59 protein-coding genes and 1 pseudogene (2 of these 60 cut by a window edge) are annotated in these 55,572 nt (G+C 61.9%); 30 read left to right on the top strand and 30 right to left on the bottom strand.

Going from position 1 to position 55,572, the window contains the following annotated elements; genetic code table 11:
• Window positions 1-436 carry the 5' portion of a DJ-1/PfpI family protein gene (locus QM609_RS01180; protein WP_007735669.1) on the bottom strand. 239 nt of this gene lie to the left of the window's left edge, so 436 of the gene's 675 nt are visible here — the first part of the coding sequence; its start codon is at window positions 434-436; the stop codon falls past the left edge of the window.
• 205 nt (window positions 437-641) lie between these two features.
• Here QM609_RS01180 and QM609_RS01175 point away from each other — a divergent pair, with 205 nt between their 5' ends.
• The gene (locus QM609_RS01175; RefSeq protein ID WP_042922997.1) at window positions 642-1,586 is read left to right on the top strand and encodes a GlxA family transcriptional regulator; all 945 of its coding nucleotides are present in this window, start codon (window positions 642-644) and stop codon (window positions 1,584-1,586) included.
• Between the two features lie 8 nt (window positions 1,587-1,594).
• Here the strand turns inward: QM609_RS01175 and QM609_RS01170 are convergent, their stop codons facing one another.
• Both QM609_RS01170 and QM609_RS01165 read right to left on the bottom strand, forming a co-directional pair.
• On the bottom strand, window positions 1,595-2,647 hold the full coding sequence (locus tag QM609_RS01170) for an ABC transporter substrate-binding protein (protein WP_042922926.1): 1,053 nt from the start codon (window positions 2,645-2,647) through the stop codon (window positions 1,595-1,597).
• A gap of 162 nt (window positions 2,648-2,809) precedes the next feature.
• Complete coding sequence (locus QM609_RS01165) at window positions 2,810-3,481, bottom strand: DNA alkylation repair protein (RefSeq protein ID WP_030537444.1); 672 nt, start codon at window positions 3,479-3,481, stop codon at window positions 2,810-2,812.
• Between the two features lie 146 nt (window positions 3,482-3,627).
• Here QM609_RS01165 and QM609_RS01160 point away from each other — a divergent pair, with 146 nt between their 5' ends.
• Both QM609_RS01160 and QM609_RS01155 read left to right on the top strand, forming a co-directional pair.
• On the top strand, window positions 3,628-4,974 hold the full coding sequence (locus QM609_RS01160; RefSeq protein WP_007735660.1) for an APC family permease: 1,347 nt from the start codon (window positions 3,628-3,630) through the stop codon (window positions 4,972-4,974).
• Window positions 4,975-4,999: 25 nt separating this feature from the next.
• Window positions 5,000-5,368 (top strand): hypothetical protein, encoded by a 369-nt coding sequence (locus QM609_RS01155; protein WP_042448254.1) that lies wholly within the window; start codon window positions 5,000-5,002, stop codon window positions 5,366-5,368.
• Window positions 5,369-5,418: 50 nt separating this feature from the next.
• Here QM609_RS01155 and QM609_RS01150 read toward each other — a convergent pair whose 3' ends face one another.
• Together QM609_RS01150 and QM609_RS01145 are read right to left on the bottom strand one after the other, a co-directional pair.
• Complete coding sequence (locus QM609_RS01150; protein ID WP_042448150.1) at window positions 5,419-6,123, bottom strand: SDR family NAD(P)-dependent oxidoreductase; 705 nt, start codon at window positions 6,121-6,123, stop codon at window positions 5,419-5,421.
• 108 nt (window positions 6,124-6,231) lie between these two features.
• Complete coding sequence (locus QM609_RS01145) at window positions 6,232-7,566, bottom strand: aminotransferase class I/II-fold pyridoxal phosphate-dependent enzyme (RefSeq protein ID WP_225320193.1); 1,335 nt, start codon at window positions 7,564-7,566, stop codon at window positions 6,232-6,234.
• A 79-nt stretch (window positions 7,567-7,645) separates the two neighbouring features.
• Between QM609_RS01145 and QM609_RS01140 the strand changes: the two genes are divergently transcribed.
• Window positions 7,646-8,272, top strand: a complete 627-nt coding sequence (locus QM609_RS01140; RefSeq protein WP_030537447.1) for an FMN-binding negative transcriptional regulator — start codon at window positions 7,646-7,648, stop codon at window positions 8,270-8,272.
• A 39-nt stretch (window positions 8,273-8,311) separates the two neighbouring features.
• Here the strand turns inward: QM609_RS01140 and QM609_RS01135 are convergent, their stop codons facing one another.
• The gene (locus QM609_RS01135; protein ID WP_050654950.1) at window positions 8,312-9,208 is read right to left on the bottom strand and encodes an SDR family oxidoreductase; all 897 of its coding nucleotides are present in this window, start codon (window positions 9,206-9,208) and stop codon (window positions 8,312-8,314) included.
• 283 nt (window positions 9,209-9,491) lie between these two features.
• On the opposite strand from QM609_RS01135, the gene QM609_RS01130 reads away from it, so the two are divergent.
• A complete protein-coding gene (locus tag QM609_RS01130) occupies window positions 9,492-10,457 on the top strand; it encodes a DUF8129 domain-containing protein (protein WP_283336904.1) in 966 nt (321 codons plus the stop codon).
• Window positions 10,458-10,550: 93 nt separating this feature from the next.
• Here the strand turns inward: QM609_RS01130 and QM609_RS01125 are convergent, their stop codons facing one another.
• Window positions 10,551-11,132, bottom strand: a complete 582-nt coding sequence (locus QM609_RS01125; protein WP_003942855.1) for a TetR/AcrR family transcriptional regulator — start codon at window positions 11,130-11,132, stop codon at window positions 10,551-10,553.
• Between the two features lie 103 nt (window positions 11,133-11,235).
• Here QM609_RS01125 and QM609_RS01120 point away from each other — a divergent pair, with 103 nt between their 5' ends.
• Window positions 11,236-11,919 carry an SDR family oxidoreductase gene (locus QM609_RS01120; protein WP_007735616.1) on the top strand — a complete coding sequence of 228 codons (684 nt, stop codon included), beginning with the start codon at window positions 11,236-11,238 and terminating at the stop codon, window positions 11,917-11,919.
• 25 nt (window positions 11,920-11,944) lie between these two features.
• Here the strand turns inward: QM609_RS01120 and QM609_RS01115 are convergent, their stop codons facing one another.
• Together QM609_RS01115 and QM609_RS01110 are read right to left on the bottom strand one after the other, a co-directional pair.
• Entirely contained in the window at window positions 11,945-12,349 is a 405-nt protein-coding gene (locus QM609_RS01115) for a DUF4259 domain-containing protein (RefSeq protein WP_003942974.1), read from the bottom strand.
• A gap of 109 nt (window positions 12,350-12,458) precedes the next feature.
• Window positions 12,459-13,544 carry a PQQ-dependent sugar dehydrogenase gene (locus tag QM609_RS01110; RefSeq protein WP_050654949.1) on the bottom strand — a complete coding sequence of 362 codons (1,086 nt, stop codon included), beginning with the start codon at window positions 13,542-13,544 and terminating at the stop codon, window positions 12,459-12,461.
• Window positions 13,545-13,722: 178 nt separating this feature from the next.
• Here QM609_RS01110 and QM609_RS01105 point away from each other — a divergent pair, with 178 nt between their 5' ends.
• A complete protein-coding gene (locus tag QM609_RS01105; protein ID WP_050655029.1) occupies window positions 13,723-14,931 on the top strand; it encodes an MFS transporter in 1,209 nt (402 codons plus the stop codon).
• A 27-nt stretch (window positions 14,932-14,958) separates the two neighbouring features.
• On the opposite strand, the gene QM609_RS01100 is transcribed toward QM609_RS01105, so the two are convergent.
• The gene (locus QM609_RS01100) at window positions 14,959-15,855 is read right to left on the bottom strand and encodes a helix-turn-helix transcriptional regulator (protein WP_050654948.1); all 897 of its coding nucleotides are present in this window, start codon (window positions 15,853-15,855) and stop codon (window positions 14,959-14,961) included.
• Between the two features lie 134 nt (window positions 15,856-15,989).
• On the opposite strand from QM609_RS01100, the gene QM609_RS01095 reads away from it, so the two are divergent.
• Window positions 15,990-17,012, top strand: coding sequence for a zinc-dependent alcohol dehydrogenase family protein (locus QM609_RS01095; RefSeq protein ID WP_030537173.1), 1,023 nt, complete (start codon window positions 15,990-15,992; stop codon window positions 17,010-17,012).
• Between the two features lie 397 nt (window positions 17,013-17,409).
• Window positions 17,410-19,245 carry an acyl-CoA dehydrogenase gene (locus QM609_RS01090; protein ID WP_050654947.1) on the top strand — a complete coding sequence of 612 codons (1,836 nt, stop codon included), beginning with the start codon at window positions 17,410-17,412 and terminating at the stop codon, window positions 19,243-19,245.
• A gap of 55 nt (window positions 19,246-19,300) precedes the next feature.
• On the opposite strand, the gene QM609_RS01085 is transcribed toward QM609_RS01090, so the two are convergent.
• The 3 genes from QM609_RS01085 to QM609_RS01075 are packed head-to-tail and all read right to left on the bottom strand — an operon-like array spanning window position 19,301 to window position 22,278.
• Window positions 19,301-20,005 carry a hypothetical protein gene (locus tag QM609_RS01085; protein ID WP_218680044.1) on the bottom strand — a complete coding sequence of 235 codons (705 nt, stop codon included), beginning with the start codon at window positions 20,003-20,005 and terminating at the stop codon, window positions 19,301-19,303.
• Entirely contained in the window at window positions 20,002-21,030 is a 1,029-nt protein-coding gene (locus tag QM609_RS01080) for an NAD(P)H-dependent flavin oxidoreductase (RefSeq protein ID WP_047272371.1), read from the bottom strand. Before QM609_RS01080 ends, QM609_RS01085 begins: the two co-directional genes overlap by 4 nt.
• A 45-nt stretch (window positions 21,031-21,075) precedes the next feature.
• Entirely contained in the window at window positions 21,076-22,278 is a 1,203-nt protein-coding gene (locus QM609_RS01075; protein ID WP_047272477.1) for a YbfB/YjiJ family MFS transporter, read from the bottom strand.
• Window positions 22,279-22,373: 95 nt separating this feature from the next.
• Here QM609_RS01075 and QM609_RS01070 point away from each other — a divergent pair, with 95 nt between their 5' ends.
• From QM609_RS01070 to QM609_RS01060, 3 genes are all read left to right on the top strand, one after another.
• Entirely contained in the window at window positions 22,374-23,294 is a 921-nt protein-coding gene (locus QM609_RS01070; RefSeq protein ID WP_283336899.1) for a LysR family transcriptional regulator, read from the top strand.
• Window positions 23,291-23,977: a hypothetical protein gene (locus QM609_RS01065; protein ID WP_166502837.1), complete on the top strand. Its 687-nt coding sequence runs from the start codon at window positions 23,291-23,293 to the stop codon at window positions 23,975-23,977. The genes QM609_RS01070 and QM609_RS01065 overlap by 4 nt, the downstream gene beginning before the upstream one ends.
• A 96-nt stretch (window positions 23,978-24,073) precedes the next feature.
• Entirely contained in the window at window positions 24,074-24,511 is a 438-nt protein-coding gene (locus QM609_RS01060; RefSeq protein WP_007735601.1) for an SRPBCC family protein, read from the top strand.
• An 18-nt stretch (window positions 24,512-24,529) separates the two neighbouring features.
• Here the strand turns inward: QM609_RS01060 and QM609_RS01055 are convergent, their stop codons facing one another.
• Complete coding sequence (locus QM609_RS01055) at window positions 24,530-24,997, bottom strand: hypothetical protein (protein ID WP_031331426.1); 468 nt, start codon at window positions 24,995-24,997, stop codon at window positions 24,530-24,532.
• Between the two features lie 141 nt (window positions 24,998-25,138).
• Window positions 25,139-25,765 carry a class I SAM-dependent methyltransferase gene (locus tag QM609_RS01050; protein ID WP_197494282.1) on the bottom strand — a complete coding sequence of 209 codons (627 nt, stop codon included), beginning with the start codon at window positions 25,763-25,765 and terminating at the stop codon, window positions 25,139-25,141.
• 108 nt (window positions 25,766-25,873) lie between these two features.
• On the opposite strand from QM609_RS01050, the gene QM609_RS01045 reads away from it, so the two are divergent.
• Window positions 25,874-26,119, top strand: coding sequence for a DUF3253 domain-containing protein (locus QM609_RS01045; RefSeq protein WP_050654941.1), 246 nt, complete (start codon window positions 25,874-25,876; stop codon window positions 26,117-26,119).
• Window positions 26,120-26,161: 42 nt separating this feature from the next.
• On the opposite strand, the gene QM609_RS01040 is transcribed toward QM609_RS01045, so the two are convergent.
• From QM609_RS01040 to QM609_RS01020, 5 genes are all read right to left on the bottom strand, one after another.
• Window positions 26,162-27,073, bottom strand: a complete 912-nt coding sequence (locus QM609_RS01040) for an NmrA family NAD(P)-binding protein (protein ID WP_228232326.1) — start codon at window positions 27,071-27,073, stop codon at window positions 26,162-26,164.
• A 10-nt stretch (window positions 27,074-27,083) separates the two neighbouring features.
• Window positions 27,084-27,584: a hypothetical protein gene (locus QM609_RS01035; RefSeq protein ID WP_050654940.1), complete on the bottom strand. Its 501-nt coding sequence runs from the start codon at window positions 27,582-27,584 to the stop codon at window positions 27,084-27,086.
• A gap of 121 nt (window positions 27,585-27,705) precedes the next feature.
• Window positions 27,706-28,224, bottom strand: coding sequence for a MarR family winged helix-turn-helix transcriptional regulator (locus QM609_RS01030; RefSeq protein WP_003943230.1), 519 nt, complete (start codon window positions 28,222-28,224; stop codon window positions 27,706-27,708).
• 54 nt (window positions 28,225-28,278) lie between these two features.
• Window positions 28,279-29,739 (bottom strand): amidase, encoded by a 1,461-nt coding sequence (locus tag QM609_RS01025; RefSeq protein ID WP_050654939.1) that lies wholly within the window; start codon window positions 29,737-29,739, stop codon window positions 28,279-28,281.
• Window positions 29,740-29,777: 38 nt separating this feature from the next.
• Complete coding sequence (locus QM609_RS01020) at window positions 29,778-31,004, bottom strand: MFS transporter (protein WP_283336895.1); 1,227 nt, start codon at window positions 31,002-31,004, stop codon at window positions 29,778-29,780.
• Window positions 31,005-31,123: 119 nt separating this feature from the next.
• Between QM609_RS01020 and QM609_RS01015 the strand changes: the two genes are divergently transcribed.
• Window positions 31,124-32,023, top strand: a complete 900-nt coding sequence (locus QM609_RS01015) for a LysR family transcriptional regulator (protein ID WP_042448101.1) — start codon at window positions 31,124-31,126, stop codon at window positions 32,021-32,023.
• 67 nt (window positions 32,024-32,090) lie between these two features.
• Window positions 32,091-32,579, top strand: coding sequence for a hypothetical protein (locus QM609_RS01010; RefSeq protein WP_030537159.1), 489 nt, complete (start codon window positions 32,091-32,093; stop codon window positions 32,577-32,579).
• Between the two features lie 60 nt (window positions 32,580-32,639).
• Here the strand turns inward: QM609_RS01010 and QM609_RS01005 are convergent, their stop codons facing one another.
• From QM609_RS01005 to QM609_RS00995, 3 genes are all read right to left on the bottom strand, one after another.
• On the bottom strand, window positions 32,640-33,500 hold the full coding sequence (locus QM609_RS01005; protein ID WP_269610292.1) for an alpha/beta hydrolase family protein: 861 nt from the start codon (window positions 33,498-33,500) through the stop codon (window positions 32,640-32,642).
• Between the two features lie 186 nt (window positions 33,501-33,686).
• Window positions 33,687-34,613: a LysR family transcriptional regulator gene (locus QM609_RS01000; protein ID WP_283336891.1), complete on the bottom strand. Its 927-nt coding sequence runs from the start codon at window positions 34,611-34,613 to the stop codon at window positions 33,687-33,689.
• Window positions 34,610-35,500 (bottom strand): LysR family transcriptional regulator, encoded by an 891-nt coding sequence (locus tag QM609_RS00995; protein ID WP_019746013.1) that lies wholly within the window; start codon window positions 35,498-35,500, stop codon window positions 34,610-34,612. Before QM609_RS00995 ends, QM609_RS01000 begins: the two co-directional genes overlap by 4 nt.
• 234 nt (window positions 35,501-35,734) lie before the next feature.
• Here QM609_RS00995 and QM609_RS00990 point away from each other — a divergent pair, with 234 nt between their 5' ends.
• From QM609_RS00990 to QM609_RS00970, 5 genes are all read left to right on the top strand, one after another.
• Window positions 35,735-37,393: an ATP-binding cassette domain-containing protein gene (locus QM609_RS00990; protein ID WP_283336889.1), complete on the top strand. Its 1,659-nt coding sequence runs from the start codon at window positions 35,735-35,737 to the stop codon at window positions 37,391-37,393.
• A 90-nt stretch (window positions 37,394-37,483) separates the two neighbouring features.
• Window positions 37,484-38,440 (top strand): ABC transporter substrate-binding protein, encoded by a 957-nt coding sequence (locus QM609_RS00985; protein WP_283336887.1) that lies wholly within the window; start codon window positions 37,484-37,486, stop codon window positions 38,438-38,440.
• A 51-nt stretch (window positions 38,441-38,491) separates the two neighbouring features.
• Complete coding sequence (locus tag QM609_RS00980) at window positions 38,492-39,589, top strand: hypothetical protein (protein ID WP_283336885.1); 1,098 nt, start codon at window positions 38,492-38,494, stop codon at window positions 39,587-39,589.
• Window positions 39,586-40,722, top strand: a complete 1,137-nt coding sequence (locus QM609_RS00975) for a CaiB/BaiF CoA transferase family protein (RefSeq protein ID WP_283336883.1) — start codon at window positions 39,586-39,588, stop codon at window positions 40,720-40,722. Before QM609_RS00980 ends, QM609_RS00975 begins: the two co-directional genes overlap by 4 nt.
• A gap of 80 nt (window positions 40,723-40,802) precedes the next feature.
• Window positions 40,803-41,786, top strand: a complete 984-nt coding sequence (locus QM609_RS00970; protein WP_118605803.1) for an NAD(P)H-dependent flavin oxidoreductase — start codon at window positions 40,803-40,805, stop codon at window positions 41,784-41,786.
• Here the strand turns inward: QM609_RS00970 and QM609_RS00965 are convergent, their stop codons facing one another.
• Window positions 41,787-41,963 carry a hypothetical protein gene (locus QM609_RS00965; protein ID WP_156511704.1) on the bottom strand — a complete coding sequence of 59 codons (177 nt, stop codon included), beginning with the start codon at window positions 41,961-41,963 and terminating at the stop codon, window positions 41,787-41,789.
• 8 nt (window positions 41,964-41,971) lie between these two features.
• On the opposite strand from QM609_RS00965, the pseudogene QM609_RS00960 reads away from it, so the two are divergent.
• From QM609_RS00960 to QM609_RS00930, 7 genes and pseudogenes are all read left to right on the top strand, one after another.
• A pseudogene (locus QM609_RS00960) lies at window positions 41,972-42,562 on the top strand (AAA family ATPase); the annotation flags it as partial.
• A gap of 16 nt (window positions 42,563-42,578) precedes the next feature.
• Window positions 42,579-43,031 carry a thioredoxin gene (gene trxA, locus QM609_RS00955; protein WP_007735549.1) on the top strand — a complete coding sequence of 151 codons (453 nt, stop codon included), beginning with the start codon at window positions 42,579-42,581 and terminating at the stop codon, window positions 43,029-43,031.
• Window positions 43,028-43,294 carry a UBP-type zinc finger domain-containing protein gene (locus QM609_RS00950; protein WP_007735548.1) on the top strand — a complete coding sequence of 89 codons (267 nt, stop codon included), beginning with the start codon at window positions 43,028-43,030 and terminating at the stop codon, window positions 43,292-43,294. The genes trxA and QM609_RS00950 overlap by 4 nt, the downstream gene beginning before the upstream one ends.
• The gene (locus QM609_RS00945) at window positions 43,272-44,999 is read left to right on the top strand and encodes an FAD-dependent oxidoreductase (RefSeq protein ID WP_283336879.1); all 1,728 of its coding nucleotides are present in this window, start codon (window positions 43,272-43,274) and stop codon (window positions 44,997-44,999) included. The genes QM609_RS00950 and QM609_RS00945 overlap by 23 nt, the downstream gene beginning before the upstream one ends.
• Before the next feature lie 13 nt (window positions 45,000-45,012).
• Window positions 45,013-45,453, top strand: a complete 441-nt coding sequence (locus QM609_RS00940; protein ID WP_024487875.1) for a DUF1931 family protein — start codon at window positions 45,013-45,015, stop codon at window positions 45,451-45,453.
• A gap of 1,254 nt (window positions 45,454-46,707) precedes the next feature.
• Complete coding sequence (locus QM609_RS00935; RefSeq protein WP_007735543.1) at window positions 46,708-47,169, top strand: Hsp20/alpha crystallin family protein; 462 nt, start codon at window positions 46,708-46,710, stop codon at window positions 47,167-47,169.
• Window positions 47,170-47,333: 164 nt separating this feature from the next.
• Window positions 47,334-47,684, top strand: a complete 351-nt coding sequence (locus QM609_RS00930) for a hypothetical protein (protein ID WP_039973505.1) — start codon at window positions 47,334-47,336, stop codon at window positions 47,682-47,684.
• 98 nt (window positions 47,685-47,782) lie between these two features.
• On the opposite strand, the gene dnaB is transcribed toward QM609_RS00930, so the two are convergent.
• From dnaB to rpsF, 5 genes are all read right to left on the bottom strand, one after another.
• Window positions 47,783-50,440 (bottom strand): replicative DNA helicase, encoded by a 2,658-nt coding sequence (gene dnaB, locus QM609_RS00925; RefSeq protein WP_065351641.1) that lies wholly within the window; start codon window positions 50,438-50,440, stop codon window positions 47,783-47,785.
• Window positions 50,441-50,948: 508 nt separating this feature from the next.
• Window positions 50,949-51,404 carry a 50S ribosomal protein L9 gene (rplI, locus tag QM609_RS00920; protein WP_007735531.1) on the bottom strand — a complete coding sequence of 152 codons (456 nt, stop codon included), beginning with the start codon at window positions 51,402-51,404 and terminating at the stop codon, window positions 50,949-50,951.
• Between the two features lie 18 nt (window positions 51,405-51,422).
• Window positions 51,423-51,665 carry a 30S ribosomal protein S18 gene (rpsR, locus tag QM609_RS00915; RefSeq protein ID WP_003941245.1) on the bottom strand — a complete coding sequence of 81 codons (243 nt, stop codon included), beginning with the start codon at window positions 51,663-51,665 and terminating at the stop codon, window positions 51,423-51,425.
• Between the two features lie 39 nt (window positions 51,666-51,704).
• Window positions 51,705-52,229, bottom strand: a complete 525-nt coding sequence (locus QM609_RS00910; protein ID WP_003941248.1) for a single-stranded DNA-binding protein — start codon at window positions 52,227-52,229, stop codon at window positions 51,705-51,707.
• A gap of 64 nt (window positions 52,230-52,293) precedes the next feature.
• A complete protein-coding gene (rpsF, locus tag QM609_RS00905; RefSeq protein WP_003941237.1) occupies window positions 52,294-52,581 on the bottom strand; it encodes a 30S ribosomal protein S6 in 288 nt (95 codons plus the stop codon).
• Between the two features lie 210 nt (window positions 52,582-52,791).
• On the opposite strand from rpsF, the gene QM609_RS00900 reads away from it, so the two are divergent.
• The 3 genes from QM609_RS00900 to QM609_RS00890 are packed head-to-tail and all read left to right on the top strand — an operon-like array spanning window position 52,792 to window position 55,556.
• Window positions 52,792-54,147 carry a glycosyltransferase family 87 protein gene (locus QM609_RS00900; protein ID WP_007735530.1) on the top strand — a complete coding sequence of 452 codons (1,356 nt, stop codon included), beginning with the start codon at window positions 52,792-52,794 and terminating at the stop codon, window positions 54,145-54,147.
• Window positions 54,147-54,731: a GNAT family N-acetyltransferase gene (locus tag QM609_RS00895; RefSeq protein ID WP_050656540.1), complete on the top strand. Its 585-nt coding sequence runs from the start codon at window positions 54,147-54,149 to the stop codon at window positions 54,729-54,731. The genes QM609_RS00900 and QM609_RS00895 overlap by 1 nt, the downstream gene beginning before the upstream one ends.
• A gap of 45 nt (window positions 54,732-54,776) precedes the next feature.
• Window positions 54,777-55,556, top strand: coding sequence for a DUF4190 domain-containing protein (locus tag QM609_RS00890; protein WP_050656539.1), 780 nt, complete (start codon window positions 54,777-54,779; stop codon window positions 55,554-55,556).
• Between the two features lie 6 nt (window positions 55,557-55,562).
• Here QM609_RS00890 and QM609_RS00885 read toward each other — a convergent pair whose 3' ends face one another.
• Window positions 55,563-55,572, bottom strand: the 3' end of a protein-coding gene (locus tag QM609_RS00885; protein WP_349307375.1) for a WD40 repeat domain-containing protein. The gene runs 2,762 nt beyond the window's last position; only the last 10 of its 2,772 coding nucleotides appear in the window; the start codon falls outside the window, past its right edge; the stop codon is at window positions 55,563-55,565.

Below are 55,572 nucleotides of genomic sequence, written 5' to 3'. Positions count from 1 at the left end.
CCACGGCAAGATGGTGTGTCACGGCGCGGCGCCCTTCGAGAAGCCCCGCCATCGCCAGCGCCAAAGATCCTCCACAGACGGTCGCAACAAGAACACCAGGATCGTCGAGTGCACGCCGCATCATGACAGGCAGTTCGGTTTCCGTTGTGGCCGCGAGTCTTTCCGGCAAACTGGTGCCCGGCTGGTCCGCATCGGGTTCGAAGAGACCCGATGCTCCGGGAACGATGATCAGATCCGCGTGTTCGACATCGAGGGTTGCAGTGGCGGTCATAGCGAGTTCACCACTTCCACTCAGGACGGTCCGAGGCCCCTCCGCGCTGACGAGTTCGACACTCAACGCCCCACCGCTGGCGAGACCCCCGGCGTAGAGCACCTCGTACGGACCCACGACATCCATGGGATCGAATCCGTCGAACAACACGATCTGCGCGTGCACTGCAACCTCCGATTTTGTGCGACGCGCTCCTGTGCGCTTCGCTGTTCCTACGACAGTAGGAGGAAGTTGACCCCTGCGGCGACGGCTGAAAGCCAACCTTCGACGGCTTTCAGCCAACCTCACATATTCTGTGAAATACCAGTTGAGAGGATATTTCACGACACGAGATCACAGAATCTCGCGCCACATACGCTACGTTTCAGACATGCATGACGTTGCAGTTCTCGCGTTGCCCGGAGTGGTGCCGATGGACCTGGCAGCACCCCTCGAAGTCTTCGGACGATGCAGGCTTCCCTCAGGCGCACCGGCCTACCGGACCGCCGTGTGCGCGCTCACCGAGGAGGTGGAGACCGGAACGTTCACGATGCGCGTACCGCACGGACTGTCACGTCTCGCCCAGGCCAGCACGATCATCATCCCGGGCACCGCCGATCTCGATGTGCCGGTCGACGCCGAGATCATCGACGCCCTCAGATCAGCCGCGGATCGCGGCACACGCATCGCATCACTGTGCGTCGGCGCATTCACGCTCGCCGACACCGGCTTGCTCGACGGACTTCGCGCGACGACGCACTGGGCGGCCGCCGCAGAGTTGGCGCGTCGGCACCCGGCTGTCGACGTCGATGCTGCCGTTCTCTACGTCGACAACGGGCACATCTTGACTTCGGCGGGCGCTGCGGCCGCACTCGACCTCTGTCTGTACATGGTGCGTCAGGACTACGGGTCTGCCGTCGCCGCCGACACGGCACGTCTGAGCGTGATGCCGCTCGAACGTGCCGGAGGGCAAGCACAATTCATCGTCCACGAGCCTCCCGTACCCAGCGGGACAACCCTTCGTCCACTGCTGAACTGGATGGAAGAGAATCTCGGGGAGCAGCTCGACATCACGACAATCGCGGCCAGGGCAACGATGAGCACCCGCACGCTCAACCGCCGCTTCCAGGAACAGATCGGTACAACGCCGTTGCAGTGGCTCCATCACGCGCGGCTCCGCCAAGCGCAATTTCTGCTCGAGACTACCGACCACTCGATCGAACGTGTTGCGGGACAAGTCGGATTCAATGCCGTCACCACGTTCCGCGAACGCTTCCGAGACCTGGTCGGCACCAGCCCACAGCGGTACCGGACACAGTTTCGAACTTCCCGCTAGCGGGCCGGTCAGCCCTTGACGTTGCCGGCAGCGGTGTTCAGAACTGTGGCGACGTCGTCGAGGATGTACGGGATGGTCAGGACCGTCAGTCCGCCGAACGCGAAGTTCTTGTCGACGCTGAAGTCCTTGGTGGATGCCGTACGCCCATCGACGATCACCGGCTGAGCTGCCACCAGTGGCTCGGCGAGGAACGCGTTCAGAGAGTCCTTGTCGTAGGCCACCACGAACAGCACGTCAGACGCAATCAGCGGCGCCTGCTCGGTGCTCAGCTCGAAGTACACGGCCTCGGGATCCTTGACGGGATCGGCCTGCTGGATCGTCGGCTCGTTCTTCAGACCCAGCTGCTCGAGGAACTCGACACGCACGTCGGCGTTCTTACTCACCGCGAAGGTGCTCGGACTGTTCGGGAGTCCGATGGTGACGGTCTTACCTTGCAACGCAGGGTTCTTCGCAGCCGTCGCGCTGATCGCGGCGTTGGTCTTGTCGATGAGCGTGCCGGCCTCGGCCTGTTTACCCAGCGCCTGACCAGCGATGGTCACCTGGTCCTGCCACGACGCGGTCCACGGCTCGTCCTGGAAGGAAACCACCGGCGCGATCTTCGACAGTGCGTCGAATTCCTGCTGAGTGAGCCCGGAGTACGGGGCGAAGATGAGATCTGGTTCAGCCTTGGCGAACTGCTCGACAGGTGCTTCGCCCGTTCCGTCACCCGACAACAAGATCGGCTGCTCGCCACCGAGCTTGTCGAGTGCCTCGGCGTCCCACTTCAGAATGCCCTGCGCGTCGGCCCCGTACTGAGGTCCGGAGAAAGTGGGCATCGCGACCGGGACGACACCGAGCGCCAGGAGGGCGTCCTGATTGGACCATCCCCAGGTTGCGACCCGCCTGGGCTCCTCCTTGATCTCGGCCGTGCCGAGGGCCGACGTGATCGTCACCGGGAACGCGGCGTCGACTGCGGATGAAGTCCGGGTGCTGTCTTTGTCGTCGGTGCTGTCTTTGTCGCTGTTGCTGCTGCAGGCCGCCATTCCGGCCGCCAGCCCGCACGCCGCCACGACGGCTACCATCCGGCGGACACGGCTGCCACCACTTCGTCGCTCTGACAGCCCTCGTCCCAAAATTCTCGCCACGCCAGGACCTCCCGGTCGATCGACCTGCTCAGACACCCCGAGCGGGTGACGGCGCCTAACGTAGCACGAAGGTAACCCTATCCTCAGTTGTCGTGCGCTCTACTTTGCCCTCTGTCGTCGCACCATCTCCGCGATCCAGATGGGCGCAAACGGCGAGGTGCAGTTCGGTGGAGTCGGGTAATCCTCGAGCACCCGCAGTCGCTCACCGATCTCGATTGCCCGGGCGCGGTACTCGGCATGTTCGATCCCGATCTGAGCCAGGCAGTGATTCATCGCCCATTGCAGGCGGTCAGGAGCATCCTTCATCTCCGCCTCGATGACGTCGAGTAGCCCTGAAAGGTCAAGTCCCTCGGGCTTCTTCGCGACACGTTCGGTGGTCAGAGCCCACCCGGCGCTAGCGACCACAGGATCAGGGTCAGCGGTCCAGGCCACCCGCAACTCCTCGGCATGCGGGTTCTTCTTCACCACGTAATTGACGAGCCAGTCCTGCACCTTCGGAGTGCGGGCCTCTCGCAACATGACATCCAACTCGTCACGCTCGAACGCCTTCGGGCGGCAGATCAAAAGGGCCAACAATCGCGCCGCGGTATCGCCCGTCGCCCAAAGCTGTTGTGCGAGTTCCTGCTGAGTCTTCAATCGCTTCGCAACAGCGCGCAGTTTTGTGAGGTTCACACCGTGATCGTCACCGTGCTTCTCGTTCACCGCACGCGCCTTCGGATCTTCGAGAGCAGCCAACTCGTCCATCACCGCGGCAACCGTCGTTTCGGCCACTTCGTCCTCCAGTCACTACTTCTGCGATTCCCCTACAAGCAAAGCACGGGAAGGCGGGCGACCTACGTTTGAAACCTCGGCCAATGGGTACATGACTGCTCCTGAGGTGGCGGCACGTCACCATGAAGACAGGATGAACCTTGCACATGCGACGCGCCGCGAGGGCCGAGAACGTGGACGAAACCGCACGCCGCGACGAAGGCGGCGGTACGAACACTCTGACCCGGGCGATAACCGGCCCACTCCTTTTCGTGTTCATCCTCGGAGATGTTCTGGGCGCCGGTATCTACGCGTTGGTGGGCGTCATCGCCGGTGAAGTTGGTGGAGCCGTCTGGGTACCACTGCTCGTAGCGCTCGTCATGGCATTGCTGACAGCAACGTCGTATGCCGAACTGGTCACCAAATATCCGCGAGCGGGCGGCGCAGCCGTCTTCGCCCAACGGGCGTATCGGAAACCACTGATCTCGTTCCTTGTCGGCTTCTCGATGCTGGCGGCCGGCGTAACCAGTGCGGCGGGACTCGCCCTCGCATTCTCGGGCGACTATCTCAAAGCCTTCATCGACGTCCCAACCGTTCCAGCGGCGCTCGTCTTCCTGCTCCTGGTGGGACTTCTCAATGCCAGAGGCATCAAGGAGTCGATGCGCGCCAACGTCGTCATGACAGTCGTGGAGGTCACCGGGCTCGTCCTCGTTGTCGTCCTCGCTTGCATAGTTCTCGGGCGCGGCGACGGAACCCTGAGCCGCGTCGTGGAGTTCGACGACAGCCGATCGCCTGCACTCGCGGTGCTGGCTGCGGCACTCCTCGCGTACTACTCTTTTGTCGGCTTCGAAACGTCCGCGAACGTCGCCGAAGAAGTGAAGAACGTGAGCAAGGTCTACCCACGCGCACTGTTCGGAGCATTACTGACAGCCGGCGCCGCCTATGTCCTTGTCGGCCTGGCTGTCTCGGTGGTCCTGCCCGCCGACGAACTTGCCGCATCCTCCGGGCCACTGCTGGAAGTTGTGTCAGCTGCCGACGTCGGCGTTCCGCCTCGCCTGTTCAGCCTGATCGCGTTGGTCGCCGTCGCCAACGGCGCACTGCTGACAATGATCATGGCGAGCAGGCTGACATACGGGATGGCATCGGAAGGCTTGCTCCCGAGCGTCTTCGCTCGGGTACTGCCGCAGCGACGGACCCCCTGGGTGGCGATTATCGCGACCACAGCAGTTGCCATGGCTCTCTGCGTCACCGGATCGCTGTCAGCCCTGGCGGAGACGGTGGTACTCCTGCTGCTTTTCGTATTCATCAGCACCAACATCGCCGTCCTGGTTCTGCGCCGTGACGCAGTGCAACACAAACACTTCCGAACGCCGATCATCTTCCCGATCCTCGCTCTCGGTACGTGCGTTGCGTTGCTCACCCAGCAGAGCGCTGCGACGTGGTTACGCGCATCATTACTCTTGGCCGTCGGAGTAGTGCTGTACGCCCTCTCCCACCGCCGATCCACGAAGTGAGGTGCGATGTACAGGAGCCGGTGTGATGACCGACAGTTCTGACGCGTCAGATGTAATTCAGCGTCGAGAGCGAAAGATCAACAGGCGAACCCTGACGTACGGCGTGTCAGTCGTTCTGGCTACCGCGGTTTTGGTTATCGCGATCGTGTGGTTGGGCTCCCGGCGGGGCGAATGCTTCGGTACCGACACCTTGCTGTGCTCACAGAAGGATCGCCGACTGGCGGTCTTCGTCCCGAGCCTGATGTTGCTGCTCGGGACCGTGGGCGCGTTCTTGCGAGCCTCCCTGCGATTGCACCGCCTGCGGCGCCTCTACATCCGGCCGTACATGGCGTGGACCTTGGCGGGCCTCACCCTGACGTATCTGACCGGAGCTTACTTCTTGATCGGGGTCTAGATTCTCTGAATACGTCTGTTCAGCAACCAGATTGAGTCGACAGCCGCAAATCAGAATCGCGGATCGTCGATCGCAGTGAGGACTACTTCCCGCACTGACGTCGAAGACGACAAACTCGAGATCGAGCGCACCGTATCCACAACGTCATGTACCGGGACCAGAGATCCCTCTCCCCTGGCGGCAGCGACGTCTCGGGGCACGTCGAGTCCGTCTTCTGTATTGAGATATCCGAGATGAAGGACAGTCACTGCGAGTCTGTCCTTCCGATAGCCCTCTCTCAACGCGTCGGCAATGCCGTTGATCGCGAACTTCGATGCACCGAACGCAACCTCCGGCCTACCGCTTCGCGGGAGTCCCGAGGTGGACCCGGTCAAGATGATCCGAGGTCGAGGACGGCCGATCATTCTCGGGATCAGGCGCTTGAGCAGGAGAATTGTGGCCGTGATGTTGGCGTTGATCATTTCGAGCATTTCGACATCGGATTGATCTGTGAACGCATAATCGGAAGTGAAGGCATCCCCTTCCCAAATTCCGACGTTGCAGATCAGGGTGTCTACACCACCGACAAGCTCCTGATCGATCGAATTCGCTGCCGTAACAGGATCGGTCAGGTCGGCTTCGATCCACTCGGAGACGTCGAACCCGTCAGGACGCCGACGCGATATGCCGAGAACTTCGTCGCCATCGCTCCTCAGACCCTCGATCAAAGCACGACCAAGACCTCGGCTCGCACCGACAACAACCGCCCTCGCCACAATTACACCCTTCGTCGTCGCTCGAACCGATCCTATCGATCCAGCCGTCGCCGGTAGTTTCGTCGAGAAGCGAGAGACTCAGATTCGCACCGTAGTGCAGCTGGACAACTACGGGCTCGCCAATATTTCAGCCAGGGCACTGGCGAACTCGCGTGCTTGGTCAGAGGTGATGGTGGAGGCGGTCACACGAAGTGCCCGGTGGCACTGACCCGGCGTCGCCGAGAACTGACTTCCGTCCCGCACGAGCCAGCCAGACTCGGCGAGTCGCTCGACAATCGGTTCGGAATCCCGATCCAGCGGAACCCAGACATTGAGTCCGTCGAAAGTGTCAGGAACCTCGATATCATGTTCTGACAGTGCAGATTTCAGAAGGGTTCGGCGGCGCTCGTAGACAGCGCGAGCATTGGCGAGGCCGTCGATCACCGTCGGATCACTCAGCAGTTCAGCACTCAAGCGCTGCTGCAGGTGACTGACCCAGTTGGCGCCCGACCGGAGATGAGTGCTCAGCCGAATGCCGGTGTCGAGGTCCGAGGCGACCACTGCCACGCGCAGGTCGGGCCCGAGAAATTTCGACACGGAACGAACAAGCGCCCACCGCGTCGTGCTCATCGGAGCGAGCCGACAGTACCGATTGCTGGACACGGCAGAGAAGTGATCGTCCTCGATTACCAGAACGTGAGGGAACTCGGCCAGGATGCTTCCGAGAATCGCCGCTCGGTCGGCGCTCATGCTGACCCCGGTGGGGTTGTGCGCACGAGGGGTGCAAATAATCGCGCGCACACCACTTTCGAGAGCACGCAGCAGCCCTTGCGGGGTAATACCCGAAGTGTCGATGTCCATCGGTACCGCTCGGAAGCTGTTGGCTTTGAGCGTTCCGATGCTCGCCAGGAAGCACGGATCCTCGATCGCGACGGCGTCACCTCGGGTCAAATGAGCGGTCAACAGTCGCTCGACCGCGTCAACGGCACCGTTGGTGATGGTGATCGAGCACGGCCTTAGAACCTCGTCCTCGATCGAGGAACGTGCCCAGGAATCGAGTAGAGGCTCGGTGGCTGCGGCGCCGTACAACCGGGGCGTGTAAGTGGTCCGGTCCAACGAGGCTCTGAGATCAGGCAGCAATGCCGGATCAGGATTTCCGCTGGCGAGATCCACGCTGCCAGGAAGAGCGATACCGCCTTCTCCTTCCAGGAACGGTATGGCTCGCACGAAGCTGCCGCGCCGGCCCTGTGTCTCCACAACTCCCGCCGCCACGAGCAAGCGATAGGCTCCGGCAACTGTGTTCCGGTGAACCTCGAGATCGTCGGCCAAGGCCCGTATGGGCGGCAACGCATCCCCTGGAGCCAGTACCCCAGCACTGATGAGATTGCGGATGCCCTCGGAAATCTCGCCCGCTGTCCCGCGGACGACATAGAGCCTCACCTGGTCCGCCACAGTGCTGGTCACAGGCTCACTCTATTAGCACATGACAGAACCTCCACGCTGTGACACATTGTCACATGACAAAAAATCTGTGAGGAGACACATGATTCTGCCCGGACAATTCCGCCTCTCCGACGACGCGGTCGCCGACTCTCTCCACGCCGGTGGATTCGGACACCTGGTCACACCGGGCCCCGAGACCCTCGAAGTCACGTCGATGCCACTGCTGTACAACGCCGAAGGAAACGTGTTGGAGGGGCATCTCGCCCGGACGAATCCGCATTGGCGATACACCGGGACATCGGAGTCTCTGGTGATCCTCCCCGGCGCCGACGCCTACGTGAGCCCCGAGTTCTACCCGAGCAAGAGCGTCCACGGGAAGGTCGTCCCGACGTGGAACTACGAAGTTCTCTACGTCTACGGCCAACTGGTTGCGCACGACGACGAGCAGTGGCTGCGTGCGCACGTCACCGCACTGACAGCTCGACATGAATCCGGCCGTGAGAACGAATGGAAGGTCACCGACGCGCCGCCGCAGTTCGTCGATGCGCAGCTGCGAGGGATTGTGGGGATCGAACTGCACGTGGCCCGTGTCTACGGAAAAGCGAAGTTGAATCAAAACCGTTCCCCCGCTGATCGCTCCGGCGTCATCCGGGGTCTGGAGAAGGGCTCATTCTCCGAACGAGAGACCGCCGCAGCGATGGTCGCCGCGGGCCTCGACAACGGTTGACCGTTACGCCGTCGTCGTACGCCTTGTCTAGTCGCACATTCAGGTGAGCGGTTTTCCACCCGTCACGCCGATGACTTCCCCAGTGGTGTAACTGGATTCGCCAGAGGCGAGAAATACATAGGCGGGAGCAAGCTCGGCCGGCTGACCTGCCCGCCCGAGCGGAACGTCGTCCCCGAACGTCTCGAACTTCTCCTTGGGCATCGTCGCCGGAATCAGTGGCGTCCAAATCGGTCCAGGTGCAACGGCATTGACCCTGATTCCCTTTCGTGCGACATCGGCGGCCAACCCCTTGGTGAAGTCGATGATGCCCGCCTTTGTCGTGGCGTAATCGAGCAGCTCGGGCGACGGGGACGCACCTTGGATGGACGAGGTATTCACGATCGTCGATCCGGGCTCCATCTGCGCGATCGCTGCTTTGGAGAGCCAAAATAGTGCGTAGAGGTTGGTTTTCATCACACGGTCGAATTGTTCGGTGGTGATATCGGTGATGCCGCCCATCTGCACCATCTGAAACGCGGCGTTGTTCACCAAGATGTCGAGTCCGCCGAGTTCACGCACCGCGGTTTCGACCAAAGCAGAACAGTGTTCCTCGCTTCGGAGATCTCCCGGCACCGAGACGGCTTTGCGACCTGCCTCCTCGACCCAGCGAGCGGTTTCCCGAGCGTCCTGTTCTTCCTCGTCGAGATAACTCAGGACAACGTCCGCGCCTTCTCTGGCAAATGCAATCGCGACCGCACGTCCGATGCCCGAATCTGCTCCGGTGACAATCGCACGCCTTCCTTCGAGTCGACCGCTTCCTCGATAGGTGTTTTCACCGTGGTCGGGAGGAGAAATCATGTCTGCGGTGAGACCGGGGTGTGCGATCTCCGCCTGCCGCTCACGCACAGGAGCGGGGAACCGCGTGGTCGGGTCCTGCATTGCGTACTGGTCCGGCATATCGATACTCCTCGGGTGACGCAGTTTCTCGTGGGCTTCTGGATGGATGCACTGCACATGCCTCCTTCCCACCGAATAGAAATCGAAACCTCGGGGTGGCCGGGATCTCACTCGTCCTGGCGCCGACGATCTCGGTGCGTCGACCCCACTTGTTCGTTGTGGTTACTACGCGGTAGGTCGGGGTAGCCCGCGTAGCGGCGGTGGCTCCGCGACCCGCGGAGCACTCGTCGAGCAGAAGCTGAACATCACGTAAAGCACGCACCGACGAAGGGACGACCCCGATATGAGCAACTCCGAAACCACGTCCGCCTCGATCACCCAGTTACGCATCCTCCTCGGTCTGACGCACACCGAGATCCAGGTCGCCGAAACGCGCGTCGCACAGGCCAGAACCGAGGCTGTTCGACGCGAATTGACGGAAAACGCAGAGAACGGCCGTGAAAGGGCGAGTTCCATAGAGTCCACTGTTCGCGATCTGGGGGGCGTGCCGGAATTGGTCGGTCCGTTCCTCGGACGCGCGACAGCCGGAGTGAAAGCGATGGTCGAACAGGCTCAGCCCTTCGACGAAGCGGTATTGGGAGACCTTGCGCTCGAACATCAACTCCTCGACCGTTCCCGCTACCTCAAGGCCCTGGCCACTGCCGGCGGCGATCAGACCGTCGCGGCGTTGGCCGACCGCCTCATCGCTGCACACTCCGCGACCGTGGACTGGCTCACGACTGTCTTGGCCGAAGAGGCACTCGGTGGACCGGCAGCTTTGCGCCGCACACCGATGCAAGCTGCCACCGGCGCGGCGATACGGCTGGTCAACGTTCCGGTCTCCTGGTCCACCCGCAGTCTCGACCGTGCCATCGACGCTGTTCGCACCTCACCGCCGGTACTGGGTGAGCTGATCAGCTGGGGCGCATATGCCGGTGACGTGACTGTGAAAACACTCTCGGCCAGTAGGGATGCGGCCATCGCCACGGCTGAGAAGGTCACTCGCCGAGAAGGTGCTGACGGTGCCGCCGACGTCTTCCGTTCGGTACGGAAGTCGAGTGGGCTACTCGACCCCACTGAACTTCCCATCGAAGACTTCGACGAACTCAACGTCACCCAAGCCGTCTCCGCTGTGAAGGAACTGACCGACGCCGCACAGGTGCGGGACATCGTTGCGTACGAGGAAGCGCACAAGAACCGACACGGCGTCGTATCCGCTGCCCAGGCAAGACTCGCAGCGATCGCCCAGGAAGTCGTCGGAATCAACTAGAGCGTTCAATCGACATATCGAGAGTCCGACTCTCGGAACCGCGAGCACTGGACCTCGTGAAAGCGGGATTCGCGGCCAGGGCACCCGAGACCGTCAAGAAGATGACAGCGGCTCTCGAAGCCCTCTGATCAGTTCGACGCGCGCGGAATCGAGAATTTCCTCGGAGAGCGGGGAACCCTTGGTAGCTCGCGAAAGAACCAGTGCACCGAGCATGGTGGAGAGCCGGAGGAGACCGACAGCTTCGTCGTCGGCAAGAGCTGCGGCAAAATCCCCCACTCCCTCCGTGTAAACCCGACGGGCCTCGCTGTCTGCAGGCTCGCGCGCCATGTCGGCGGCGAGCGCAGCAGCGGGGCATCCGTCTGCCGGGTTGTCGCGATGCGCCACCGAGAGATAGGTATCGATCAAAGCTTTTCGGGCGGAGTCACGTTGCCCTGCATGCTCTTCGAGTTCCGCAGAATGCAGCTGAGCCAGTTCCTTGAAGGCGTGGGTGGTCGCTTCGTCGATGAGAGCGTCCTTGGACGCGAACTGCTTGTAGAAGCCACCGTGGGTCAGCCCCGACGCCTTCATCAGGTCGGCGACGCTGAGGTGAGTGCCCTTCTCTCGGAACAGTCGGGCTGCGGTTTCCACGACGCGCCGACGGTTCTCTTCCGCTTGTTGCTGCGATACGCGGCCCATCACAACGCCTCCAGTTTGGATTTCACTTGACATCTATCCTAGCCGACACTTAGATTTGATTCATAATCTAAACGTCACGAGCAATCACAACACTGGGAGAATCATGGACCTGAACAAGACGGTTGCGGTCGTCACAGGAGCCAATCGCGGGCTCGGACGCCATCTGGCTGCGGGACTCGTCGAGCGCGGCGCAAAGGTGTACGCGGCTGCGCGCAATCCGGAAACTGTCGATCTACCCGGCGTCATCCCCCTGAGGTTGGACGTGACGGACGCCGAATCGATAACCGCCGCCGCGCAAATCGCATCGGATGTGACCTTGCTGGTCAACAACGCAGGTATCTCTACCTCGGCGCCCTTGATCGGGGGCGACATCGATGACATTCGACGAGAGATGGACGTCAACTTCTACGGCCCGCTCGCCGTGACCCGGGCGTTTGCTCCCGTCATCGAAAACAACGACGGCGGAACAATACTCAACGTTCTGTCGGTGCTGTCCTGGTTCCATCCAGCCGCGCTCGGGTCTTACGCGTCGTCGAAGGCAGCGGCCTGGGCGATGACCGACGCCGTTCGAGAAGAACTTGCGCCGCGCAAAATCTCCGTATCGGCACTGCATGTCGCATACATGGATACCGACATGGCCGCTGGCGTACCCGCCGAACAGAAGATCGATCCTGCCGACGTCGCCGCGCAAGCACTGGACGGTATCGAAAGCGGGCTCGCCGAGATCCTCGCTGACGACACCACCCGGTACGTCAAGGGGAGTCTGTCCTCGTCGAACTCCGAGTAAGCAAGGGACTGCAGACGAGTGACGCTTACCCCACCGTTTTGAGGCTGGCCAATCTGCTCAGGATCGGTGCCCGCCAAGCTGCGAGGTCTTCCGGACCGTTCTCTTCCCACAACTCGTACAACTCCGAAGTGTCGCTGTCGGAAACTGCACGCTCGAGTGCGGAGAGGACCCAACTCTTCTGCTCCGGGCTCAAGGTGCTGACGTACCCGGCGGCGTCAATTCCATCCAGCTGCACAGGCTTCGGCGCAACGCCGTGCGCAACCGCAAGAATCTCGGCGACGGCGATTGCTGTTTGAGCATCATCGGCATCGAGATAACCGCCATCGGGGTGGCTAGCGTAATCGTCGATGTCGTAGTCACCCGCCTGTACTGCGCTGAGCAGGTCGCCCGCTACGTCGTTGTCGAAAGGTCCTGAACCCCAAGTCCCCATGCTGTCTCTCCGATCCGTACCCGGCGCACCTGTCGTAAAGATATTAGTGAATCACAGGCTTCGGCCAGGACCCTCGGGCTGGAAGTACTGCGTTCGCCGGAAATCGACATCAGCGCAACGGCACGCGAAGGATGCGGTCATCACCGGGGTTGGGGTCGCCACGACCGTCGGTGTTGTTCGTCAGTATCCACAGCGACCCGTCCGGTGCGACTACAACATCACGGAGGCGCCCGTATTCGTCGACGAATTGCTCGTCGGCGGTCGCGGGATCGGTCAAGGGCACCGTGCGGAGTCGCTCACCACGAAGATTGGCGATGTAGATCGTGCCGTCGTGGATGGCGATTCCGCTGGGACTGGCATCATCCGGTGACCATTGTTGGAGCGGGTCGATGAATCCGTCTTCACCCACAATCCCTTCGACCTCGGGCCACCCGTAGTTTCCGCCTGCTTCGATCTTGTTGAGCTCGTCCCAGGTGTCCTGCCCGAACTCGCTGGCGTACATCGTGCCGTCCTCGGTCCAGGCAATGCCCTGGGAGTTGCGGTGGCCGTAGCTGTAGACAAACGAGTTCGGAAATGGATTATCTAGCGGCACATCGCCATCCGGAGTCATTCGAAGGATTTTCCCGGACATCGAGTCGAGGTCCTGAGCTCTGACTCGACTACCGGCATCACCGACGGTCACGTACAGCATCCCGTCCGGGCCGAACGCGATGCGACCACCGTTGTGGTAGTTGGCCGAAGCGAGCCCGTCGAGAATCGTCTCGGCCGGCCCGAGCGCGAATTCCCCCGGAGCACCGATGATGTCGAAGCGTTCGATCCTGTTCTCCCCGTTCGCGGTGAAGTACGCGTACAGGCGGTTTTCACGTACTGCGATCCCTAGTAAACCACCCTCACCTCTGGGGCTGACGCCGTCGACGACTCCCACCTCGCGGCTGTTTCCGCCGGCGTCGAGTTCGAGGATTCGCGCGCTGTCGCGCTCACTGACAAGTGGTGTATCGCCGTGGAATGCGATCGACCAGGGCGCGTCCAAGCCGTCGGCGACGGTCTCGGGTTCACCGAAGGCCGCGGCGGGCGCCGATCGTGTTGTCGTGCTTGCCTGCGGACCGGGCCCTTCAGGATCCTCGCTACCGCAGGCAGTCAGGAAGGCCGAAAGGAGCACTGCGGCGCCGAGCCCTCGGATCTGTCGTCGTGTCATGGGCGCGCCTCCCGGGTTCAGGCAGTCTTTGCGCCGACGGTAGCGCGCAATCGGCCACACCGGGAGTCCCTTCGAGTACCCCCAACGACCGGGACTCCCTCGCAGGCGACAGGCGTGATGCCCTGGACGGGTGCGCCACGACATGCGCGTCGTCAACAGAAAGAGAACTGACCACCTCATGATTTCCGCCCCGACCGTCGAAGAAACCGGCCGCCTGCCGCTCGTGATCTACGTGCTGGCCGTCGGAGTTTTCTTGATGGGCACAACCGAATTCGTCGTCGCCGGCATTCTTCCCGAGATTGCGGGTGACCTCGGGACGTCGATCGCGAACGTCGGCCTGCTGATCACCGTCTTCGCGATCGGAATGATTGTCGGCACGCCGGCGATGGCGATCTTGACACTCAGGGTTCCCCGACGCGTGACCTTGAGCTCGGCTCTGATTGTTTTCGCGATCGGACACGTCATCGTCGCGCTCTCGTCCAACTTCGGACTCATTCTCGGCGCCCGCTTCCTCACAGCCGTGGCGACGGGCGCCTTCTGGGCAGTCGCTGCAGTGGTCGGAGCAAAAGCGGCAGGCCCGGCGTCTTCCTCGCGCGCGCTCGGCATCGTCTTGGGCGGAGGCATGCTCGCGAACGTCATCGGTGTTCCGCTCGGCGCTCTGGCCGGTCAGACCATCGGCTGGCGCGGTCCTTTCTGGGCCCTCGCCGCCCTCGCACTCGTCGCCGCGGCCGTCGTCCACCGATTGGTACCCGCCGACACCGACTCCGGTGCGGTGCCGTCCTGGCGAGCGGAGATCGCGAGCCTACGGGACGGACGCATCTGGCTCGTTCTGTCCGGTTGCGCCGTCGTGTGCGGGTCGTCGCTGGCGGCGTACAGCTTCATCTCTCCGCTGTTGACCGAGAACACGGGACTTGCTGCGTCGGCAGTGCCGCTAGTGCTTGTCGGCTACGGACTCGGTGCGTTCGTCGGCTCCAATCTCGGCGGTCGACTCGGTGCGAAGCATCAGTACGGGGTCTTGTTCGTCTCGGCAGCGATGACGTTTCTCGTGCTCGGGGCGCTCTGCCTCTTCTCGCACAACGTGATCGTGACGGTGTTTCTCGTAGTCATGCTGGGACTATTCGGCATGTCGACCAATCCCATCCTGATCGGGATGGCTGTGCGTTATGCCGATCAGGCGCCGACGATGGCTTCTGCTCTCAGCACCTCGTCGTTCAATCTGGGCACCGCGGTCGGCTCCTGGATCGCCGGGTTTGCGTTCGCCTCGAGTCTCGGTGCCACTGGGCCGGTGTTGGTAGGCACCGGCGTTGCCGCTCTCTACTTTCTGCCGCTGATGATCCTGTTGCGCAAGGAACGCACGAAGCGCACCACCGTCGAAGTCGTCAACTGACGACCCGATCAACCGTCGCGCAGTTCGTCAGCCGTCCGTCAGCGACCGCTCCGACACGTGAGGCGAAGAGTCCGCATTCTCACTGGCTGCCAACGAGGCGAGTAACTGCATCCGTTCCGCGGACGGCGATCCCGGCTCTGCGGTGTAGATCGTGAGCGTCAACCCCGGCTCGGCGGCCATCTCCAAACCTTCGAAGGCAAGCGTCAGCTCCCCCACGGCGGAGTGGTGAAAAGTCTTGAATCCGGTGCCGTGATGGCGGACGTCGTGCGCGCCCCACCGACGCCGGAATTCCTCACTCCGAGTGCTGAGTTCACCGATCAGATCGTGCAATTCCTTGTTGTGAGGATCTCGCCCAGCCTCGGTTCGCAGAATCGAAACGGTCACCTCGGCAAACGCGTTCCAGTCCGGATAAAACTCGAAAGCCCTTTCGTCGAGGAACGTGAAGCGCGCGATGTTCGGGGGCTGCCCCGGCATGTCGTAAAGGTCCTTGTAGAACGCACGCGCGAGTGGGTTGACCGCAAGAAGATCCATGCGACCGTTCCGCACGAAAGCGGGTCCTGCGGTGACTGCGTCGAGCGCCCACTGCAGGCTCTGATGGGGCTTCCAGCCCTTCGCATTTCGCCGACGCGGGGGCCTGGCTACCGGGCTTGCCGCGTGCGCGAGATCAAAAAGGTGGGCGCGCTCGGCGTCGTCGAGTCGTAGGGCCTTCGCGATACTGTCGAGTACACCCGGCGATGCGCCGCTGATCGCTCCGCGCTCGAGCCTGGTGTAGTACTCGACGCTCACGCCAGCGAGGGTTGCCACTTCACTTCGACGTAGACCTTCCACGCGGCGGTTCGATCCGGCCGGAAGTCCAACTTGTTCGGGCGTGACTCGGGCGCGCCGCGAGGTCAGGAATTCGCGTACTTGCGCTCGATCGTCCATGCCATCGAGGGTAAGTCAGTGACCGGTAGCGAGGGAGTCCCTCGCAGTACCACTATCGCGCGGGACTCCCGCACGCCGCCGAATCGTGATCAGGTTGAAGTGACACGAAGAAACCGATGGTGAGGAGCCACGTCATGCGCGCTGTCGTCATGCATGCCCCCGGCGACGTCCGGGTCGAAGAGATCGAAGCGCCGGTGATCGTCGAACCGACCGACGCGATCATTCGCGTTACAGCCACCTGCGTCTGCGGTTCCGACCTCTGGCCGTACCGCGGCATCGAAGAGCTGAATGGCCCGACGCCGATGGGACACGAATACGTGGGCGTCGTCGAACAGGTCGGCCCCGACGTCAACGACATCGAAGTTGGGGACTTCGTCGTGGGCTCGTTCGTCGCGTCGGACAACACCTGCGAAATCTGCGAGGCCGGCTTTCAGTCTCGCTGTATCCACCAGGTCATGATGGGCTCGGTCGGCACCCAATCCGAATACGCTCGCATCCCGCTCGCGGACGGCACCCTCGTCCCTGTCCACGGAGAGCCGACCGAGCGGCAGGCCCGCAGCCTCCTTGCTGCCTCCGACGTACTCGGCACCGGTTGGTTCGCCGCCGTAGCTGCGGAAGCCGGACCTGGCAAAACGGTCGCCGTCGTCGGCGACGGCGCAGTCGGACTTTTGGCGATCCTCGCTGCCAGACAACTCGGCGCCGAGCGGATCATTGCCATGTCACGTCACGCCGACCGGCAGGCACTCGCCACACAATTCGGCGCCACCGACATCGTCGAAGAGCGGGGCGACGCGGGCATCGCGAAGATCAAGGAACTCACCGGCGGCTACGGCGCCCACTCGACCGTCGAAGCCGTAGGTACCCAAGAATCGATGATGCAGGCTATCGGAGCTACCCGCCCCGGCGGACATGTCGGCTACGTCGGGGTATCCCACGGCGTCGAACTCGACGGCATGAACCTGTTCTTCGCGACGGTGAGCCTGCTCGGCGGTCCCGCGCCGGTCAGGCGATTCCTACCCGAACTGATCGAGCTCATCATGACCGACCAGATCGACCCAGGCATCGTCTTCGACCTCACTCTCCCGTTGGAGGACGCCGCCGCAGGCTACCGGGCGATGGACGAGCGGCGCGCCACCAAAGTGCTACTCACCCTCTGACCGATACCAAAGGCTCACGAGACAGAACTGGGCTCTACACGCCGGTCGAGGAACGTCTCGGCTACCAACGAGAGGCGCTCTTGGTCTACCGATCAGCATGTTCACTGATCACACCGAATGCGTATGACGCCGAAGGTGAGGACGGGCACTTCGATTGGTGCGCAGCTGCTTTGACCCAAGAGGATGCTTCGCGACTGATATGCGCCCCCACCAGCGGAAACCGATTGTACGAGTGAATGTTTCAATGAGAGCGACTCGGCGCTACTTTGTAGCAACGGCACTCGTCTCTACCTACGGTTGCGTACTGAATTCCTTGTGGGGCAGGCTTTCTTGTGTACTGCTGACGAGCCGTATCTGCTGACGAATCGTATTGCTGACGAACCAAGGTCGGAGAACAATGGGTCACTACAAAAGCAACGTGCGTGATATCGAGTTCAATCTGTTCGAGGTACTCGGGATCGGCGAACTGCTGGATGCCGGCGCTTACGGGGACCTCGACACCGACACCGTGCGCAACATTCTTGCGGAAGTATCGAGGCTGGCAGAAGGCCCGGTCGCCGCGTCCTTCGCCGACGCGGATCGAAACCCTGTCGAATTCGACGCACCCAATCACGCCGTCGTGGTCCCGGAACCTCTGCGCAAGACGGTCGAGGCGGTGAACGAGGCCGGTTGGTCGCGACTCGGTCTACCGGAAGGCATGGGTGGCGTTCCTGCTCCCGCGCCATTGGTCTGGGCGATCGGCGAAATGTTGGTCGCGGCAAACGGATCCGCAAGCTTTTTCAACATGGGTCCACTGATGGCGAGCGTGCTCTACACCATCGGAAACGAACAGCAAAAACACTGGGCCAAAGAAGGATTCGAGCGCGGATGGGCCGGAACGATGGTGCTCACCGAACCAGACGCGGGATCCGATGTAGGCGCAGGCCGAACAAAAGCAATCGCGCAGGACGACGGCACGTGGCACATCGAGGGCGTCAAGCGATTCATCTCGGGCGGCGATGTCGGAGACACGGCCGAGAACCTCTTCCACTTGGTACTTGCCCGGCCCGAGGGAGCCGGTCCAGGAACCAAAGGTTTGAGCCTGTTCTACGTTCCGAAGTCCCATTTCGACTCGGAGACACTTGAACTGGGAGAGCGCAACGGCGTGTACGTCACCGGCGTCGAGCACAAGATGGGCCTCAAGTCTTCCCCAACTTGCGAGCTCACCTTCGGAGCGACGGACGTTCCTGCCGTCGGCTGGCTCGTGGGTGATGTCCACAACGGTATCGCCCAGATGTTCCAGGTCATCGAGAATGCTCGAATGATGGTGGGCACCAAGGCTACCGGAACACTGTCCACCGGCTATCTCAACGCCCTCGAGTATGCGAAAGAACGAATTCAAGGTGCAGACCTTACCGAGCTGACAAACAAAACCGCGCCCCGCGTGGCCATTACGCACCACCCCGACGTCCGACGCAGCCTGGCGATGCAGAAGGCCTACGCCGAAGGCCTCCGAGCGGTCTACCTCTACACCGCTGCACACCAGAATGCCGATGTCGCCGAGTTGGTTTCGGGGGCGGATGCCGAACTGGCGGCGCGGGTCAACGATCTGCTGCTGCCGATCGTCAAGGGCGTCGGTTCCGAAAAGGCCTACGAACTGCTCACCGAGAGCCTGCAGACCCTGGGCGGCTCCGGTTATCTTCAGGACTACCCCATCGAGCAGTACATCCGCGATGCCAAGATCGACACCCTGTACGAGGGCACCACGGCAATCCAGGCGCAGGACTTCTTCTTTCGGAAGATCGCACGCGACCGCGGCGTTGCACTCGCTCACGTAGCCGGTCGCATACGAGAGTTCATCGACAGTGAGGCCGGGAACGGTCGACTCAAGGCCGAGCGAGTCCTGCTCGAGATCGCCTTGACCGACGTGCAGGAGATGGCCGGGACGCTCACCGGGTATCTGATGGCTTCCCAGGACCAACCCTCCGAGTTGTACAAGATAGGCCTCGGCTCGGTGCGCTTTCTGTACGCGGTAGGCGACCTGCTCATCGGATGGCGCCTGTTGGTGCAAGCGGAAGTCGCGTTGGCAGCCTTGGACCGTGACGCGTCGGCAAAGGACCGGTCGTTCTATCGGGGCAAGGTGGTGATCGCGTCGTACTTCGCCAAGAACATCCTGCCCGTCCTGGCGTCGACCAAAGAAATCCTGGGTTCCCTCGACAACGAGATCATGGAACTCGAGGAAGACGCATTCTGACAACGTGCCACGCGCGGTATGGGTGGTGCGCAACTCGGAATGCTTGCTGCGTGATTCAAACGCGGTCGTGAACCGGCGACGGAATCTTGTTGGAACGATACGAGTCTCCGCTCCGGTTCGGCCGCCAGAGACGCCAGTGTTTCGCGGACAACCGGAACGGGAGATGGTCTTGTAGGTGACGAGCACCGGACGACAACCGTTCGTCTGCAGGCAGGTTGAGCCACAGGGACAGTGAGGATGTCGCGTTGCCGAGGGTTGCGCGTATGCCTGACTCGCCGAGAATCCGGCCGTATCCATCCACGGCAAAACGGCCGAACGCGTCGGGCGTGATGTCGGGATACGGCGCATGGGTGTCCGGGTCGATCAGGCGTACGGGCGCGCTGCAGGTCAGCGCCGCCACAGAACGTCCGTGGGTTGTGACCGCATCGCAACCAACGAGGGCATCGAGCGCTTCGTTGACAGAACCAGGTGGGACGTTCCATTCGGTATGGGTTTGCGCTTTGTAGCGGGGCCCACCGAAGAGCTCGGTAGCGAACGATGACAACTGCGCGGTCGGCTCGGATGGCCCCCTCTGGTAGATCTCGAACGTCCACGACGGCAACGACACTGGTTCGGTGCAGGATTCCAGGAATGTCTGCAGCCGCTGAAATGCAACATCGGGACGCTTGACTCGAAGCGAGTGTGCACCACCGGCGGACCCGGGCAACCCGTCGTATGTCACTACCTCGGGCAATGCGGCTTCCGGTGTCCGCGCCGTCACAGGTTAGCCAATCGCGAAAGCACTACCCCGGCTGGTTCCTCCGTCGCGTGGCGATAGCCGGTGCCGGCCCATAGGTGCATGCGCTCGGGATCTGCCTGCGCAACAGCGGCTTTGCGCATCGGGTTGGTCAGGTGATGGATGGCCGGATACCCGATGGGCGCCCGTGCGTCGTAGCGATCGATGAACTCGTTCCGAAGTGCTCGTGCAGGACGTCCCGTGAAAGCTCTTGTGACGACCGTGTTCCCGCGTGACGTGTCGGCCAGAGCTGCCTTGTGCGGAGCCGAGGCACCACTCTCCTCGGTGCGCAGCAGTACGGTACCGACCACTGCCGCGTCCGCTCCGGCACGTAAGGCTGCAGCGACGTCGGCGGAGGTCGCCAGTCCACCGGCCGCCAATAGCGGAACAGAGGTGCGATGACGGATTTGTGCGATCAGTTCGGTGATCGGTGTTTCTGCCGGAACCTGCAGGGGAGTGAGCGTTCCGGAGTGGCCGCCGGCAGCCGACGATTGCACCACAAGCAGATCGGCACCGGCGTCGACGGCAAGGAGCGCCTCTGCCTCCGAAGTCACAGTGAGGACGACAAGTGAACCGGCAGCGCGCAGCGCCTTGATGACGCCGGGTGCGGGAAAGCCGAAGGTGAAGCTGACCACCGGAACCGGGCTGGCCAGGAGCAGATCGATCTTGTCCTCGAAGTAGTCGTCGTCTTCGACCGGCTCACCGTCAGCCAGTGTGATGCCATAGCGATCCGCCTCGACCTGAATCGCCCTGGTATAGGCACGGTAGGCATCGACGTCGACAGGCACCGGGTTGGGTGCAAAGACGTTGACACCGAACGACACTCCCTCGGCGCGCACGGCGTCGATCTGGTCGGACAGAGCCTGAGGCGTCTTGTACCCGGCGGCGAGGAATCCGAGACCGCCTGCGCGAGAGGCAGCAGCAACAAGTGCCGGTGTGGAAGCGCCGCCGGCCATGGGGGCTGCGATGACAGGGACCTTCAGGTCGAGATCGGTTGTGAGTGCGCTCATTCGAACATCTCCAGTCCTACGTCGGGTAGTGCTCCGGCGGTTTCGTCATCTGACATCAAAAACTACCTCCTCAGTCGAGGTGGCCGTCCGAGGGTCCGCATCGAGATCGGAAGGGAATCGGAACCGCAAAACCGCGGCGGCCACTGCTGCGCCCAGAACGACGGCCGCACCCAACAGCAGAGCGTCGCGATACCCGTCTCGCAGCAACGGAGTGACAACGAGTGGGCCGAGAATCTGACCGACGCTGTATCCAGCGGTCAGCAACGCCACGGCGCGTGGGAACTGCAGGTGCGCGCCGATTGCCAACACAATTGACCCGATACCAAGGAAGGTGACACCGAACAGGAAAGCTGAAATCAGTGCGGGGCCGACGCCTCCGATCACAGCAGGAAGCGCTATGCCCACCGCCTGAATCAACAGGGCAACGAGAAGCAGAGTCGGCCTCGACCAACGCAGGCTGAGCCAAGCCCACAGGGCGCATGAGGGAAATGCGGCCAGACCGACCACTATCCAAGCGCCGCTGCCGACCCATTCTGGAGCGGCGAGATCGATTGCGGCAACAAGGAACGTGCCCGCGATGATGTAGCCGATGCCTTCCAGGAAATAGCTGATGAACAAGGCAGTGAACCCGCGTTGGGAACTGGGAGTTCCCGGCGCGTCCGGTGTGATGACCGGACGCGGTTCCGGCGTCAATCCCCAGGCTGCGACCGCACACACCACTGCAAGGGCCGCAGATGCCAGCCAGGCAGTGCTCCAGGTACCGATGAAGCGGACGACGAACACGAGGACCCCGGACAGGGCGATACCCAGCCCAACTCCGCCGAATCCCCATCCGGCCAGGAATTGGGACTGCCCCCGAAGGTGCGCGTGCAAAGCGCTGACGGCGATCATGAACACGAGGGCACTGGCAATGCCTGCGACGAGCCGCAGGGCGAACCAGATGGATCCGTCGTGGGTAGTGGGCATGAGCGCCAAAGTCGCGATGAGGACCACCAACGACGTACGCATCACCGCTGCCGAGCGCACCACGCCGGGAATGAGGATTCCCGCGAGCGCGCCGATCAGGTACCCGACGTAGTTGGCCGTCGCCAGGGTGGCGCCGAGCGAGGCGGACAGACCGGACTGCGTGTGCATCAACGGCAGAATCGGTGTGTAGACGAATCGACCGATTCCCATGCTCGCCGCCAGCGCAGCGGCAGCTTGGACAGCGTGCGCTCGTGGGGAGACGCCGTTGTGGATTGTGGTCATGGTCTTATCGTGTGCCCCGGCCGCGCCGAACCGCCACGACCGCTTTGCTCCTGACTGATAGGCACAACCTCCCACCGCACGTAGCATGAAGGATCGTGGAGCTGCGTCAGCTGAGATATTTCGAGGTCGTCGCCGAGGAATTGCACTTCGGCCGAGCCGCGGCGCGGCTACTGATAGCCGGGCCGTCATTGTCGCAGCAGATCATGGCACTCGAGCGCGACCTCGGCGTCAAGCTGTTCGTCCGCGACCGCCGTTCCGTCGCTCTGACGCCAGCCGGCGCGGCCTTGCTCCCTGATGTCCGTGCGCTACTCGAGAGTGCCGAGAATCTGCGACGCCGCGCGGAGCGTCTGTCCGGAGCGGAGCCCGTCCGGATCGGCTACGTCAATTGGCTCCCCACGGATCTGATCGCGCGCACTTCAGGGGTCGCGCAACTGCACGTCGACGCCTGGGTGGTGCCTTCGCACGCGCAGGCCGCGCGGGTAGCGGACGGCAGCCTCGACCTGGCGATCGCCTGGGTGCGGAAAACCGATGTCGCCCAACATGCTCTGAGCGCAAGACTGCTCGGTGCGGATCGGCTGTACGCGGTCTCCACCGGAGAGGACATCACACCGGTGCGGGCACGCGACGTCGTCGTACTCGTCGACGACGACACCACCTCCTGGTATTCGTGGAACGTCTACGCCGAAGAATTCGCTCGCGATACCGGCGCACAGATCCTGCGCATCAACGACGGTGGTATCACCGGTCCGGCATTCTTCGATCACGTCCGTGCCGTCGGCCGTCCGGTCGTCAACTCGCCCAAAGGGCAGACCATCACGCTGCCGAGCGATCTCACGGCACGCCCGATGATCGACCCGGCGGCAATCTGGACGTGGTCACTCCTGTGTCGTGAGAACGAAACGCGCCCTGCCGTTCTCGCGGCCGTCGACGCTCTCACCGGCGGTGCCACTGATCTCGGAATCCACGAAGACGGGATATGGCTACCCATGGACGATCCTTACCGGAGGACTCGATGACACGGCGCGCTATTCGAGTTTTCTGGGGACGACGGCCGGAATCGGTGCAGGCCGTGGCCTCCCGGTGGCGTCGGACGTTGGAGCAAGTCGAGTTCCTGTTGCCCGAGTCGGTCGACGGGTCGTGGCAACAGATCCATTCCTCTGGACCTGCTACTGCCGTGACCGGCGACCAGTTGGCACAGGTCCTCGAGAACGCGCAGGCCGCCGAAGACTGGTCGGATCGTCTGGGGATCGGATTGAGGCTCGCATCCAGAGGAGGGCCCGAATGGGGGCTCGAACTCTCCGGCTTGGCGGGCGGCGAACCGGAAATCGTCCTACAGTCGATGATTCTCGCTGTCAGCGCGCCGGACGCCGTCGAAGTTCCTGAGACAGAACTACTTCGGATGCTCGCCGCGGTGTGGGAACCGGACTTCGGAGATGTCACCGACGACGACATCCTCGACGCTCTCGAAAACGAGTCCGACTATCGTGTCGGAGATCCCGTGATCGGCCGCTTCGGCTACCTCTCGTCCGCTCGCGCTGACGCGATCCCGGATGACCTGGCCGTAGACGTTACCGCGTTACCCGGCGGCGTGTTGCTACCGATCAGGGCCTGCGATGGGGTCGTTTTGGCTTACGAGCGCCTGCGCGAGACCGGCGCACTCGATCCGCTTCCACGTCCACTGGACCGCGCAGTCTTCTGAAGGCGGTTACCGTTCGTCGAGTTTGGGTAGCCCGGGCGTCGGAACGAAGTCTCGCCTCGGCACTACCGCCGAAAAATGAACCGAAAGGCCCACCGCATGGTTGACGTCACCCGCAAATTCACCGCCGAGGTACCGATCGAGAAGGCTGCGGCGTTTCTCCGCGACTTCGCCAATGCGCCGACGTGGGATCCGGGCACCGAGAGTTGCACGCAGATCTCCGACGGTCCTGTCGGCGTCGGAACCCAATGGCACAACGTGTCGAAGCTGTTCGGCGTCACCACGGAACTGACGTACACGCTGGTGACCGACGAGCTGAATCACGTTGTTCTCGAAGGAAAGAACAAGACTGCCACCAGTACCGACGACATCACCTTGACTTCGGTGGGTCCGAACTCGACCGAGATCGAGTATCACGCGAACGTCGAGTTCAACGGTGCCGCCAAGATTGCGTCGCCTCTCCTGAAGGCGGGATTCGAAGCCAAAGTGGCACCGGAGACGGTGAAGAAGATGACGGAAGCCCTCGAAGCGCTCTGACCGTCCGTCAGGTTCTTGTCACTGTGGGTTGCCGCCGCTCGCGCCACCGTTGCGAGCTTCGATGGCGTCGATGGACTTCGTGAACGACTTTCCCAGCACTTGGGTGCCGACGAGTCCGAGTACCGACGCCAGGAGCTTTCCCTTGAGGTTCTTGCCGTCCCGGACCACGACGGCATCGACATCGGTCAGACCCGTCGGTTGCCGGGTCAGCGTGTAGGTATGGCTCGACGCCCCGCCCCACAGGTTGGAGTCGGTGGTTGTCATCACGACGCGGTGCGGGTCGGTCCAGTCGTAGTGCAGACGCTCCCAGATACCACTGGAGCCCTCGGTGACATCAGCATCGTGGGGTCCTTGTTGGTGCACTTTCAGGTAGCTGTCCGCACTGCGGCCGAAGATTTCCTCACGGCCCGGGCCGAAGTCGGTCAGGCCGGCAAGGACCTGTTCGGGCGTCGCAGTGGTCGTCTTGTGAAGATGGATCGTGGTCATGGCGCCTTCTTTCAACTGTGGATGATCCGGTGCTGAAAAAGCCGGGAAGTGACTCATCCAGCACACCACTCACACGAAATGAATGAAAGAGAATTGCTCGCCCTGTCTCGATCCGCTGTCTCGATCCGCTGTCTCGATCCGCTATTCGACGCCGCGCCGGTTGGCAGTGATTGCGCCGTGCGGCCTGTAGCCGCTCCCCGTCCGGGTATGGGTCTCGATCACGTCGAAGCCCGCTGTGACCAGCACCTCGGCAAGTTCGGTCACCGGCCATCGATAACCAGTCGTCGCGGCATGATCAAAAGGCTCTACCGTTGTGCCTTCGAAGAAGCCCACCAGCAACCCACCACCTGGGCGGATCACGCGCGCGAATTCAGCGAGCGGTGCCTCGATATCTTGCGGGTGATGGTGAATGAGCGAGTACCAGGACAGCACGCCGCCCAGTGAATTCGTTTTCGCGTCCAATGCCTCGAAGCCCCCGACCTCGAACGAGAGATCGGGGTATCGGGTGCGGGCTCGTTCGACGAACTCGGGCACTAGATCGATCCCGCTCACAGCCAGCCCGCTCTGGGCCAGGAAGTCTGTCCACTGCCCCGGCCCGCACCCGGCGTCGAGTACGGGGCCGGTCAAAGTGGCGGCCCAGCTGGTCACCAGTGCCCGATCAGATACGTGCGTCGAATCCATCGAGCCGAAGAGGTCCGTGTACTCCTGGGATCTGGCCGAATACGACTTTCGGACTACGTCGCGGCGCGTTGCACTCGAATTCTCCACGCCGTCAATAATTATCGATGTGCACCATTCCTTCGCCGCAACTCGCCGAACCGAAGGTTCATACTCTGTTGAAGGCCTACGGTCACGACCGGAAACTGAGGTCATACGGTGGAAGAGAAAGAACTGGCGGCGAAGATCCGCGAACTACTCAGTGCCCGATCGGCCGAGTCGAGCATCTGCCCCTCCGACGTGGCCCGCGCAGCGGCACCCGACAATTGGCGTCCGCTGATGGAATCCGTCCGAGAGGCTGCCCGCCACATGGTGGCCGACGGCGAAGTGCAGATCACCCAGGGCGGCGAAGTCGTCGACCCGGAATCCGTACGAGGTCCGATCAGGATTCGGTGGGCTCGTTGATCAACCGCGTGACTTCTGGCGGCGCTGCTCTCGCAGCGTGAATCAGCGGAAACGGTCCAGATGCTCACGCAGGAACGCATCCAGGCTTCGTGGCTCACGCCCCAGGACACGTGCCACCGTGTCGGTGGGTGACTCCGGGCGCGAGACGGCAAGTTGCTGGATCTCCAGAATGTGCTCGGCCAGCCACGGAGGCATGTGGGCATGATCGACGAGGTTTTGCCGCAGTTCGTGCGGTGGCAGGTCGATATATTGGACGGGGCGATCGAGCATGCGGGTCAGAGAATCGGCGATGCCGCCGTAGCCGACTGCCTCGCTACCCGTCAGGACGTAGGTACCGCCGGCGAGGTCGGCGCGTGTGAGCACGGCCGCGGCGACGTCACCGATATCTCGGCAGTCGATCCAGTTGCACGGCGCGTCCCGCATCGCGCCCAGAATCACCCCTTGCGCAGCCACCGCCGGAGCCAGGAGCAACAGATTCTGCATGAACGCATAGGGGCGGAGCAGAGTGTGGCGGATCCCGGATGCGCGCAGGTGTTCGCCGACGGCATGGTGGCCACGGGAGAGAGCGATGGGGGAGTCGGTCGCGGCGGCGGGATCGGAGATCTTGACGATGTGTTCGACGCCGCTCTCGGCGGCGATGTCGATCACACGCGTTTCGAGCTCGACCTGTTCGAGTCCGTTGGCCATGGCAAGGAAAAGTTGTTCAGCCCCTTCGAAAGCCGTGCGTAGCGAAGTTGAGTCTGCGGCATCGGCCGACACTACTTCGACCAAACCGTCGGCCAAGTCGCCGAGGTGGGCGCGCAGCCTGTCCGGGTCGCGGGACAGCGCTCGGCTCGGCACACCCGAGGATGCGAGACTGCGTAGCAACGCGCCGCCTGTGGTTCCGGACGCTCCCATGATGACGATCATCGTGTTCCTTTCGGTCTTCCCCGGGAAGCCGGGGATCTTTGACATGTGTTGTCGGTCAGGGATTCTGACGGCGCCATCGCCAGCTCACGATGACGGCAGCGACCGCGGCAGATATCGGCAGATCGAGTTGCAGGCGAGCAAGCCAAGCGGCATCGACGATGCTCGTGTGTGCTGGTAGCCAACGGGAGGCGAACCACCCGACGAGACCAGCAATCACAGCGGCTCCGACGGCAAGAATTGCCGCCACCATGACGCGAGGCAGTGTCGTGGTCCACGGTCGTGACCCTGCGCGGCGCTGCAACCAGGAGCCGATCAGCAACGCCACCACTGCCGACGTGCCCGCAATGGACGTAAATGCCGCCGTCGTGAGGCCCGATTGGCCGGATGCGACTCCGCCCGCACCCGCCATCAGCGCGGGGGCAAGGTAGGCGACCAGCACCTCTCTCCACAGGATGAAAGGTCGTGCGCCGCGACGATCGGCAACCGAGTCGAGTCGATTGGAATCGGTTATCTCCCTTTTGTTTTCGCGACGGATCGGTGGGGTGAGTCCGGACATGAAGGAGACCAACTTTCCGATTATAATTAGGTGGCTAACTATTTGGGCATGAAAAGAGAAGTCTCTGTCGAGAATTGACGACGATTCGAATCGCTACGCGAATACTTGGAATCCCAGCCGACTACTCCGCAGTCAGCGCACCGATACCGCGAACGACCCGCGAGAGCAGATCCAAAAAAACCGCTCGCTCGTCGACAGTGAGCTCGTCGACCATTTCCTCGAGACGAGCAAAGTGTTCGGGCGCCATGTCACGTAACCGCTGAGCGCCACGAGCAGTCAGGACGACCACCGCACCACGCCCGTCCTCCGCGGACGGACGTCGAGCGACCAAACCCTCCTGCTCGAGCCCATCGACCAAGCCGGTGACCGTGGCTCGCGAGACGCCGAGATCAGCGGCCAGTCGCGAGGGAGATTTCTCCCCGTCGTGGTCTTCCAGATCCGCAAGCAGTCGGTAACGGCCGGTCGACAGTCCATACCTCGCGAAGTGAACCTCGGTTGCTCGACCGAGCCGCGCGCCCGCCGAGATCAGCCGCACCGCAACCAGCACAGCCTGCGGATCGGACCCGAGGCCGTAGTGCTCCAACTGCCGCCGCGCCTGATCCAACGTGGGTGAGTCGTGATCGGTTCCGTCCACTGCCATGCAACTAATATGGCACCTAACTACATTCTGGTCAACCCTCCACCAGAGCTAGCTTCAAACGCCGAACAATACCTGCGGGGCCGCATGGCAGTCCGGGTGATTGCCGGGATACGGCAGGACCTTCTCGAGGGCGAGCCCAATCGCAAAGGCCGTCTGGTCGTCGTACGGTCGCGTAACTATCTGTGTGCCCGTGGGGATTCCGTTCCGAGCGAAACCTGTGGGGATTGTCAGCACCGGGCAGCTACTCAGGATGTTGAAGGTGATGGCCGGTACAGCCTCGAGGTAGAACTCCAATTCTGTTCCAGCCACATTGATTCCGTGCCCCACGTAGTCGTCGCCGGCAAGAAAGCCCTCCGTCGCCACTGCCGGAGTGATCAACGCGTCATAGGTGTCGAACAGGGATCCGATCGACGAATACAGTTCGGCTTCGATCGCGAGTCCGTCGAGGAAAGTCGCGTCACCACGGGTGCGGCGTGCCCATCGCGCGAATTCCTTCGCGTACTCCGTGACTTTGTCGGGGTGCGCGGACGCTTCGGCGGAGATCGATGCACCGAACACGTGATCGTAGTGAATGGCGGCCGCACGCATGATTGCAGCGCGTGACAAGTCGACTTCGATGATCTCCGCGCGTGCGCCCAGCGCAGTGAGGGTGTCCACCAACTTGGCGGTGTTGGCGGCAACGTCCGGATCAACCGGCCAGTCACCCAACGCGGGGATCACGGCGATACGCATTCCTGTCAACGAATGCGTTGCGAGGCCGGGCAGCGGCGATGCCGGCACATGCGAGGCAATGTCAGTGGAGCTCGGTCCCGCGATGACCGACTGCAGTGTGAGGCAATCACTTACGGTGCGAGCCATCGGACCGCAGTGGCAGTAGCGATCGAGATTGAAGGGCGGATCAACGGGGACACGGCCGTGCGGTGGCTTGAACCCGACAATTCCGTTGAGTGACGACGGAGTTCGGATCGAACCTGCAACATCGGAACCGGTAGCCAAGTGCGTCATACCGGTGGCAAGTGCGACTGCCGATCCACCGGAAGACCCGCCGGAGGAGTATTTCGTGTTCCACGGATTGCGAGTGACGCCCCACAACTCGGACTGTGTGAACGCGGCCGAGGAGAATTCGGGTGCCGTCGATCGCGCGTGGACGATGGCACCGGCGTCGACGATCCGCTGCACGAAAGTCGAAGTGTGGGTGGCGATCAAGTCCTCATAGACCTTGGACCCTTGAGTCCACGGTTGGCCTTGTACCGGTTCATCCTCTTTCACCACAACGGGAACACCGGCGAGCGGAAGGCTGACATCCGAACCGCGGGCGTAGTGGCGTTCCACTGACTTCGCTTGCGCCCGTGCCGCATCGAAGAAAGTGTGTCCCACTGCATTCAAGGTCGGGTTGAGCGCCTCGATACGTTCGATGGTGGACTCGAGTACCTCCACCGGAGACAGCGATTTGTCCCGGTAGCGTTCGAGCATCTCGGTCACATCCATGAAGGTTGAAACGGGTGTCTGGCGCATATCTGTGGTCCTGCCTCTATGAAGGTTTGTGTAGGCGGCTAGGTTGTCAGTTCATGCTTTGCCACGACGGGATTGCGGAATGTGGCGAGCAGCATTGCGAGAGTGGCGATTCCCGCGGCTATCCAGAAGACCGTTTCGGAACCGGAGTGGTCATGAACGCGTCCACCCGCGAACGCGCCGAGGGCGATGCTTGCATTGAAGACTGCAACCCACAGAGCAGAAGCGGCCTCGCGGTGAACGGGAGCTGCTTGTGCAATCCATGTTTGAGTACTCACCGATGCACCACCGTAGAAGAGGCCCCAAGCCGCCATGAGCAGAGCAGCTGCGATCAAGGTGGTAGCCGAGATCGGAAACAGGGCGAGTGTGACCGCTATTCCCACGCTGAGGCTGACGACCACCGCCTTCGGGGACTTTGCAGCGGACGGCCCGGCGATGAAGTTGCCGACGACACCGAATGCACCGTAGATCAGGAGCATTGTGCCGACCTGCGAAGCGTTCAACCCCGCGAAGAACTCCAGCCCCGGACGCACATAGGTGTACGCCGCGAAATGAGCGGTGACGATGAGCGCGGTAATCGCGAATCCGACCCGGACTCCTGGGTTCCGAAAGGCCGCCACGAGACTCCCGAGCGACAAGGCCCGATCAGCTGGCATCGTGGGTAGGACAGCGATCATGGCGATCGCGATCAGCGTCGCCGCGCAGCTGAGAGTCCAGAACGCCACGCTCCATCCGGCGACTGCCCCGATATACGTCCCAGCAGGGACACCAAGAACTGAGGCAACAGCGATTCCGCTGAAGATGATCGTGGTCGCCAACCCGACGGATCTGGAACCCACCAATTTGGGTGCCAGACTAGCGGCGAGTGCCCAGACTCCACCCATGCTCACGCCTAGAAGGACGCGAGCCACAGCGAGGACAACGAAGCTCGGAGCAAGGGCCGTGAGGGCGTTCGCCGCGGCGACTACAAGCATCAGAACGATAAGCGTCGACCGACGATCGAAGCGCCGGGTCACGATGGGCACAAACGGGGCAGTGGCCGCTGCCACCAATCCGGTAATGGCCAGTGAGAGCCCGATGGTCCCTTCACTTTCCACCAGAGCAGCACCAATCGGGGTGAGTAGCCCGACCGGCATCATCTCTGCCGCGACAACGATGAAGGTGGACGCTGCGATCAGCGCGACCGCAGCCCAGTGGTTCTCAATGGTGTGTGCGTGGGTTGAGGACGTGGACGCAGGGCTGTTCTGTGCAGATGCGGAGTGGGGCATGTAACCAGAGAAGCTCCTGCACGCCGATGGATCAACGGCGAATCGCTCATCCAACCATTAGCTCAATTCATCGATGAGCCATGATGTAGTGGTCGAATGAGTCCAGGGTCGGAGTGAAAATGTCGGAGCCTCCGATGCGTGAGATCGAGTGTTTCCTCGTTCTCGCTGAAGAACTGCACTTCGGTCGCACCGGCGAGCGGCTGTTCATCTCCCAGAGCCGAGTGAGTCAGCTGATCAGCGCATTGGAGCGTCGTATCGGCACAAGCCTGGTAGCGCGCACCAGTCGCCGCGTTCACCTGACTGAATTCGGCGCCGATTTTCTTGCGTCGTTGGCTCCCGCCCATCGTGCGCTCGTCGGAGTAATCGAGGACGCTCAATCGAGAGCACGCAACACGCCGACGCCGTTTCGGGTGGGTTTCCAAGGAGCAATTTACGATTCGATCGCGGCTGCTGTCTCTCGTTTCGAGATACAACATCCGCAAACATGCGTGACCATCAAAGAATTACCCCTGGGTGATCCGTTCAGTGATGTACTCGCCGGGCGAATCGATGCGGCAGTGGCACTTCTCCCCGTAGATGAGCCCGAGCTGACAACCGGGCTCGTCTTTTCTCGACAGCCCCAGACCCTGGCTGTCTCAGTCCATCACCCGTTCAGCGAACTGGGCGTGATCGACGCCGAGCAGTTGGCGCAGATCTGCCTGGTACCCATCACCGGCCCCGCCCCCGACTATTGGCAGCGTGTGAATTCCCCGAGCACGACGCCGGGCGGAGCCACGATTCCCACGCAGGGTGGGGCGAGCACCGTTCAGGAAGGCCTGTCGCAGGTCGCATTCAGTCAGGTCGGCCTCATCCTCTGCGCTGCAACCGCTGCATACAGCCAGCGCTCGGACATCACATTCGTACCGATCAACGGATTACCCGAATCTGCTTTGGGTCTCGTGTGGCGTACCGATCTCGAAAGCCCACGACTTCGCGCTTTCGCGAAAGCAATCGAGGAAGCACACACCTGTCCCTCCTGACGTCGATCAGTAAGTCGCGGAAGGAGTCCGGGGCGTTGAGATGCATCGTGTGTGAGATGATCGCGCCATGTCTGCGATCACCGACTACTTCACCGCGCGCACGGATGAGCATGCCACCTCTGCCCTCGAGGGACTCGTCGACTTGGAACCAGAGGTGATGGAGGCGAACGCAGCTTCTCGCCCGCGGATCCAGTTGGCTGCGAGTGGGACTCCAGTTCTGCAGGCGAAAGGCGTCGATCCAGTTGTCGCGCTCGGCCGACTGGAAGCAGCCCTCACCGCTCGCCCCTACGACGAAGTTGCAAAAGGTCCACGCTGCGGGAAACTCGTCGCAATGAGCGACGACGGCGACACCCTCGTGCTCACGGTTACCGACGAATTGCGTGATGCACTAGCGGAATTGAACGCAGAAGGCGTCGCGGCCGCTGCGGCCGCCTGGGCGATCGACGAGACCAGTGAACCGTCGGAGGACTCAGTGCCGTTCCTGACCGCCTTCGTCGAACTAGCGACCAGAGCTGTGGCTCAGGGCGAACGAATGTACGGCTACGTCGTCATTTGAGCTTCGCAACTCCGCCGATCTGAACAGACAGGTCGTTCGTCTTCGACTCCCGACTTACCGTCAGCCCGGGATCTGCCGGGCCAGATCGTTGCGGTCGAAATCGGAGAACTGCTGGGTGTCAGTGCAGTATCCACAGCTCGCTCCGAAGAACTCGGTGCGGGCGTTCGGATCGTCGAGTAGCCAGTACCGCAGCCACGCCGTGCTCGGACCGCGCATATCGCCACCGGTGATCGCCGTACCGAAGTGCGTGGCGCCGCGCAGTTCCAGATACTCGGCAGGCACGTGGTCGGCGTCCTCGTACATCGCCCGCACGATCGCCGGCCAAACGATTGCGTCGGCCTGGCCGGCCAGATAGAGAACCGGCTCGTCGATGAGATCGACATCATTGAGCGGGCCTGGTTGGATCGCGACGGCGGTGTCGACGCGGTCGTCGATCGCCGCGTTGATCGCCGCAGACCCGCCCTGCGAGTGCCCCACCGCACCAATGTGTTCCAGGTCGACTTTGCCGTAGAAGACACTCGACGGGCTGGCCGCTTTGTCCGCGATGAGGTCGATTCCCGACCGCATGGTGATGGCGAAATTGCTTGCCGGTGTATTGGCGGCGACCACGATGAATCCGTGGCTGGCGTAGTGGCGCAACAAGGAGGTGTACGCACCGGGGAGCACACCGGTACCGTTCCCCCAGATCACAACAGGGTGCTTCTCGCCGCGCGCGCCGAGCTGGCGCGGGTAGTACAGAGTGTGCACCAGCCCGATCGAGACGTTCGGGGTGTACGGCCCTGCACTCGCCCAATCGTGCCCGACGCTCGGGATGCCGGGCGCATCGGCAGCCGCTGTTCCGGTTGCGCCCGTGAGTCCTAGCGTCGCGCACAACGCAACCGCCGCTGCAGCATTCACGAAATGTTTCAGAGACTTTCGCATGAAAGTCAACCTTTCGAAGTTGATCCGGAGTGACGTGTATTACATATTCACGGGAAGGCAACCCGTCGGCTTTGTTTCAGGAAACGGACTATCCCAGAAGTGTTGTGTCTGTGGACAAAATCATCGTTCTCGGTGGACGCCCGGCCGACGCGAATACCCAGAGCGCAAGGTCCAGTTCGCCTCGGCCTACGGCTTCCGCGCGGATTGCTCGGCACACAGCCGTAGGAAATGTTCGACGATCTGCGTGTTCGGGCCGTCCCTTGCCACGGCTGCGATCTTCCGTGGGGGCAGTTCGAATATCTCGCCCACAGTGCACCCGCGTTCGGATGCTCGCTCGGCACTGGAGAGTTCGAGGATGACAGCACCGATCCCTTCGTACGCGAAATCCGCGAAGGCATCGCGGTGCTGTGACCTCATCACGAATGCGTGGTCGATTCGCGGTTCGATCGACCGTAGATGGCGATAGACATCGGAAGTTTCGAACCGTGGTGCGACAACCAAGCCGATGCGCATGAGATCTTCGCCGATGAATACCCCGTCCACCGGTGACGGGGTACCGGGCGGGCAGACGAGTCGCAACTTGTGGTCCGGAAGGCGCACCGTGCGCGTCCCGGGAACACCGGTGGGCGGCGACTCCATTATTGCCACGTCAGCGGTGCCTGCCATGACCGGATGAATCGCATCGGCCACGGACGACCCAGGCGGATCCGAGATGGTGATCCTCAGGTTCGGCACCTCCGTGCGCAGCGCTCCGAGCAGTACCGCTGCGGGATCGTCCGCAAGGCTCGCTGTCGTGGCAACACTGAGGTGGGGGACTGCTGACAGTAAGAACTCGCGCTCGACCACTAATCGGTCGAGCGCGGCCAGCGCTTCGCGTGCTGGATCGATGAGATTCCGTCCGCGCGCAGTCAGCGTCGCGCCGGTCCGGCCTCGATTGAAAAGCCGTCCTCCGACCCGTCTTTCGAGCCGCGCAATTGATTGAGAGACGCTCGATGTTCCCGTGAACTGATTTGCCGCTGCCGCCGTGATACTGCCGTGTTCGACGACGGCAAGGAAGTCTTGTAGCTGCCGCGGATCGATTCGCGGGGTGGCGGACTCTCCGAACTTGCTCATCCGGCGTTCCCCATTCCACCTTCGTCACGTAATCGGCTGGTCGTCTCGATAAACGCTTGTGCCGCAGGCGATGGCGTCGAACCGTGGAACATCCAGATATCACGAGTGAGCGGGGGCCGAGTACGACACAGCACCACACCTTCTCCGACTGTATCGGCGACAGATTCGGGAAGGAAAGCGACACCGACTCCCGCGCGTACAAGTGGGATCATCGAAGCCACAGAGATAGTCTCCGCAACCACCGCCTCGTCCACAGTGCCTTCGCCCAGGCGTTCCGCCAACAGTCGCCGAGTGACATCGTCACGCGGGCTGGTGATCAATCCGATTCGCAACAGATCCGTCAACGCCGCTGCCCCCTCGCCTTCACTTCGTGCGGCCGGCACCAGCGCAACGATTTGTTGCCGGCCGAGAAGGATACGTTCAACGCCCTCGTCGAACACCTCGTCCACCCCGAGGCCGATATCAGCCTGACCCGAGGCGACCACCGTTCCGATTCCGTCGGTGTCATTGCTGAGCATCGTCACCGCAACGTTCGGAAATTTGCTTTTGAACGCACCCAGGGCCGTGGCCGCTGGATCACGCGCCAGTGTTCGCGGACACACGACCGTCAGCCGACCCCGCTGCACGACGTTCAATGGATGCAAAGCGTGATCCAAATCCCGGTATGCCCGAAGTACTTGGGCCGCCGGACCTGTGAGATCGCGTCCAGCGTCGGTCAGGGTGACTCCCCGCGAGCCACGGCGGACGAGCGTCAGGCCGCACTCTTTCTCCATTCTGGCGAGAGCCTCCGAGATTGTCGGCTGGCTGACCCCCAGTCCGCGAGCCGCAGCGGAAATGCTGCCCCGATCAGCAAGGGCGAGAAAGTATTCCAGATGACGCCGGTCCATTCGGGGTTCCCTTCTCGTGGCAGTCCTCGCGCGCGCCCGATTTTGCGCCCGTCAGGCATAGGGAAACCCTATGGCATACCTCTCGAATGTGGCGTAGACGGGAAGAAGTATCCCGTGATCTGCTTCACATATGAACGCAGTGAGCAACAACCCGGGGAGCTTCGACCAGAGGCACCCGTCTGCTTTTGTCGAGCACCTATCGCCGCCTGCGAGCACCACGGAGGAGGCGCCGAAATGACCGAAACCATCACCGCAAGTTCGCCATCCGGTGCTACGTCACCCCGTTCTGCGAGGCGGGCACGCTCTGAGCCGAAGCCCGCTCGACAGCGTCGATCCGGTACGCGACTCACCATCGGGGTACGACTGGCCCAGGTCGCGCTGCTTCTGGTCCTACTCGGAGCGTGGCAGCTCGTCGCATCGCAAGGTTGGATCGAGCCAGTTCTGGCCAAAACGCCAGGCGAGGCCTGGGCCTACTTCACCGCAGCGGTGCAGTCGGGCGAGATTTCGTCGAACTTGCGTGCCACGATGACTGCCGTCGTGATCGCGTGGATCCTCGCCAGCGCAGTCGGGGTGGCGGTCGGACTCTCTCTCGGACTGCTTCCGACCCTCGAACGCATCATGAGTCCGTTCCTGGATGCGGCGAATGCCATGCCACGTCTTGCGCTGGCGCCTCTGCTTATCGTCATCTTCGGGATCACGATGACGGCGAAGGTCGCTCTCGCGTTCACACTCGTCTTCTTCATCGTCTGCTCGAGTGCACGAGCCGGTGTGAAGTCGGTGGACGACGAATGGCTCCGACTATCCACTGTCCTGAATGCCAGTAAGACACAGGTGTTCTGGCACATCCTCCTCCCCGTCGCAACACCTGGCATTTTTTGCCGGTCTTCGGTTGGGGCTGATCTATTCGTTACTTGGCGTTGTCGGTTCGGAACTGATCTCGTCACGGGACGGGCTGGGCCAGCTTGTGTCGATCTACTCGGCCCAGTTCCGGATGGAAGCGGTCTACGCGATCCTCATACTTCTCGCAATCGTCGCAGTCGTCCTCAACCAGGTCATGAACTTCGCCGAGCGCTACCTCCTTCGGTGGCAGCCGCCGGCTCGACGATGACAGGAATCATCATGGATACCAACGTGATTACACCCGCCGTACAACTCGACGGACTGACGATATCCTTCCCCTCGCCCGACGGGTCGACGAAAACTGTGGTCGACAATCTCGACCTCACCATCCCTCGCGGACAGTTCGTGAGCTTGGTCGGCAGGAGCGGTTGCGGAAAGACCACTCTGCTCAACGCGCTCGCTGGATTGGTGGACGCAACAGAAGGGAAGACTGAGGTCCTCGGCACAACACCATTCGACGCTCGTTCTCGGATGGGCTTCATGATGGCCCGAGATGCGCTGTTCCCGTGGCGAACAGCGCAGAAGAACGTGGAGTACGGTCTCGAATTGAGGGGAGTACCCAAGGCGGAGAGACGAACTCAATCAGAGCGCTGGCTTGCGGCCGTTCAAATGTCCGAGGCGTCACGGCTGTGGACTTGGCAACTCTCCCAAGGGATGCGCCAGCGTGTCGCGTTGGCCCGAACGTGGGCACTGGATCCGGACATCTTGTTGATGGACGAACCCTTTGCCGCCCTCGATGCGCAAACCCGAGTCGAAGTACAGCGAGAATTCCTCGAGCTTTGGCAATCCCAGGTAGGCCGGACGGTCATCTTCGTAACCCACGACCTCGGCGAAGCCATCTGTCTCTCCGACCGCGTTCTGCTGCTCGGGGCCGGCCGGGTGATCGACGACGTCAGCATTGACATCGAACGCCCCCGCGAACTCGAAACCCTCACCGCCGAACCTCGATACATCGAAATCTTCAACCGGCTGCGTGGTCAGCTCGACCACTGATGTGCCCAGCCAACTCAGCTTGATTTCTGATGCGCCCACCCAACTCAGCTTGATTTCTGATGCGCCCAGCCATCAAGGAACAGGAATCCCATGAAACTTCGACCTTTTGTCGGCACAGTCATTGCAGCGGCCCTACTGCTTTCCGCGTGTGGAGGGGGAGGGCGTCCGAACGACGGTAGCGTCGCCATCGGGGTCTACCCTGCGAGTGCTTTGTCCCTGCCTGTCTACGTCGCTGTCCAACAAGGAATGTTCGACAAGGAAGGCCTCCACGTCGAGCTCATCGACGGAAAGAACGGGCCCGAACTCATCAGCGGTCTCATCGGCGGTACAACCGATCTCGCGGTCGGTGCACCCGGAACCGTCGTGCCGGCCATAGAGCAAGGGCAGAGTCTGCGGCCACTGTCCCCCTACGGGTCGATCGATCTTGCCATCGCCGTGACGAAAGACAGCGGCATCACCACCATCGAGGATTTGCCCGGCAAGCGGATCGCCATACCGTCACGTGGCGGCGCGGCCGAGCAATTCGTCAATCAGCTTCTCGCAGAGAGAAACATCGACGCCTCCACGGTGCAATTCATCGCAGCGGCACCCACCGCGAGTCAGATACCACTCGCACGAAAGGGCGACATAGATGCCGCCGTTCTCACCGCTGCCAGCCAGGCCGTATTCGATGCTGAAGGAATTCCGATGACGGCGATTACAGAAGTAGACCCGGTGGGCTCTGACGGCGTGAGTTCATACGGCCTGGGCACGGTGCTCGTCACGACAGCCACATTCGCTGAATCCGATGCTGCTGCCCCCGTGTGTGCGGCGCTCGAGGCCGCAGCAGGGTGGATAGCCGATCCTGCGAACGAGCTAGCAGGAGCTCAACTTCTCACCGAGCGAATGAATGTTCCTGCTGACAAAGCCAACCAGGTGTGGGCTTGGCAGAAGAGCCTCTGGCCTGTGCAGATTTCGGCCGACCGATGGACCCAGAACGTCAGATGGGTGAACAACCAGACCTCGGGCAAGTCCGACGCAGACGTCCCTTTCGACCCCCTCTGCTGACCAACGCACCCATACACAATCCAGTTCGTCTACCACGAGAGAGAAGAAACGATGACACAACTCACTGACCAGTCAACACAATCCGAGTCCCAGCACGATCGCCGGCAGCTCACCGAGGCTTGGTCTGCAGTCACCGACAGCCTTGCGACATTCGGTTCGACCGCTGCCGCTACCGGATCGCCGCTGGACAGCGCCGAAGGTGTACGGCACGCACTTCGCCTGTTCGGATACCTCGCCGAAATGAATATCGAACGCCAAGACGTGCTCCGACCTGAACTCTTCACTCTGATGTCACCGATGCGAAAGTTCTGGGGAGACGGCATCGACGTCGACTACTGGACTGCGATGATCGACCCCAAAGAAACGTACCGAATTCACGGTAACCGTGGCACAGTGCCGTACGTCGCCGCCCTCGCCAATCGCGTCGGCGCGTCTGGGATCGACCGGGTCGCCGACAACATCGTCATCGACGACAAGGTGTGTGACGCGGACGGCAACTTCGAGATCTTCGTCGCACAAGAACTTAAGGGGCGCAGCGGCATTCGGCTGGATGAGCGCTGCTTCGACGTAGTAGTGCGTGTGTATCACAAGACGCGTAACGCGGAGATCGATCCCGTTCTCCACATCGAGCGCCTCGGTCCGCCGCCTGGTGCACGCCCCGATCTCGACACGGCGTGGCTGGTCCAGCGCCTGACGAAACTTGCGCGTGGCATGGACGTGAGCCTTCGACGCAGTCTTCAGCTCATCGAAACACTCAGTCAGTCTCCTAACGAGATTCGCGTGACCTCGGAGCAGCGAGGGTGGGGAGACTTCTACGGCACCAGCTCCAACCAATACATTGCCGGCTGGTGGTCACTGAAAGACGCTACTGCCGTGGATATTACATTCACTCTCCCGGACTGCACCTACTTCGGAGTGATGCTGTACAACCTCTGGTTCGAGTCCTTCGAGTACCGCGACCACACCGTCAACCTCAACGACGCACACTTCGAACGCAATGACGATGGAACGGTGACGATCCGAATCGGGGGAGCAGAAGGTGACAGAAACCGACTGAACCCCTGCAACCACACCGAAGGAATTCTGTTGGCGCGCTGCCTGGAGCCCGCTGAGGATGTCACTTCGCCTCATGTGGAGATCATTCGATGACCGACGAAGTAGACCTGCCGTTGGCAGGTGTCCGAGTAGTGGAGATCGGTCAGCTGATCGCAATACCCAGCGCCGGGCAGCAGTTGTCCGATCTCGGCGCCGAGGTCATCAAGCTCGAGCCTCCAGGTGGTGAACCGGCCCGACAAATCGACGCCGACTACGCGCGCGGCATCTTCTACGGGTACAACCGTGGAAAGCGTTCAATCTGCCTCGACCTCAAAGACTCCGCCGATCTGCAGCGAGCTCGGGATCTGATCGCATCGAGCGACATCTTGCTGCACAATCTTCGCCCGGGAACCCTCGATCGATTGGGATTCTCCTCTACCGAACTCCAACGCCTGCGACCGGAAATCATCGCCGTCTCGGTGAGCGGGTACGGGGCGGAAGGCCCGTCCGCCACCCGCGCGGGGCTCGACATCGCTGCGCAAGCAGAGAGCGGACTGATGTCGGTGACGGGTGAGGCGGATAGCCCGCCACAACGTGTGGGCGCACCGGTCATAGATCATGCAACGAGCTACGTTGTCGCTCAAGCGGTACTGGCAGCGCTACTGCGGCGCGAACGCACCGGCAAAGGATCGTCCGTCCGAGTTTCCCTGCTGGACGTCGCAATCCACTTGCAGACCGCCAACTGGATCGAGTGGCAGGTATCCGGAAAGCCCATGAGTCGCAAAGGGAACGGACAACCAAGCGTCGCACCGGCGGCAGACGTCTTTCGTGCCGTCGACGGCGAGCTGGTGATCAGCGGCTACCAACCGCAAGCCTGGATTGAACTGTGCAAGGCAATCGACCTGCCGGAGTTGGCCGACGACCCGCGGTTCACCACCAACGCTCTGCGCGTGGAAAACCGTGCAGACCTCGTCGCCACGATCGAGAAGCAGCTGTGCCACCGTAGCGCCGCGGAAGCGGTAGAGCATCTCACTGCGGCCGGAGTGGTTGCCGCAGTTGTGCGTGACTACGACCAGGTAATTTGCGCCGACGATGTGATTGCGAACCGTACCTTCATCCCCGGCACCAACGAACATGGCGAACAGTATTTGACGCCTGCCATGCCCTATCGCGCCGAACCTCCGATGGCACGAACTGAACTTTCACAGGTTCCGGCCTTGAACGAGTGGACAACATCGACGCGCTGAATGCGCCGTTCGGGTCGAAATTGACTTTGCACCAACGTAACTGACAAACAGATAGCCATGCACCATCGAGGAGATGTCCAGTGCTGACCACCGCATTTACCGAGACATTCGGAGTTCGCCACCCAATCGTGCAGGGCGGCATGCAATGGGTGGGGAGAGCAGAACTCGTAGCGGCAGTTGCAAACGCCGGCGCGCTCGGCATGCTCACTGCCCTGACACAGCCGACACCTGACGATCTTGCCCGAGAAATATCCCGAACGCGCGAGCTCACCGATCAACCTTTCGGGGTCAACCTCACAATCCTCCCGACGATCACACCTCCGCCCTACGATGAGTATCGCAACGTGATCATCGACTGCGGAGTGAAAGTCGTCGAGACAGCTGGATCGTCTCCCGCGCCCCATCTGCCGCACTTTCACGGCGCAGGCATCAAGGTTCTCCACAAGTGCACCAGCGTCCGCCACGCGGTCAAAGCCCAGGCCCTCGGTGTCGACGGCATCAGCATCGACGGGTTCGAATGTGCCGGGCATCCAGGGGAAGACGACGTACCGGGTCTCGTCCTCATCGCTGCAGCAGCAGAGCGGATCAGCATTCCCATGATCGCGTCCGGTGGATTTGCCGACGCGCGAGGATTGGTGGCCGCCCTGGCGCTTGGCGCCGACGGCATCAACATGGGCACTCGGTTCATGTGTACCGAGGAGTCCCCGATTCACCACAACATCAAGCAGGCGATAGTCGCTGCCTCGGAGGTCGACACGGAACTGATTTTCAGGTCACTACGCAATACCGCACGGGTAGCACGCAACAGCATCAGCCGAGAAGTTGTCGAAATTCTCTCCAGTGGTGGCAAATTCGAAGACGTTCGACATCTTGTTGCCGGTGCGCGGGGCAGAGCGGTGTTCGACAGCGGCGACCAGGAGGCTGGCATCTGGACGGCTGGGACTGTGCAAGGATTGATTCGCGACGTCCCCACTGTGGGTGAATTGGTGGAACGTATTGTCGCAGAGTCCGAAGCACTGATTGCCGGACGGCTTGCCGGCCTCCTGGACCCGGTCAGCGCCTGACTACGTTCGAACCCGCTGAGCGCTACAGTCGGCCAGTCCTTCGCGCATGACCCCTGCCGTTGCGCTCGTCGACCCGCATGCCGCCGATACCTCGTCCTCGATGCGTCGTGCGGTGACGGTGAGCTCTTCGCGATCGCCTCGCGGCTTGTCATCGCCGTTCGATCGTTTCGGGTGCATCCGGACGATCATTGATGCTCTTCGACGAGATCGAGAAGGCCCACGCCGACGTCTTCAATACCCTGCTGCAGGTGCTCGACGACGGCCGGATCACCGATTCTCAAGGGAGGCAAGTCGATTTCCGGAACACGGTGATCATCATGACCTCCAACATCGGATCCCAGCATCTCCTCGACGGGGTCACAGCCGACGGCGAAATCAAGCCGGACGCCAGGGAACGGGTGATGGCAGAACTGCGCGGGCATTTCCGCCCCGAATTCCTCAACCGGGTCGACGACATCGTGCTGTTCTCCCCACTCACCCTGCCCCAGATCGAGTACATAGTGGAACTGCAACTCACCGACCTTCGAAACAGGTTGTCGGAGAGACAGATACACCTGGAAATCACGCCGGAGGCACGCCGACTGATCGCCGAACACGGGTTCGACCCTGTCTACGGTGCGCGGCCGCTGCGCCGATACATCGCACACGAGGTCGAAACCAAGATCGGCCGTGCACTGTTGCGCGGCGAGATCAAACCGGACGGCACCATCAGCGTCACGGTGGACGGCGGCGAGCTTGCCGTCGCGTATGCCGAACCCGCCTTCGCGGCGGCCTGAGAAGAGGTAACTGGTCATGGGATCCGAAAAGGTGAAGTGCCCGAACTGCGGCAAGACCAACAACATCCCGGCAGCAGGGGAAGGAAAACCTCGCTGCGGCAACTGCCACGAGCCGCTGCCCTGGATCGCCGCGGCGGGAGACGGTGACTTCGCGGAGATCGTCGAAAAATCCTCGGTGCCTGTGCTCGTGGATCTGTGGGCGACGTGGTGCGGCCCGTGTCGCATGGTCAGCCCCGCGCTCGAGCAGCTCGCCAGAGAACACGCCGGCCAGATCAAGCTGGTCAAGGTCGACGTCGATGCTGCACCCCGGACGGCTGAACGATTCACCGTCCGCGCCGTGCCGACTCTGCTGGTGATGGACCGGGGTGAGGTTCTCGCTCGCCAGTCGGGCGCAGCTCCGGTCCCCCAGCTGCGCACGTGGCTCGATCAGGCGCTCTCGGAAAATGCCGGCGAGGAGGCGAAGTCATGAGTCCTGTCCATGCGGACCCACATGTAACCGCGATCCGGGCCGTGGTGCCCCGTACCCCGCAGGGCTGCGAGGAATGTCTTCGCCTCGGCACCCCGTGGGTGCATCTGAGGCTGTGCCTGACGTGCGGACACGTCGGTTGCTGCGACTCTTCGCCGGGCAGGCACGCGAGTGCTCACGCTCACGCCATCGGGCATCCGATCGTCCAGTCGATGGAGCCCGGCGAGGATTGGCGGTGGTGTTATGTCGACCAGAACTTCGTCTGAGGGCGCCTCACCCATCGGGTACAGCCCGCCGGTCGACGACGAGACCCCGGACGAGGAGGGCGCCTTCCCGCGGCTGACGGACGACCAGGTCGCGAAGCTCGAGGTCGGTGGCTCGCGTCGACCGGTTCACGCCGGCGAGGTGCTGATCCGAGAAGGCGCGCCTGACAACGATTTCGTCGTCGTCCTTTCCGGAAAGATCGCAGTCGTCGACGAAGGCGACGCGGACGGCGAGCGCCGGATACTGCGCGTGCACGGTCCTGGGCGTTTCCTGGGCGAGCTCGGACTCCTGGAAGGTCAGGTGGCGTTCTTCACCGCCGAAGCGATCGAGGACGGCGAGATACTCGTCGTCCCGGCCGAGCAGGTACGCGAGCTGATTGCCCACGATCCCGTGCTCAGCGATTTGATCCTGCGCGCCTACCTTGTGCGTCGGCACTTGCTGATCGGGCTCGGCTCCGGATTCCGGATCATCGGCTCCTGCTTCTCCCCGGATACGTTGCGACTTCGTGAGTTCGCGATGCGAAACCGTCTGCCCCACAAGTGGTTCGACTTGGAACAGGACGAACGAGTGGAGCAGCTGCTACGCAGCCTGAACGTCGCACCCGAGGACACACCCGTCGTGATCTGGCACGGCGAGAAGGTGCTGCGCAATCCGACGAATGCGGAACTCGCACGCGTCGTCGGGCTTCCTGTCCCGGCACCCGTCGCGGACGCAGCCAAGGACGTCTACAACCTCGTCGTCGTGGGTGCCGGACCGGCCGGCCTGGCCGCATCGGTGTACGGCGCCTCGGACGGGTTGAACACGGTGACGTTGGAGCGGATCGCTGCGGGCGGCCAAGCCAGTACCTCATCCCGGATCGAGAATTATCTGGGATTCCCCGCCGGGGTCTCCGGCTCCGAATTGGCCGAACGAGCCGTGCTCCAGGCCGGGAAGTTCGGCGCCCGAATCCTGGTGTCGGCAGAAGTGACCGGTTTGGGATCCGAGGCCGGGAACCATGTGCTCCGACTGGCAGACGGCGGGTCGGTGCACGCCCGGGCCGTTGTGCTCGCCGCCGGGGCGCGGTACCGCAAGTTGGCCGTTCAGGGGATCGAGGCGCTGGAAGGAACAAGCGTGTACTACGCCGCAACGCATCAGGAAGCACGGATATGCGGCACCGACCCGATAGCCATCGTCGGTGGCGGCAACTCCGCCGGCCAGGCCGCCATCTTCCTCGCCGAGCACGTCTCACAGGTGCACCTGCTCATCCGCGGCGATGACCTCGGGAAGAGCATGTCCCGATACCTGGTCGACCAGATCGAACACCATCCGCGGGTCACCGTGCACCGGCACACCGAGATTCGTGCGGTCCACGGCGAGAAATACCTCGAAGCAATTGCGGTCGAGGACAATCGCACCGGCGACCAGGACACGATTCGGGTGCGCGCCCTGTTCGTCTTCATCGGGGCGGTACCGCACACCGGGTGGCTTGCCGACGCGATCGCACTCGACGACCACGGCTTCGTCCTCACCGGTGTGGACGCGATCCACGCACGAGCGGACGGCAGCCTGCCAATCAACGGCGGCCTGTCCAGGACGCTCGAAACCAGCCTGCCCGGCCTGTTCGCGGCGGGCGACATCCGCCGCGGTTCGGTGAAACGAGTCGCATCCGCCGTCGGTGAAGGAGCGATGGCCGTACGCCAAATCCATGAATACTTCGAAAGGAGCTGACGACATGCCAGTAATGGGCACCGTGAAATTCCAGCGGTTCTTCAGGGCAGCGGCCGGACTGCAGGTCGACCGGAACGATCTCAAGCGCTATACCGATTTCATCGACGACAAGATCTACGACGTGATCCTGATCGGGAAAGCCTCCGCGAAAGCAAACTTGCGCGACGTGATCGAACCGTGGGACCTGCCGATCACCAAGGGATTACAGGAGAGCATCCACCGGTTCGAAAAACTCGACGAGGAGATCGAACTTCAACCGCTGCTCGATCAGCTCACGGCCCGCCCGCCCTTGGACGTGGCCCTCTCAGAGGAGACAGAGCAACGACTGCCGCTGATCGCAGGAGGGTTGAGCGTAGCGCTGGCGCAAACCTTCGCCACGGTCGAACCGGACCGCAAGAACCCCGGCACAGCCCAATGGACAGTCGCCTTCGACATCTTCCACCTACTTCTGTGATTACCACCCGTCCCGGCTGACAGCGCGTCCGAGTTCGAATATGCTGTCCGGCTGCGAAAATACCGGTGCGATTCAGAACTGCCTGTCAGTTGGCGTCGACGACGGAGGATTTCCGGCGAGAGGTGCGGTTTCCGCGCTCGATTCTCGAGCAGCGAGAACTCCAGTGAGGGACTCGATTACAGCCCTCAGATCTTCTGCCGTGAGCGAGTTCGGCTTACACGCCGAACCTCTGACACCGGTAGTCCGCGTGGCCAGGCGGCGAGCAGAACTTGTCGATCGCCGATCACTCCTTCGGCTCATCTGAGAACCTTTCGTCTTCACTTTCTCGATCCCCGCATCGGGCGGGCCCTGAGCACTTCTGGGCGCGCACAGCTCAAGGCCCGGCAAGGAGACCAGTGAGGGTGATATGGCCTTGCCTTGACGAACACCCGCCCGATTGTTTGCCCCCTCGAACGGAACGGGTGCCCCCGACCCGACGAAGGTTATTGCGCACTGCTTGTAGACGACAGGGTCGAAAGTCCCAGTTCCATTGTGATGAGCAAGCTTTGACGGTAGCCGAAGTGTTCTCCCTTACAGCCGGTTCGGTGTGTGCACGAACACCGACATCGTTCGCAGCGACTCCGACGAACGAGCACCCGCGATGTTCGATGCCCGATCCACCCGCAAACATCGGGAAAAGACCTATTTTGCAAAAGCATTCGGAACAGACGTCTGCAAACCAAATACCAGGCACGGGCCACCTTTCCAGGCACCGCGGCTACTGCGCCGCTAGCGTGACGACCAAGATGTTCACCTTGCCATGCAAACGGCCATGTCACTTCTTGGCATCGAAGGCGACTGAACATGATTTATACCGATCGCACTGTTTATGGTTGAAGATGTGCGGACGACATGAACGTCGACTTCGCACGGATAGTGGGTCATCGGTGTTGTGTGCTCAATGCCGACGTCGGTCATACGCCCCGACTCGCACACGCAGAGTCGGGGCTCCGGCGGATCCGTTGCCGCGCCGCCGCTACTGACGAAGTGCCGTACCGCGCCGCCCGCTTCGAATCGAGGCCGAAGGCGGCCACCGCTTTTGTCGGGACCAGGCAAAGCAGCGATCTTCAGGGACCGGAACACTTCCCCAAAGCTTCTGGCACTCTCGGTTGCAGAGTGCTAATTCGTGTGGTTATCATGTTCTCGCACAGTAAGTTCGGTCAACCGCCACAGTGGCGGTGACTTTTCTTTTCACGACATGGGAGGTGTGTTGCTGTGCTTCGTTTCGATCCTTTCACCGACATCGACGCGATCACCAAGTCCGTACTCGCCGCGGGAACCGGCAACGGACGCAGTCCACGGTTCATGCCGATGGACCTCTACAAGGTCGAGGACCAGTACGTCCTGCACGCCGATCTTCCCGGCGTCGACCCAGGATCAGTGGACGTCCGCATCGACGGCTCGACCCTGACGTTGACCGCGCACCGCACCGCCCTCTCCGAAGAGGGTGTGAGCTGGCTGGCGAGTGAGCGTTTCGCTGGAACATACAAACGGCAGCTGTCCATCAGCGACGACATCGACGCCCAACAGATCGAGGCCTCGTACGACAACGGCGTGTTGACGGTGACGTTGCCGATCGCAGAGAAGGCGAAACCGCGGCGGATCGAGGTCTCCTCCGGACCACCCTCCCGAACCGATAACGCCGGATCGACAACACAGGTGCAGATCGAAGCCTGATCCGCCTGGCCCGAACACCGCTTTGATGGTGGGGTGACTCCCGAGGACACGCGATGGGTTCTCGGGCCTCACCCACCATCGTTTCGATCTCCCACTGCACACCCGTGGCGCACACCGGTACATCCACCACACGAAAGAATCAGCGCGAGAACCCTTTAGCTGCCATGACTGCATCCACTATCCCCCCGCACGAACAATCCGACAACACCGACAACACCGAATCCCGCGCGCACACTCCACCCGATTGGTGGGATCACCACCGTCCGATCACCAGCGATGAATACAGCGACATGGCGTTGATGCTCGGTGCACTCTCGATACTGACGTTCTGGATGTTCGGCCTCGGCATCCTCCTCGGTGCCGCCGCCATCGGAACCGCCCTGGCAGCGCGCCGACCCGACACCCCCGGACGCGATCTGGGCGACAACACCGCCGGCGTGGTCGGGATCCTCACCGGCATTGCCGGAATCGCCTTCGGCGCCGTCTTCCTCACTGCAGCACTACCCCACCTGTAGAAAAACCGAATTTTGCACTAGTGGAATCGAATTGGTGCTTGTAGCAGGATCTCACAAGATCTGAAATCCGTCCCACCTTCAGGCGATGGCGGCAGCCACTATCCCCGCGCCATATCGACGAATTTCGAGAGGTGAAGTTGGTGCGCCACAGTGATTGTCGCGGTCGGGCCGTTACGGTGCTTACCCAGAATCAGGTCGGCTTCACCGCCACGGGGATCGTCTCGCTCGGTCGCGTCGGGGCGGTACAGCAGAATCACCATGTCGGCGTCCTGCTCGAGCGATCCGGACTCACGAAGGTCGGCGACCTGCGGACGCTTGTCGGTTCGCTGCTCGGGACCACGGTTGAGCTGACAGATCGCGACAACCGGAACTTCGAGCTCCTTCGCCAAAAGCTTTAGGCTACGTGAGAATTCGGAGACTTCCTGCTGACGGGACTCGACCTTTTTACCGGAGCTCATCAGCTGGAGGTAGTCGATGACGATCAGGCGAATGTCGTGTTTCTGCTTGAGCCGCCGCGCTTTTGCGCGAATTTCCATCATGGTGAGGTTGGGGGAGTCGTCGATGAAGAGCGGCGCCTCGCTGATCTCACTCATACGACGCGCGAGCTTGGTCCAGTCGTCGTCGGTCATCTTTCCGGAGCGCATGTCGCCGAGCTTGATCTTTGCCTCTGCGGACAGCAGACGCATGACGATCTCGGTTTTGCTCATTTCCAACGAGAACATGACGCTGGCCATGCCGTGCGTGATGGAGCAGGAACGCAGGAAATCCATTCCGAGCGTGGAATTGTGCGTCGGGACCATCGAATGACCGGCCAGGTACATGTGGTCGGCGTTGTCGACCTCGACGCAGCGAACCGGAACACTCGCAATTGGTCGAACATCGACAATGTAGCGCGATCCGCTGCGCGTAGTGCTTTTACTCGCTCGACGCTCCTTGTGCAGCATCGCTTTCCGCGTAAGACCGAACACTTCGTCATCAGTCGAGAAGGTCAAGGTGAATGCAGTCGACGAAGCCTCGGTGCGACCGTTGACTCGCTTTGTGCTCATTTGGCAGCGATAGCCAAGACTGACCACTAATTCCTGGGCGTCGCGGACGAGGCGCTCGTTGGTTACCGAAAACTGAACGGAGCCACCGGCAGTCACAGTTCCATCAGTGTCGAGAAGTCCCGCAAGAACCGCACGACGCTGCGCCTCAGACCCACGGAGATACTGGACAGGGATGTGCTTGTTGCCCAGAACACCGACCGTACGTAGGCGTCCTTGAACCGTGCCGTACTCATTGCGGCACTTCTGGCACAGTCGCAGCCCGATCGAAGGTCCACCACAGTGTGAACAAGTTGGCGCAGGTACAGGGTCAGACATGAAACGTGCTTTGCCGCCGCATGATTGACCGCACGTTCGCACGTGACTGGTGAACGGCACGAAGCTCTTTCCGCACACAACGCAATCGCGCGGAGCGACGGGATCTTCCGGGGCTAATTGAAGGCTGTAGCGCAAATGCGCCGACTTGGACGGAACTGCAACCAGGCCTTCGGCCTCGATCAACATGATGATCTCAGGATCAGCAGTGGTGAATTGTGCGCAGGCAGTAGAACCGTCACCTAGCCAAGCGCCAAGTGTGTAGGGCGGGACAAGGAGATCCTGCGTTGGTAGGTCGAGCGGCTTGGCATTCACGACAGAGTGATTAACGCGGCCATCCGCCGTTGCGCATCGCACCGTCGATGCGATCTCCGCCGTGGTTCGGACCTCGGCGAATGTCTTTTGATTCTTATAGCGGTTGTAACCTGTCTTGGCGTTCTGCGCTGAACGGCGCGAAGCACGCGTCTCCGTCAACCACTGATGCTGCTCGTCGGCCACCAACACTGTTCCATCGGAAAACTCGACCTCGTAGCAAGGACGGTCAACCATCACGTCGGTAGCGGCAACAACCCGCGTCGGCTTGCCGTGGTTGTCGATCAACAGATCGCCGACAGCAACGTCACCCATCGTGGTCCAGCCACTGGGCGTCGCGAGGGGAGTATCGAGGGCAAGCGCCTTGCCCACACCAGGACGGGCCGCGACGATAATCATCTGACCAGCGTGAAGGCCGTTGGTGATCTCGTCGAGATCCTTGAATCCGGTGGGCACACCGAGGGAAATTCCGCCGCGGCTGGCGATGGAGTCGATCTCGTCCATCGTGGGCTGGAGGAGCTCGGTGAGGGGTACGAAGTCCTCGGTGGTTCGACGCTCGGTGACCTCGAAGATCTCGGCCTGCGCGCGGTCGACAACCTCGGCCACGTCCTGGCCCTCGGTGCCGGCGTAGCCGTACTGGACGATGCGCGTACCGGCGTCGACCAGACGACGCAGCACGGACTTCTCGGCCACGATCTCGGCATAGAAGGCGGCGTTGGCGGCTGTGGGCACTGTCTGGGTCAGCGTCACCAGGTAGGCAGCACCACCGATACGGCGGAGCTCACCTCGACGGTCGAGCTCGGCGGAGACCGTCACCGGGTCGGCGGGCTCGCCACGGCTGTAGAGGTCCAGGATCACGTCGTAGACGGACTGGTGAGCGGGCCGGTAGAAGTCACCCGGGCGCAGTACCTCGAGGACGTCAGCGATGGCGTCCTTGCTCAGCAGCATGCCGCCGAGCACCGACTGCTCGGCAGTCATGTCCTGAGGTGGCTGGCGTCCGAACTCCTGGTCGGGCTCGGCCTCGGGAGGGCCCGGGTAGTCCGGCCCCGAGAAGTCGGAAGGTCCTCGATCATCTACAACAGCCACAAGCGAGACCTTCCCGTAAAACACTCGACGACACTGCCAGAAACCGCAGCGCCCTCATCATTTGTACCTGCCCCCACCGACATCCCCTAGCCGCATTCGGCCGGGCTGTAGATAGACGCCGAGATGACGTTAGGGACTAGTAGGTCCGCATACAAACCGGACTGTGGATAAACCTGTGGATGCTTTGTGGAAACTCCCGCCCCACGGTGTGCACCGCCTGTGGAGCATTTGGGGACTACTTTGCATAGTAACTACATAAGACCAGGTAGATGGCTATCCACAATTTCACAGGCCTGTTGATGAAAATAGTTTTTCCACAGTCGGCGCGTCGGTGTGTCGGGCGTGTTGCCTCGCCCGATTCGTCACTGATCACCAAGTCGAACATCACAGTGTGAGAGTTATCCCCAGGTCCGATTCGGGACGCTGTCAGGCGGCACACCGCACCCCGAAACAAAACGTCGGGCCCCGCACACCGAAGTGTGCGGGGCCCGGCGAGACGAACAGTCGACTATGCGCCGACGACGTTCAGGTTGAACTTGGCAACCACATCGGGGTGCAGGTTCACGACCACGGCGTGCTTGCCCGTGTTCTTGATGTGAGCCTTCGGCAACACGATGGAGCGCTTGTCGACAACCGGTCCACCGGCAGCCTTGATCGCAGCAGCGACGTCAGCGACGGTAACCGAACCGAAGAGCTTGCCCGAGCCACCGGCGGTCTTGACCGTCAGCGTTACGGACTCGAGGCCCTCGATAGCTGCCTTGAGCTCCTTGGCGTGATCCAGGCCGCGCACAGCGCGCGCTTCCTGTGCACGACGGATGCCCTCGACCTGCTTCTCGGCGCCACGGGTGGCGACGATTGCCAGTCCGCGGGGGAGCAGGTAGTTACGGCCGTAGCCGTCCTTGACCTCCACGGTGTCGCCAGGCGCACCGAGGTTGTCCACGTCAGCGGTGAGGATGAGCTTCATGTTCTTTCCTCCCTTTCCTTAGCGAGCCACGGTGGCGTAAGGCAGCAGTGCTACCTCACGTGAGTTCTTGACGGCAATGGCAACGTCGCGCTGGTGCTGGACGCAATTGCCGGTGACACGGCGAGCACGGATCTTTCCGCGATCGCTGACGTACTTACGAAGCAACGTCGTGTCCTTGTAGTTGATCTGCGTGTTCTTCTCTTTGCAGAAGGTGCAGACCTTCTTCTTCATAACCTTGTCGCGCAAGGGCGGCTTCGGCATGTCTTTGCTCTTTTCTGGATGTTCCTGATCAGGTACGGATCAGAAGGGCGGTTCGTCGCTGCCCGCACCACCGAAGGAGCCCGAAGCCTGAGGCGCACTGCCCCAAGGATCGTCTCCACCCGAAGGTGCAGCGCTCGGACGTCCGCCACCCGATCCGCCGGAGGAACCGCCGAAGTTGCCGCCTCCACCGCCGCCACCACGGTTGGCCTTGTTGACCTTTGCCGTGGCGTACTTCAGTGAAGGACCGATTTCATCGACTTCGAGCTCGACGACAGTTCGCTTTTCGCCCTCGCGAGTTTCGTACGAACGCTGCTTGAGCCGGCCGCTCACGATTACTCGTGAACCACGGGTCAAGCTCTCCGCGACGTTCTCGGCTGCTTCGCGCCAGATGTTGCAACGCATGAACAGCGCATCGCCGTCTTTCCATTCATTGGAATTACGGTCGAAGGTGCGGGGCGTGGAAGCAACCGTGAAGTTTGCAACCGCGGCACCCGCCGGGGTGAAACGAAGTTCAGGATCAGCCGTCAGGTTTCCGATGACGGTGATGATGGTGTCGCCAGCCATGTGGTTCCTCCTGCATTGATGTAAGACCGTTGGGCGCGAGAGTAGAGCTCGCTACCGACAGTAATTACTTGTTGTGGCGCAGAACCTTCGTGCGCAGAACCGACTCGTTCAGACCGAGCTGACGATCGAGCTCAGCGACGGTGGCGGGAGTGGCGTTGATGTCGATCACCGCGTAGATACCTTCAGCATGCTTCAGGATCTCGTAGGCGAGACGACGCTTACCCCAGACATCGACCTTGTCGATCGTGCCGCCGTGCTGGCGCACAACATTGAGGAACGTATCCAGTGAAGGAGCGACAGTGCGCTCGTCCAGGCTGGGGTCAAGGATGACCATCAATTCGTAATGACGCATAAGACCTCATCACCTCCTGTGGACTAAGTGAAAACGGCCACGGACTATCCGTGGCAGGAGGGTCGTTGCGTCAGCAACCCTCGTAGGTTACACGAGGGGCCTTGACCAGGGAAATCGTCCCGGCCCTCCGGGAAGACCGCCAGGTCGATGCGCGACGCGTGGTGCAGACGCATCACCCCGCGAGCCACTGCGCCCCCTAGGGTGAGAATCATGCGAACAGACCGCAAGACCCCGGCGTCGATCCTGGCGTTGGTCGTCGGATTGTGCGGGCTGACGATGGCGCTGGGCTATTTCAACAAGGCCAGATGCGGCGGTGCACCGTTCGCGCCCGACGGACGAAGCCTGAACTTCGACGTCAACAAGAACATCGACGTCTGCTACTCCGACATTCAGTTGCTCTGGCTCGGACGAGGTATCGATCAGCATCTGTTCCCCTTCGTCACCGGAGGGATAACGCCCGAAGGATTCCTGACCGGCGGAACCGTCGAATACCCGGTGCTCAGCGGAATTCTGATGTGGCTGGGCGGTATCGGCTCACACACCGACACCGATTTCCTTCTGCACTCGGCCCTGATCCTGGCTCCTTTCGGACTGCTCACGGCGTGGATGCTCGGCAAGATGAGCGGCGCGTACGCGCTCGTGTGGTCGGCGACTCCGCCCCTGGTTCTGTACGCATTCCACAACTGGGAGCTCCCGGTGGTGGCCACCAGCGTCGGCGCGATCTTCCTGATGACGTTCGAGCGGATCCCGCTGCGAACTCGCGCGGTTCTGGCGGCCGTCATCCTGGCGATCGGTTTCTGTTTGAAGCTGTACCCGGGAATGTTCGTGCTGCCGCTCATGGCCTACGTGCTTCTACGCGGCACCGAAGGCAAGCGCTACGACGTTCGTGGAGCGCTGATGACGGCGGGCGCGGCGATCGTCACCGTCGTCCTCGTCAACCTGCCGTTCGCCCTCATTTCCTACGAAGGCTGGCGCGCGTCGTTCAGCTTCCAGGAGAAGCGAAGCGCGGACATCACCACCAACTCGGTGTGGTTCTGGGGTTTGCGCCCGTTCTACGGTTTCGGAGTTCGCGAGCTCAACGCCGACTACGACGCACTGGTGAGCATCCTGTCTCCGGTGATGATCCTGTTGTCATTCGCGCTCGCGATGTATCTGGGTTGGCGCCGCTACGTCCGCGACGGCTACTTTCCGTGGATTGCAGTCAGTGCCGCGATGCTGTGCGGATTCGTGTTGCTGCACAAGGTCAATTCACCGCAGTACACACTGTGGATCCTGCCTTTCCTCGTACTGTTCAAGATCCGGTGGTTCTGGATCGTCGCCTATCTGATCGCCGACGCAGCGTTGGGTATCGGCATCTTCCGGTACTTCTACCAACTGGACATGAATCTCGATCCGAGCAAGTACGAGGCCGTCGTCCAGGCGAGCGTGTGGGGCCACGTCATCCTGCTCGCCGTGTTCTTCTTCTTGTTCCTGCGAGTCCCGTTGCGGTATCCGCTTGCCGGTGGGACCGATCAGATTGCCAACTCCGACAACAACCTTCCGACTCACTCACGGGAGCACGCCTGATGACTGCATCATGGTTCGAATCACCGACGCTGACCGGTGATCGTGTCCGACTCGAACCCCTGGGCGTCGCGCACACCGACGCTCTGCTCGCTGCTGCCGACGACCCGGCGATCTTTCGTTGGACCGCATCGCCCATCACCGATCGGGAACAGGCACAGAAGTACATCGCTGCAGCAACCGACGACCCTAATCGGATCGCCTTCGCGCAGGTGAACATCGCGACGAACGCCGTGGTCGGCACCACGTCCATGTACCAGATCGACCCGGTAAACCGCAGTCTTGCAATCGGATACACGTGGTTGTCGCGATCGGTTCAGGGAACCGGGATCAATCCCGAATCGAAGCTGCTCCTGCTTCGTCACGCCTTCGACCAGCTCGAAGCCGTACGCGTCGAGTGGCACACGGACGAGTTCAACGAACAGTCCAGGGCCGCGATCGCAAAGCTCGGCGCTCAGTTCGAGGGCCTGCTGCGCAAGCACCGACGCCGCGCCGATGGCAGTTGGCGTACAACAGCGCTGTTCGCGATGACCGACGACGATTGGCCGACCATCGCACGTCAGCTCGAGACACGTACCCGAAACTAGCGATCACCTGCACTCTTCGGCTAAGTCCATGCCAAGATTCACCTCATGAGCGATCAGGGTGGGTACGGGTACCAGGGCAATCAGAATTGGCAGCCGTCTCCGTACGGGCAGCCCGATCCGTACGGCAGGCGGCCGACGAACACACTCGCGGTGCTCGCCCTCGTCTTCGCGTTCCTCATCGCGCCGTTGGGGATCGTCTTCGGGCACATCGCTCGCGGCCAGATCAAACGGACCGGCGAAGAAGGCGACGGACTCGCCCTTGCCGGACTGATCATCGGCTACATCTTCACCGCACTCGGCATCCTGGCCGTGATCGTGTGGATCGCGTTCTTCGGGCTGCTCGCCGCCGCTTTCGGCAACGCCGCCAATGAAGCGAGTTCGCGGAGTCTCACCTATACGACGCCGTACTCGTACTCCACGACCACGACTCGGGCGCCGAGTGCACCCACCACAGCGCCGAAAACGACGACGCCCCCACGCGTCACAACCTCGATCGGACCAGCGCCGACCGTCTCGGGCACCAACCGTCAGGGCTTCATCTCCGGCGGCCCCAGTTGCAACTCCACCAATCCTGCCGTCGCCATCGCCGTCACGACCGGATCACGAATCGTCATCTGCGAAACCGGAGTCGGGCGTTACTACTACAAGGGTCAACGGCTGAGCGACGGCGCCACCATCGAACTCGACGATCCGACGCCCACGGGCAACGGATTCACCGTCACCAACAAGGACGTGACGTACAAGCTCACCTCCGCCGGACTGGTGATCACCGGCAGCGGAGGCGAGCTGGGTCGGGAAGCGGCGCTCGAGTTCTGGATGAACTGAAGCGCGTCAGCCGGCA

It is taken from the genome of Rhodococcus sp. IEGM 1302 (assembly GCF_030056935.1).
Taxonomy (GTDB): Bacteria; Actinomycetota; Actinomycetes; order Mycobacteriales; family Mycobacteriaceae; genus Rhodococcus_F; species Rhodococcus_F qingshengii.
The sequence above is the reverse complement of the archived record's forward strand: the minus strand, read 5'-3'. Positions and strand labels throughout refer to the sequence as shown.

What these genes read in the sequence shown, in the direction of transcription:
- QM609_RS01175 (WP_042922997.1), top strand. Translation starts at nt 642, where the DNA reads ATGCATGACGTTGCAGTTCTCGCGTTGCCCGGAGTGGTGCCGATGGAC.
- QM609_RS01170 (WP_042922926.1), bottom strand. Translation starts at nt 2,647, where the DNA reads ATGGTAGCCGTCGTGGCGGCGTGCGGGCTGGCGGCCGGAATGGCGGCC.
- QM609_RS01160 (WP_007735660.1), top strand. Translation starts at nt 3,628, where the DNA reads ATGCGACGCGCCGCGAGGGCCGAGAACGTGGACGAAACCGCACGCCGC.
- QM609_RS01155 (WP_042448254.1), top strand. Translation starts at nt 5,000, where the DNA reads ATGACCGACAGTTCTGACGCGTCAGATGTAATTCAGCGTCGAGAGCGA.
- QM609_RS01140 (WP_030537447.1), top strand. Translation starts at nt 7,646, where the DNA reads ATGATTCTGCCCGGACAATTCCGCCTCTCCGACGACGCGGTCGCCGAC.
- QM609_RS01135 (WP_050654950.1), bottom strand. Translation starts at nt 9,208, where the DNA reads ATGCCGGACCAGTACGCAATGCAGGACCCGACCACGCGGTTCCCCGCT.
- QM609_RS01130 (WP_283336904.1), top strand. Translation starts at nt 9,492, where the DNA reads ATGAGCAACTCCGAAACCACGTCCGCCTCGATCACCCAGTTACGCATC.
- QM609_RS01125 (WP_003942855.1), bottom strand. Translation starts at nt 11,132, where the DNA reads ATGGGCCGCGTATCGCAGCAACAAGCGGAAGAGAACCGTCGGCGCGTC.
- QM609_RS01120 (WP_007735616.1), top strand. Translation starts at nt 11,236, where the DNA reads ATGGACCTGAACAAGACGGTTGCGGTCGTCACAGGAGCCAATCGCGGG.
- QM609_RS01115 (WP_003942974.1), bottom strand. Translation starts at nt 12,349, where the DNA reads ATGGGGACTTGGGGTTCAGGACCTTTCGACAACGACGTAGCGGGCGAC.
- QM609_RS01110 (WP_050654949.1), bottom strand. Translation starts at nt 13,544, where the DNA reads ATGACACGACGACAGATCCGAGGGCTCGGCGCCGCAGTGCTCCTTTCG.
- QM609_RS01105 (WP_050655029.1), top strand. Translation starts at nt 13,723, where the DNA reads ATGATTTCCGCCCCGACCGTCGAAGAAACCGGCCGCCTGCCGCTCGTG.
- QM609_RS01100 (WP_050654948.1), bottom strand. Translation starts at nt 15,855, where the DNA reads ATGGACGATCGAGCGCAAGTACGCGAATTCCTGACCTCGCGGCGCGCC.
- QM609_RS01095 (WP_030537173.1), top strand. Translation starts at nt 15,990, where the DNA reads ATGCGCGCTGTCGTCATGCATGCCCCCGGCGACGTCCGGGTCGAAGAG.
- QM609_RS01090 (WP_050654947.1), top strand. Translation starts at nt 17,410, where the DNA reads ATGGGTCACTACAAAAGCAACGTGCGTGATATCGAGTTCAATCTGTTC.
- QM609_RS01080 (WP_047272371.1), bottom strand. Translation starts at nt 21,030, where the DNA reads ATGAGCGCACTCACAACCGATCTCGACCTGAAGGTCCCTGTCATCGCA.
- QM609_RS01075 (WP_047272477.1), bottom strand. Translation starts at nt 22,278, where the DNA reads ATGACCACAATCCACAACGGCGTCTCCCCACGAGCGCACGCTGTCCAA.
- QM609_RS01065 (WP_166502837.1), top strand. Translation starts at nt 23,291, where the DNA reads ATGACACGGCGCGCTATTCGAGTTTTCTGGGGACGACGGCCGGAATCG.
- QM609_RS01060 (WP_007735601.1), top strand. Translation starts at nt 24,074, where the DNA reads ATGGTTGACGTCACCCGCAAATTCACCGCCGAGGTACCGATCGAGAAG.
- QM609_RS01055 (WP_031331426.1), bottom strand. Translation starts at nt 24,997, where the DNA reads ATGACCACGATCCATCTTCACAAGACGACCACTGCGACGCCCGAACAG.
- QM609_RS01040 (WP_228232326.1), bottom strand. Translation starts at nt 27,073, where the DNA reads ATGTCAAAGATCCCCGGCTTCCCGGGGAAGACCGAAAGGAACACGATG.
- QM609_RS01035 (WP_050654940.1), bottom strand. Translation starts at nt 27,584, where the DNA reads ATGTCCGGACTCACCCCACCGATCCGTCGCGAAAACAAAAGGGAGATA.
- QM609_RS01030 (WP_003943230.1), bottom strand. Translation starts at nt 28,224, where the DNA reads ATGGCAGTGGACGGAACCGATCACGACTCACCCACGTTGGATCAGGCG.
- QM609_RS01025 (WP_050654939.1), bottom strand. Translation starts at nt 29,739, where the DNA reads ATGCGCCAGACACCCGTTTCAACCTTCATGGATGTGACCGAGATGCTC.
- QM609_RS01020 (WP_283336895.1), bottom strand. Translation starts at nt 31,004, where the DNA reads ATGCCCCACTCCGCATCTGCACAGAACAGCCCTGCGTCCACGTCCTCA.
- QM609_RS01015 (WP_042448101.1), top strand. Translation starts at nt 31,124, where the DNA reads ATGTCGGAGCCTCCGATGCGTGAGATCGAGTGTTTCCTCGTTCTCGCT.
- QM609_RS01010 (WP_030537159.1), top strand. Translation starts at nt 32,091, where the DNA reads ATGTCTGCGATCACCGACTACTTCACCGCGCGCACGGATGAGCATGCC.
- QM609_RS01005 (WP_269610292.1), bottom strand. Translation starts at nt 33,500, where the DNA reads ATGCGAAAGTCTCTGAAACATTTCGTGAATGCTGCAGCGGCGGTTGCG.
- QM609_RS01000 (WP_283336891.1), bottom strand. Translation starts at nt 34,613, where the DNA reads ATGAGCAAGTTCGGAGAGTCCGCCACCCCGCGAATCGATCCGCGGCAG.
- QM609_RS00995 (WP_019746013.1), bottom strand. Translation starts at nt 35,500, where the DNA reads ATGGACCGGCGTCATCTGGAATACTTTCTCGCCCTTGCTGATCGGGGC.
- QM609_RS00990 (WP_283336889.1), top strand. Translation starts at nt 35,735, where the DNA reads ATGACCGAAACCATCACCGCAAGTTCGCCATCCGGTGCTACGTCACCC.
- QM609_RS00985 (WP_283336887.1), top strand. Translation starts at nt 37,484, where the DNA reads ATGAAACTTCGACCTTTTGTCGGCACAGTCATTGCAGCGGCCCTACTG.
- QM609_RS00980 (WP_283336885.1), top strand. Translation starts at nt 38,492, where the DNA reads ATGACACAACTCACTGACCAGTCAACACAATCCGAGTCCCAGCACGAT.
- QM609_RS00975 (WP_283336883.1), top strand. Translation starts at nt 39,586, where the DNA reads ATGACCGACGAAGTAGACCTGCCGTTGGCAGGTGTCCGAGTAGTGGAG.
- QM609_RS00965 (WP_156511704.1), bottom strand. Translation starts at nt 41,963, where the DNA reads ATGCACCCGAAACGATCGAACGGCGATGACAAGCCGCGAGGCGATCGC.
- trxA (WP_007735549.1), top strand. Translation starts at nt 42,579, where the DNA reads ATGGGATCCGAAAAGGTGAAGTGCCCGAACTGCGGCAAGACCAACAAC.
- QM609_RS00950 (WP_007735548.1), top strand. Translation starts at nt 43,028, where the DNA reads ATGAGTCCTGTCCATGCGGACCCACATGTAACCGCGATCCGGGCCGTG.
- QM609_RS00945 (WP_283336879.1), top strand. Translation starts at nt 43,272, where the DNA reads ATGTCGACCAGAACTTCGTCTGAGGGCGCCTCACCCATCGGGTACAGC.
- QM609_RS00940 (WP_024487875.1), top strand. Translation starts at nt 45,013, where the DNA reads ATGGGCACCGTGAAATTCCAGCGGTTCTTCAGGGCAGCGGCCGGACTG.
- QM609_RS00930 (WP_039973505.1), top strand. Translation starts at nt 47,334, where the DNA reads ATGACTGCATCCACTATCCCCCCGCACGAACAATCCGACAACACCGAC.
- rplI (WP_007735531.1), bottom strand. Translation starts at nt 51,404, where the DNA reads ATGAAGCTCATCCTCACCGCTGACGTGGACAACCTCGGTGCGCCTGGC.
- rpsR (WP_003941245.1), bottom strand. Translation starts at nt 51,665, where the DNA reads ATGCCGAAGCCGCCCTTGCGCGACAAGGTTATGAAGAAGAAGGTCTGC.
- QM609_RS00910 (WP_003941248.1), bottom strand. Translation starts at nt 52,229, where the DNA reads ATGGCTGGCGACACCATCATCACCGTCATCGGAAACCTGACGGCTGAT.
- rpsF (WP_003941237.1), bottom strand. Translation starts at nt 52,581, where the DNA reads ATGCGTCATTACGAATTGATGGTCATCCTTGACCCCAGCCTGGACGAG.
- QM609_RS00900 (WP_007735530.1), top strand. Translation starts at nt 52,792, where the DNA reads ATGCGAACAGACCGCAAGACCCCGGCGTCGATCCTGGCGTTGGTCGTC.
- QM609_RS00895 (WP_050656540.1), top strand. Translation starts at nt 54,147, where the DNA reads ATGACTGCATCATGGTTCGAATCACCGACGCTGACCGGTGATCGTGTC.
- QM609_RS00890 (WP_050656539.1), top strand. Translation starts at nt 54,777, where the DNA reads ATGAGCGATCAGGGTGGGTACGGGTACCAGGGCAATCAGAATTGGCAG.